Annotated in this window: 57 protein-coding genes and 2 pseudogenes (1 of these 59 only partly in view); 37 read left to right on the forward strand and 22 right to left on the reverse strand. The window is 58.9% G+C overall.

Translation table 11 applies throughout. From position 1 onward, the window contains the following. Positions 1-135 precede the first annotated feature (135 nt). On the forward strand, positions 136-1,527 hold the full coding sequence (gene mpl / locus MB824_RS05585) for a UDP-N-acetylmuramate:L-alanyl-gamma-D-glutamyl-meso-diaminopimelate ligase (protein ID WP_238746636.1): 1,392 nt from the start codon (positions 136-138) through the stop codon (positions 1,525-1,527). Positions 1,528-1,587: 60 nt separating this feature from the next. Here the strand turns inward: mpl and MB824_RS05590 are convergent, their stop codons facing one another. Beyond that, positions 1,588-2,082 (reverse strand): hypothetical protein, encoded by a 495-nt coding sequence (locus MB824_RS05590; protein ID WP_238746637.1) that lies wholly within the window; start codon positions 2,080-2,082, stop codon positions 1,588-1,590. Positions 2,083-2,258: 176 nt separating this feature from the next. Here MB824_RS05590 and rlmD point away from each other — a divergent pair. The 17 genes and pseudogenes from rlmD to MB824_RS05675 form a co-directional block, all read left to right on the forward strand. After that, positions 2,259-3,560: pseudogene (gene rlmD, locus MB824_RS05595) on the forward strand (23S rRNA (uracil(1939)-C(5))-methyltransferase RlmD); the annotation flags it as partial. Between the two features lie 243 nt (positions 3,561-3,803). Next, complete coding sequence (locus tag MB824_RS05600) at positions 3,804-4,682, forward strand: mechanosensitive ion channel family protein (protein WP_238746639.1); 879 nt, start codon at positions 3,804-3,806, stop codon at positions 4,680-4,682. A 154-nt stretch (positions 4,683-4,836) separates the two neighbouring features. After that, entirely contained in the window at positions 4,837-5,793 is a 957-nt protein-coding gene (locus MB824_RS05605) for a metal ABC transporter solute-binding protein, Zn/Mn family (RefSeq protein WP_238746640.1), read from the forward strand. A 92-nt stretch (positions 5,794-5,885) separates the two neighbouring features. After that, positions 5,886-6,272 (forward strand): hypothetical protein, encoded by a 387-nt coding sequence (locus MB824_RS05610; RefSeq protein WP_238746641.1) that lies wholly within the window; start codon positions 5,886-5,888, stop codon positions 6,270-6,272. Positions 6,273-6,357: 85 nt separating this feature from the next. Further along, positions 6,358-7,230, forward strand: coding sequence for a glucose-1-phosphate thymidylyltransferase RfbA (gene rfbA, locus MB824_RS05615; protein WP_238746642.1), 873 nt, complete (start codon positions 6,358-6,360; stop codon positions 7,228-7,230). A gap of 152 nt (positions 7,231-7,382) precedes the next feature. Then, positions 7,383-8,264, forward strand: a complete 882-nt coding sequence (gene rfbD / locus MB824_RS05620; RefSeq protein WP_238746644.1) for a dTDP-4-dehydrorhamnose reductase — start codon at positions 7,383-7,385, stop codon at positions 8,262-8,264. A gap of 21 nt (positions 8,265-8,285) precedes the next feature. Next, on the forward strand, positions 8,286-8,828 hold the full coding sequence (gene rfbC, locus MB824_RS05625) for a dTDP-4-dehydrorhamnose 3,5-epimerase (RefSeq protein ID WP_238746646.1): 543 nt from the start codon (positions 8,286-8,288) through the stop codon (positions 8,826-8,828). Positions 8,829-8,831: 3 nt separating this feature from the next. Next, complete coding sequence (gene gmhB, locus MB824_RS05630; protein ID WP_238746648.1) at positions 8,832-9,392, forward strand: D-glycero-beta-D-manno-heptose 1,7-bisphosphate 7-phosphatase; 561 nt, start codon at positions 8,832-8,834, stop codon at positions 9,390-9,392. Between the two features lie 364 nt (positions 9,393-9,756). Then, positions 9,757-10,488, forward strand: coding sequence for a lysophospholipid acyltransferase family protein (locus MB824_RS05635; RefSeq protein ID WP_238746650.1), 732 nt, complete (start codon positions 9,757-9,759; stop codon positions 10,486-10,488). Positions 10,489-10,492: 4 nt separating this feature from the next. Next, positions 10,493-11,164, forward strand: coding sequence for a M48 family metallopeptidase (locus MB824_RS05640; RefSeq protein ID WP_238746652.1), 672 nt, complete (start codon positions 10,493-10,495; stop codon positions 11,162-11,164). Between the two features lie 169 nt (positions 11,165-11,333). Next, entirely contained in the window at positions 11,334-12,782 is a 1,449-nt protein-coding gene (locus tag MB824_RS05645; protein WP_238746654.1) for a DegQ family serine endoprotease, read from the forward strand. Between the two features lie 70 nt (positions 12,783-12,852). Then, a complete protein-coding gene (locus tag MB824_RS05650) occupies positions 12,853-13,440 on the forward strand; it encodes a Maf family protein (protein ID WP_238746656.1) in 588 nt (195 codons plus the stop codon). Between the two features lie 46 nt (positions 13,441-13,486). Further along, positions 13,487-14,812, forward strand: a complete 1,326-nt coding sequence (locus MB824_RS05655) for an MFS transporter (RefSeq protein WP_238746658.1) — start codon at positions 13,487-13,489, stop codon at positions 14,810-14,812. A gap of 247 nt (positions 14,813-15,059) precedes the next feature. Beyond that, positions 15,060-16,694: a signal recognition particle-docking protein FtsY gene (ftsY, locus tag MB824_RS05660; protein WP_238746659.1), complete on the forward strand. Its 1,635-nt coding sequence runs from the start codon at positions 15,060-15,062 to the stop codon at positions 16,692-16,694. A 94-nt stretch (positions 16,695-16,788) separates the two neighbouring features. Then, on the forward strand, positions 16,789-17,292 hold the full coding sequence (locus MB824_RS05665; RefSeq protein WP_238746660.1) for a phosphatidylglycerophosphatase A family protein: 504 nt from the start codon (positions 16,789-16,791) through the stop codon (positions 17,290-17,292). Between the two features lie 6 nt (positions 17,293-17,298). Next, positions 17,299-17,673: a Co2+/Mg2+ efflux protein ApaG gene (gene apaG / locus MB824_RS05670; RefSeq protein ID WP_238746661.1), complete on the forward strand. Its 375-nt coding sequence runs from the start codon at positions 17,299-17,301 to the stop codon at positions 17,671-17,673. A 100-nt stretch (positions 17,674-17,773) separates the two neighbouring features. Continuing rightward, complete coding sequence (locus tag MB824_RS05675; protein WP_238746662.1) at positions 17,774-18,262, forward strand: disulfide bond formation protein B; 489 nt, start codon at positions 17,774-17,776, stop codon at positions 18,260-18,262. Positions 18,263-18,577: 315 nt separating this feature from the next. Here MB824_RS05675 and mtgA read toward each other — a convergent pair whose 3' ends face one another. From mtgA to glyQ, 4 genes are all read right to left on the reverse strand, one after another. Next, entirely contained in the window at positions 18,578-19,264 is a 687-nt protein-coding gene (gene mtgA / locus MB824_RS05680) for a monofunctional biosynthetic peptidoglycan transglycosylase (protein WP_238746663.1), read from the reverse strand. Continuing rightward, positions 19,261-20,115 (reverse strand): shikimate dehydrogenase, encoded by an 855-nt coding sequence (aroE, locus tag MB824_RS05685; RefSeq protein WP_238746664.1) that lies wholly within the window; start codon positions 20,113-20,115, stop codon positions 19,261-19,263. The genes mtgA and aroE overlap by 4 nt, the downstream gene beginning before the upstream one ends. A gap of 23 nt (positions 20,116-20,138) precedes the next feature. Beyond that, a complete protein-coding gene (gene rhuM, locus MB824_RS05690) occupies positions 20,139-21,125 on the reverse strand; it encodes a RhuM family protein (RefSeq protein WP_238746666.1) in 987 nt (328 codons plus the stop codon). A gap of 176 nt (positions 21,126-21,301) precedes the next feature. Next, positions 21,302-22,213, reverse strand: coding sequence for a glycine--tRNA ligase subunit alpha (gene glyQ, locus MB824_RS05695; RefSeq protein WP_238746668.1), 912 nt, complete (start codon positions 22,211-22,213; stop codon positions 21,302-21,304). A gap of 179 nt (positions 22,214-22,392) precedes the next feature. Here glyQ and MB824_RS05700 point away from each other — a divergent pair, with 179 nt between their 5' ends. From MB824_RS05700 to MB824_RS05715, 4 genes are all read left to right on the forward strand, one after another. After that, a complete protein-coding gene (locus MB824_RS05700) occupies positions 22,393-23,100 on the forward strand; it encodes an OmpA family protein (protein WP_238746669.1) in 708 nt (235 codons plus the stop codon). Positions 23,101-23,489: 389 nt separating this feature from the next. Further along, on the forward strand, positions 23,490-23,984 hold the full coding sequence (locus MB824_RS05705) for a GNAT family N-acetyltransferase (protein ID WP_238746670.1): 495 nt from the start codon (positions 23,490-23,492) through the stop codon (positions 23,982-23,984). A 79-nt stretch (positions 23,985-24,063) separates the two neighbouring features. Further along, on the forward strand, positions 24,064-25,431 hold the full coding sequence (gene purB / locus MB824_RS05710; RefSeq protein ID WP_238746671.1) for an adenylosuccinate lyase: 1,368 nt from the start codon (positions 24,064-24,066) through the stop codon (positions 25,429-25,431). 58 nt (positions 25,432-25,489) lie between these two features. Then, entirely contained in the window at positions 25,490-25,828 is a 339-nt protein-coding gene (locus MB824_RS05715) for a hypothetical protein (RefSeq protein WP_238746672.1), read from the forward strand. 255 nt (positions 25,829-26,083) lie between these two features. Here MB824_RS05715 and MB824_RS05720 read toward each other — a convergent pair. The 5 genes and pseudogenes from MB824_RS05720 to alaS form a co-directional block, all read right to left on the reverse strand. Beyond that, positions 26,084-26,350: pseudogene (locus MB824_RS05720) on the reverse strand (YbhB/YbcL family Raf kinase inhibitor-like protein); the annotation flags it as partial. Positions 26,351-26,389: 39 nt separating this feature from the next. Beyond that, on the reverse strand, positions 26,390-27,211 hold the full coding sequence (locus tag MB824_RS05725; protein ID WP_238746673.1) for a CPBP family intramembrane glutamic endopeptidase: 822 nt from the start codon (positions 27,209-27,211) through the stop codon (positions 26,390-26,392). A 414-nt stretch (positions 27,212-27,625) separates the two neighbouring features. Continuing rightward, positions 27,626-28,741: a GapS4b family protein gene (gene gapS4b / locus MB824_RS05730; protein ID WP_238746674.1), complete on the reverse strand. Its 1,116-nt coding sequence runs from the start codon at positions 28,739-28,741 to the stop codon at positions 27,626-27,628. Next, positions 28,734-29,678 (reverse strand): GapS4a family protein, encoded by a 945-nt coding sequence (gapS4a, locus tag MB824_RS05735; RefSeq protein ID WP_238746675.1) that lies wholly within the window; start codon positions 29,676-29,678, stop codon positions 28,734-28,736. Before gapS4a ends, gapS4b begins: the two co-directional genes overlap by 8 nt. 76 nt (positions 29,679-29,754) lie before the next feature. Next, positions 29,755-32,649: an alanine--tRNA ligase gene (alaS, locus tag MB824_RS05740; protein ID WP_238746676.1), complete on the reverse strand. Its 2,895-nt coding sequence runs from the start codon at positions 32,647-32,649 to the stop codon at positions 29,755-29,757. 298 nt (positions 32,650-32,947) lie between these two features. On the opposite strand from alaS, the gene dxs reads away from it, so the two are divergent. Both dxs and MB824_RS05750 read left to right on the forward strand, forming a co-directional pair. Continuing rightward, positions 32,948-34,879 (forward strand): 1-deoxy-D-xylulose-5-phosphate synthase, encoded by a 1,932-nt coding sequence (dxs, locus tag MB824_RS05745; RefSeq protein ID WP_238746677.1) that lies wholly within the window; start codon positions 32,948-32,950, stop codon positions 34,877-34,879. Positions 34,880-34,941: 62 nt separating this feature from the next. Further along, the gene (locus MB824_RS05750; RefSeq protein WP_238746678.1) at positions 34,942-35,415 is read left to right on the forward strand and encodes a DMP19 family protein; all 474 of its coding nucleotides are present in this window, start codon (positions 34,942-34,944) and stop codon (positions 35,413-35,415) included. A 179-nt stretch (positions 35,416-35,594) separates the two neighbouring features. On the opposite strand, the gene MB824_RS05755 is transcribed toward MB824_RS05750, so the two are convergent. After that, positions 35,595-37,814, reverse strand: a complete 2,220-nt coding sequence (locus tag MB824_RS05755) for a FepA family TonB-dependent siderophore receptor (RefSeq protein WP_238746679.1) — start codon at positions 37,812-37,814, stop codon at positions 35,595-35,597. Between the two features lie 206 nt (positions 37,815-38,020). On the opposite strand from MB824_RS05755, the gene gluQRS reads away from it, so the two are divergent. From gluQRS to MB824_RS05780, 5 genes are all read left to right on the forward strand, one after another. Beyond that, positions 38,021-38,935 carry a tRNA glutamyl-Q(34) synthetase GluQRS gene (gluQRS, locus tag MB824_RS05760; protein ID WP_238746680.1) on the forward strand — a complete coding sequence of 305 codons (915 nt, stop codon included), beginning with the start codon at positions 38,021-38,023 and terminating at the stop codon, positions 38,933-38,935. A gap of 221 nt (positions 38,936-39,156) precedes the next feature. Further along, positions 39,157-39,480, forward strand: a complete 324-nt coding sequence (locus MB824_RS05765) for a DUF2185 domain-containing protein (protein ID WP_238746837.1) — start codon at positions 39,157-39,159, stop codon at positions 39,478-39,480. 38 nt (positions 39,481-39,518) lie between these two features. Beyond that, the gene (gene ribH / locus MB824_RS05770; RefSeq protein ID WP_238746681.1) at positions 39,519-39,983 is read left to right on the forward strand and encodes a 6,7-dimethyl-8-ribityllumazine synthase; all 465 of its coding nucleotides are present in this window, start codon (positions 39,519-39,521) and stop codon (positions 39,981-39,983) included. Between the two features lie 28 nt (positions 39,984-40,011). Beyond that, positions 40,012-40,548 (forward strand): transcription antitermination factor NusB, encoded by a 537-nt coding sequence (nusB, locus tag MB824_RS05775; protein WP_238746682.1) that lies wholly within the window; start codon positions 40,012-40,014, stop codon positions 40,546-40,548. Positions 40,549-40,665: 117 nt separating this feature from the next. Beyond that, positions 40,666-41,004, forward strand: coding sequence for a LiaF transmembrane domain-containing protein (locus MB824_RS05780; protein WP_238746684.1), 339 nt, complete (start codon positions 40,666-40,668; stop codon positions 41,002-41,004). 93 nt (positions 41,005-41,097) lie between these two features. Here the strand turns inward: MB824_RS05780 and tatC are convergent, their stop codons facing one another. The 7 genes from tatC to cysK all read right to left on the reverse strand — a co-directional run bounded on the left by tatC (position 41,098) and on the right by cysK (position 45,700). Next, positions 41,098-41,856, reverse strand: coding sequence for a twin-arginine translocase subunit TatC (tatC, locus tag MB824_RS05785; protein WP_238746686.1), 759 nt, complete (start codon positions 41,854-41,856; stop codon positions 41,098-41,100). Beyond that, complete coding sequence (gene tatB / locus MB824_RS05790; protein ID WP_238746688.1) at positions 41,853-42,305, reverse strand: Sec-independent protein translocase protein TatB; 453 nt, start codon at positions 42,303-42,305, stop codon at positions 41,853-41,855. The genes tatC and tatB overlap by 4 nt, the downstream gene beginning before the upstream one ends. A gap of 7 nt (positions 42,306-42,312) precedes the next feature. Next, positions 42,313-42,546, reverse strand: coding sequence for a Sec-independent protein translocase subunit TatA (tatA, locus tag MB824_RS05795; RefSeq protein WP_238746689.1), 234 nt, complete (start codon positions 42,544-42,546; stop codon positions 42,313-42,315). 304 nt (positions 42,547-42,850) lie between these two features. Continuing rightward, positions 42,851-43,396 (reverse strand): CreA family protein, encoded by a 546-nt coding sequence (locus MB824_RS05800; RefSeq protein WP_238746690.1) that lies wholly within the window; start codon positions 43,394-43,396, stop codon positions 42,851-42,853. A 79-nt stretch (positions 43,397-43,475) separates the two neighbouring features. Next, complete coding sequence (gene greA, locus MB824_RS05805; protein WP_238746691.1) at positions 43,476-43,952, reverse strand: transcription elongation factor GreA; 477 nt, start codon at positions 43,950-43,952, stop codon at positions 43,476-43,478. A 172-nt stretch (positions 43,953-44,124) separates the two neighbouring features. Next, the gene (locus MB824_RS05810) at positions 44,125-44,601 is read right to left on the reverse strand and encodes a hypothetical protein (RefSeq protein ID WP_238746693.1); all 477 of its coding nucleotides are present in this window, start codon (positions 44,599-44,601) and stop codon (positions 44,125-44,127) included. Positions 44,602-44,767: 166 nt separating this feature from the next. Beyond that, a complete protein-coding gene (gene cysK / locus MB824_RS05815) occupies positions 44,768-45,700 on the reverse strand; it encodes a cysteine synthase A (RefSeq protein WP_238746695.1) in 933 nt (310 codons plus the stop codon). A 255-nt stretch (positions 45,701-45,955) separates the two neighbouring features. Here cysK and MB824_RS05820 point away from each other — a divergent pair, with 255 nt between their 5' ends. The 7 genes from MB824_RS05820 (at position 45,956) to MB824_RS05850 (ending at position 52,149) form a co-directional block, all read left to right on the forward strand. After that, positions 45,956-46,306: a hypothetical protein gene (locus MB824_RS05820; RefSeq protein WP_238746697.1), complete on the forward strand. Its 351-nt coding sequence runs from the start codon at positions 45,956-45,958 to the stop codon at positions 46,304-46,306. A 166-nt stretch (positions 46,307-46,472) separates the two neighbouring features. Further along, complete coding sequence (locus MB824_RS05825) at positions 46,473-46,835, forward strand: DUF2069 domain-containing protein (RefSeq protein WP_238746699.1); 363 nt, start codon at positions 46,473-46,475, stop codon at positions 46,833-46,835. Beyond that, positions 46,836-48,713, forward strand: coding sequence for a PglL family O-oligosaccharyltransferase (locus MB824_RS05830; RefSeq protein ID WP_238746701.1), 1,878 nt, complete (start codon positions 46,836-46,838; stop codon positions 48,711-48,713). 206 nt (positions 48,714-48,919) lie between these two features. Then, on the forward strand, positions 48,920-50,299 hold the full coding sequence (locus MB824_RS05835; RefSeq protein ID WP_238746705.1) for a Na+/H+ antiporter family protein: 1,380 nt from the start codon (positions 48,920-48,922) through the stop codon (positions 50,297-50,299). Next, the gene (locus MB824_RS05840; RefSeq protein ID WP_238746707.1) at positions 50,299-50,511 is read left to right on the forward strand and encodes a SlyX family protein; all 213 of its coding nucleotides are present in this window, start codon (positions 50,299-50,301) and stop codon (positions 50,509-50,511) included. Before MB824_RS05835 ends, MB824_RS05840 begins: the two co-directional genes overlap by 1 nt. A gap of 79 nt (positions 50,512-50,590) precedes the next feature. Further along, positions 50,591-51,385, forward strand: a complete 795-nt coding sequence (gene proC / locus MB824_RS05845; protein WP_238746713.1) for a pyrroline-5-carboxylate reductase — start codon at positions 50,591-50,593, stop codon at positions 51,383-51,385. Between the two features lie 128 nt (positions 51,386-51,513). Then, on the forward strand, positions 51,514-52,149 hold the full coding sequence (locus MB824_RS05850) for a tellurite resistance TerB family protein (RefSeq protein ID WP_238746714.1): 636 nt from the start codon (positions 51,514-51,516) through the stop codon (positions 52,147-52,149). A 246-nt stretch (positions 52,150-52,395) separates the two neighbouring features. Here the strand turns inward: MB824_RS05850 and pcnB are convergent, their stop codons facing one another. Further along, a complete protein-coding gene (gene pcnB, locus MB824_RS05855) occupies positions 52,396-53,721 on the reverse strand; it encodes a polynucleotide adenylyltransferase PcnB (RefSeq protein WP_238746719.1) in 1,326 nt (441 codons plus the stop codon). A 187-nt stretch (positions 53,722-53,908) separates the two neighbouring features. Beyond that, positions 53,909-54,301, reverse strand: coding sequence for a hypothetical protein (locus MB824_RS05860; protein ID WP_238746720.1), 393 nt, complete (start codon positions 54,299-54,301; stop codon positions 53,909-53,911). Between the two features lie 263 nt (positions 54,302-54,564). Here MB824_RS05860 and MB824_RS05865 point away from each other — a divergent pair, with 263 nt between their 5' ends. Continuing rightward, the gene (locus tag MB824_RS05865; RefSeq protein ID WP_238746723.1) at positions 54,565-55,041 is read left to right on the forward strand and encodes an FKBP-type peptidyl-prolyl cis-trans isomerase; all 477 of its coding nucleotides are present in this window, start codon (positions 54,565-54,567) and stop codon (positions 55,039-55,041) included. Between the two features lie 147 nt (positions 55,042-55,188). Here the strand turns inward: MB824_RS05865 and ccoP are convergent, their stop codons facing one another. Beyond that, the gene (gene ccoP, locus MB824_RS05870) at positions 55,189-56,151 is read right to left on the reverse strand and encodes a cytochrome-c oxidase, cbb3-type subunit III (protein ID WP_238746725.1); all 963 of its coding nucleotides are present in this window, start codon (positions 56,149-56,151) and stop codon (positions 55,189-55,191) included. Further along, positions 56,151-56,166 carry the final stretch of a cbb3-type cytochrome oxidase subunit 3 gene (locus MB824_RS05875; protein WP_238746727.1) on the reverse strand. Its footprint extends 194 nt past the window's final position, so the window shows 16 of its 210 coding nt (coding positions 195-210); the start codon falls outside the window, past its right edge — the gene reads right to left on this strand; its stop codon occupies positions 56,151-56,153. The genes ccoP and MB824_RS05875 overlap by 1 nt, the downstream gene beginning before the upstream one ends.

Below are 56,166 nucleotides of genomic sequence, written 5' to 3' on the forward strand. Positions count from 1 at the left end.
AAAACTACCCGCCAAAGCACAAATCCATATCGAAAAAGGAAATGTTTTTATAAGGCAGCCTGAAAAACTTTCGGCACCACCGGAAAACCAGGCTTCGGCTATAATTCGCGCTTTTTGTTTCGGCGGAATTTCACCATGACCCACATCCACATCATCGGCATCGGCGGCACCTTTATGGGAGGGCTGGCCGCGCTGGCCAAAGAAGCCGGATTCACCGTTACCGGCTGCGACGCCAAAATGTATCCGCCCATGAGCACCCAGCTCGAAGCGCTGGGCATCGCCGTGCACGAAGGCTTCGATGCGGAACAACTCGACCATTTTGCCGCCGATATTTATGTGATCGGCAACGTCGCTAAACGCGGTATGCCCGTGGTCGAAGCCGTTTTGAACCGCGCGCTGCCCTACACCTCCGGCCCGCAGTGGCTGGCGGAAAACGTGCTGGCCGGACGCTGGGTGCTCGGCGTTGCCGGCACCCACGGCAAAACCACCACCGCCTCCATGCTCGCCTGGGTGCTCGAATACGCCGGACTCGCCCCCGGCTTTCTCATCGGCGGCATCCCGCAGAACTTCGGCATTTCCGCCCGCCTGCCGCAGGCGCCGCGTCTTGATCCCGCATCGCAGTCGCCGTTTTTCGTGATCGAAGCCGACGAATACGACACCGCATTTTTCGACAAACGCAGCAAATTCGTCCACTACCGCCCGCGCACCGCCGTCCTCAACAATCTCGAATACGACCACGCCGACATTTTCCCCGACCTTGCCGCCATCCAAACCCAGTTCCACCATCTCGTCCGCACCGTGCCCGAGCAAGGCCTGATTGTATGCAACGGCCGCGAAGGCAGCCTGAAAACCGTATTGGCACAAGGCTGCTGGACGCCCGTCGAATACTTCGGCGGCGACGGCAGCATCTGGCAGGCAGGCGAAGCCGACGCAGACGGCGCGTTCGACATCCTGTTAAACGGCCAATCAGTCGGTCGCATCGCCTGGGATCTGATGGGCGGCCACAACCGCCTGAACGCCCTGGCTGTTGCCGCCGCCGCCCGCCACGCCGGCGTGGATGTGCAGACCGCCTGCGAAGCCCTGTCCGCCTTCCAAAACGTCAAACGGCGCATGGAAATCAAAGGCAGCGTGCGCGGCATCACCGTGTACGACGACTTCGCCCACCACCCCACCGCCATCGCCACCACCGTCGGCGGCCTGCGCCAGCGCGTCGGCAGCGCGCGCATCCTCGCCGTGCTCGAACCGCGTTCCAACACCATGAAACTCGGCACCATGAAAGCCGCCCTGCCCGCCAGCCTGGCCGACGCCGACCAAGTGTACTGCTACGGCGGCGGCGTCGATTGGGACGTCGCCCAAGCGCTCGCCCCGCTCGGTGCCAAACTCCACGCCGAAAACGACTTTGAGCGCCTGGTCGAAACCATCGCCCGCAACGCGCAAAGCGGCGACCACATCCTGATTATGAGCAACGGCGGCTTTAACGGCATCCACGGCAAACTGCTGGCACAGCTTGCCGGACAGGCAGCCTGAAAAGCCAAAAGCAGCCTGAAAGCCCAAAGGCAGCCTGAAAAGCCAAAGAGTCCGCAGAAGCTATCTGCTCAAGTTCTCGTAAACGGCAAAGCCGATAATCAGGACAAACAGCACCGCCAGCAGCAGCATAGGTTTGGATATCGGCGTCCTGACCATATTAGGCGCAAAACCCACGCGCTTTTGGGCGCGGCGGCGCAGAAAATGCGGCAGCAGCAACACGCCCGCCAGGTAAACCATCAGAATGGCGGCATAGCCCTTGTCCTGCGCCCCCGGGATGCTGCCGATAAGCACCAGACACGCTGCGAATCCCAAAGCAACGCCGGCTGCAAAACCCCACACCCGCATCACCTGCGGCCAGTGGATCGGCAGTTTTTGATAATGGTAGAGACTGCCGCCGGCTAAAAAAGAAGACTCGGTTTGTATGATTCTGGCGCTATACAAAGGGATCACCGGCACAAACGCCAGAATAATCCAATAAGTTGTCAGGTAGGTGCCGTCGGGCTGATAGTCGCACTCACCGTAAAACGTTGTGCCGAAGCCGTTAATAGAAGACATAATTCCCCATTCTGAAATTCAAGTTTGAACACCTTTACAGGCAGCCTGAAAGCGCAAAAGCGGCGATTTTAGCCGATTCGCCGACACAGGCACACCAATACGCATAATGCCGGCAGCCTTCGCGTCCCACTGCCCGGACAAATCCTTCGGCAGACGCAAGGCAGCCTGAAAATAAAAAACACATGAACCCCACCACCACCGTTTTTTCCATCGACTACGAAGCGCGCGGCATTGCCCGCCCCGAAGGCAAAACCACTTTTATCCGCCACGCGCTGCCGCAGGAGAAGGTGCGCTATCGGGTCGGCACCGCCAAAGCCGCGTTTGACGAAGCCGATGCGCTGGAAATCCTACAGCCGTCGCCCGAGCGCCGCGCTGCGGCCTGCCCGCACTATCTGGAATGCGGCGGCTGCGCGCTGCAGCATGCGTCTTTTGATGCCCAGGTCGCCTTCAAACAGCGGATTTTTGAAGAACAGCTTGAGCGCATCGGCAGGCTGCGCCCCGAAACCATATTGCCGCCGGTTTACGGCCGGCCGTGGCACTACCGCAGCCGCACCCGCCTGAATGCGGTGGACGATGGTCGCGGCGGGCTGCTGCTCGGTTATCAGGCCAAACGCAGCCGGCGTATTGTCGCCATCGACAGCTGTCCGGTGCTGCCCGAGCAGGTTTCAGGCAGCCTGAAAGATTTGAACGCGGCGCTGCAGAAGCTGCACCGCGCCGCGCCCGCCGCCGGCATCGAAGCGCTGGAAATCTGCGCCGGCGAACAGGCAACCGCCGTCAATATCCGTAGCCGCAAGCCGCTACCCGCCGCCGCGCTGGCGGCGTTTGCCGGCAGCCTGAAAACCGGCTGGCAGCTGTGGCAGCAGCACGGGCGCAATCCGCCGCAGCCGCTCTCGCCCGATGCGCCGCCGCTCGACTACCGCCTGCCGGAGTTCGGCCTGACCATGCCTTTCCGGCCGGGCGACTTTACCCAAATCAATCTGCCGCTGAACCGGCTGATGGTGTCGCGCGCTTTGTCGCTGCTGGATGTGCGGCCGCATGAAACGGTAATCGACCTGTTTTGCGGGCTGGGCAATTTCAGCCTGCCGCTGGCGCGCCAAGCGGAGCGGGTGCTGGGCGTGGAAGGCTCGCGCGAGCTGACGCGCCGCGCGGCAGACAATGCCCGCGCCAACGGCATCGGCAACGCCCGTTTCGTCTGCGCCGATTTGTTTGACACCGACGAAACCGTGGTCAAAAGCTGGGGGCGGGCGGACAAAATGCTGATCGACCCGCCGCGCGCCGGCGCTTATGCGGTGGTGCGCGCGCTGCACGCGCCGTTTCTGCCGCAGAAAATCGTGTATGTGTCGTGCAATCCGGCCACTTTCGCCCGCGATGCGGCGGTGCTGGCGGCCAAAGGCTACCGCCTGCGCTCGGCCGGCATCGTCAATATGTTTCCGCAAACCGCGCATGTGGAAGCGGTCAGCCTGTTCGAGCTCGGCTGAAACGCGCTGCCGTTCGGCGCTCCGTCGAGCATGACGGCGCCGGCGGTCTTCTTTATCATGACCGCATTCGGCAAAACTTTCAGGCTGCCTGAAAGCCGGATAGTGAAATTAAGATTGTTATAGTATAATGCCGTGCAACGCGTTTCGCGTCCGCGGCAGCCTGAAAATGTTAATCCGCAAGGAGAGCATGATGAAAGCAAATGCTAGTGCTGCCGCGCCGTTGCGGCGGCGGGGGAGCCGGCGATGAACGATCTCGACCGCAATATCGGCTCACTGCTGGACAGCATCCCGCTGGCGCCGCAATGGGTTAATTCGCTGCTGCTGTTGGCGGCGGTGGTGTGCGGACGGCTGGTGTGGCTGCGGCTGCGTTTTCGCCAGCATCCCGAGTTTTCCATCGAAGAAAAACGCCGTTTGGTGGTGGTCAGCCGCAATATGGCTTTTCTGGCGGCGGTGTTCGGGCTGTTTTTGATTTGGGCGGCGCAGATTCAGAGTTTCGCCCTGTCGATGGTGGCGCTGGCCGCCGCTACCGTGCTGGCAACCAAAGAGCTGATTATGTGCCTTTCCGGCAGCCTGCTGCGGGCGGTGAACAAGCAGTATTCGGTGGGCGACTACATCGAAATCGGCCATCTGCGCGGGCGGGTGGTGGACATCAATCTGTTTTCCACGCTGATGATGCAGATCGGCCCCAACCCGCACATCGGCAATATGTCGGGCAAAACCGTGTCTTTCCCCAACAGCCTGCTGCTGAGCCAGACCATCCAGCGCGACAACATTCTCGGGCGCTACGTCGTCCACAGCTTCGACATCCCCGTGCCGATCCGCTTGGATTCGGACGCCATCGTGCCGCGGCTTTACACCGTGCTCGATGCCTACTGCGCGCCCTACGCCGCCGAAATCGGCCGCCATCTGGAAGAAGTGCAGGCGCAAAAGCTGTTTATCACCCCCGCCGTGCAGCCGCGCATCGGCCGCGTGCCGCACGACGACAAGGTTTATATCCTTGCCGTGCGTTTCGCTTCGCCGGTGGGCAAGCGCGCCGAAATCCAGCAGGCGGTGCTCGACGAATTTATCCGCGTGCAATACCGCCTGCTCAACGGCATCGGCGACAAGCCGGCCGACAGTTAAACCCGTCTGCGTTTTCAGGCTGCCTGAACGCCGCAGGCAGCCTGAAAACGTTTTTAGCATGCGTCAAACCTTTCAGGCTGCCGCGTTTTTTCCGCGCGCACATTCCGTGCCGCGCTTTTTGTTTCCCAACGTTTACTTGAAGAAGGAGATAACGATGTCCCGACACACATTCAAACTCGGCCTGGTGGCCGCGCTGTTTTCAGGCTGCCTTTACGCCGCCCCGCCCGCCGAACCGCTGCAGGTAGTCAGCAGCTTCAGCATTTTGGGCGACGTGGCCAAGCAGATCGGTGGCGAGCGCGTCAGCGTCAGTTCGCTGGTCGGCCCCGACCAAGACGCCCACGCCTACCAGCTCAACAGCGGCGATGCCAAAAAAATCGCCACCGCCAAACTGGTGCTGCTCAACGGCCTGGGCTTGGAAAAAGCCGATGTGGTGCGGGTGGTCAAACAAAGCAAAGCCCAATACGCCGAAGCCACTGCCGGCATCAAACCGCTGCCGGCCGAAGAGCATGAGCATGAGCATGAGCACGAACACGGCCATGATCACGAGCATGAACACGAAGGCCACGACCACGGCCACCACCATCACGGCCAGTTCGACCCCCACGTTTGGCACGATCCGGTTTTGATGCAGAAATACGCCGCCAACGTCGCCCAAGCGCTGATGAAGGCCGACCCCGCCGGCAAAGCCTATTACCAGCAGCGCTTTAAAGCCTATTCGCAGGAATTGGTCAAACTCGACGCCTACGCCCGCCGCGAGTTTGGCGCCATCCCCAAAGCCAAACGCAAAGTGCTGACCGGCCACGACTCCTTCTCCTACCTGGGCAAACGTTACGGCATCACTTTTCTGGCACCGCAGGGCGTCAGCACCGAAGCCGAGCCTTCCGCCAAAACTGTGGCCGCCATCATCCGCCAAATCCGCCAGCAAGGCGTGAAAGCCGTGTTTGCCGAAAACATCAAAGACAACCGCATGATCGAGCGCATCGCCCGCGAAACTCAGGCCAAAGTCGGCGGCAAACTCTATTCCGACGCCCTTTCCAAAGGCGCGCCGGCAGCAACCTACACCGAACTCTTCCGCTATAATGTGCGCACCCTGTCCGGCGCCATGAAGTAAACCGCCCGCAGCCCAAACAAGGCCCGGACCAAGCCGTCCGGGTCTTTATTTGTTTTCAGGCTGCTTTTTTCATTTGATTTTCAGGAGCTTTTATGATGTCTGCCAAACTCTTTTCCCTGCTGCTTGCCGGCACCCTTACCCTCAGCCTCGCCGCACCCGCTGCCGCCGAACTGCGCCGCCACTCGGGCGAACAGCCCCGCCAAACCCAAGCCCACCAAGGGCGGCAGGACGGCAGCAGCATCCAACGCGCCGTCGTGATCAAAGAAAACGACACCCGCCGCGGCATCGACGCCGAAAATGCCTGGATTGCCAAAAACCTGCCCGGCCACCAAAAAATCGGCCAAGCGCTTGTTCAGGGCGAAGGCGGCAAAGGCATCTACGACCGCATCGACCTGCAGGCTCCCGACGGCAGCCGGCACAGCATTTATTTCGAAATCAGCAGCTTCTTCGGCAAAATCAACGGCAAGCTTATGATGTAAACAAACAGGCAGCCTGAAAAGCGTTTTCCCTTTTCAGGCTGCCTGAATTTTTCCTATTCCTTTTTATTCCCACAGGATTATCCCCATGAAAGGCATCATCCTTGCCGGCGGCTCCGGCACCCGTCTCTACCCCATCACACGCGGCGTTTCCAAGCAGCTGCTGCCCGTGTACGACAAACCCATGGTCTACTACCCCCTGTCCGTGCTGATGCTCGCCGGCATCCGCGACATCCTCGTCATTACCACCCCCGAAGACAACCCCGCCTTCATCCGCCTGCTCGGCGACGGCAGCCGCTTCGGCGTGCGCATCAGCTACGCCGTCCAGCCCAGCCCCGACGGTCTCGCCCAAGCCCTGATCATCGGCGAAGAATTTATCGGCGGCGACAACGTATGTCTGGTACTGGGCGACAACATCTTCTACGGCCAGTCCTTCACCCAAACCCTGCGCCAGGCCGCCGCCAGAGAACACGGCGCCACCGTTTTCGCCTACCAAGTGCGCGACCCCGAACGCTTCGGCGTCGTCGAATTCGACCAAAACTTCAAAGCCCTCTCCATCGAAGAAAAACCGCTCAAGCCAAAATCCGACTGGGCAGTAACCGGCCTTTATTTCTACGACCACCGCGCCGCCGAATTTGCCAAACAAGTCAAACCCTCCGCACGGGGCGAGCTCGAAATCACCACCCTCAACCAAATATACCTCGAAGACGGCAGCCTGAACGTACAGCTTTTAGGGCGCGGCTTCGCCTGGCTCGACACCGGTACCCACGAGAGCCTGCACGAAGCCGCCGCCTTCGTGCAAACCGTGCAAAACCTGCAAAACCTGCAAGTCGCCTGCCTCGAAGAAATCGCCTGGCGCCAAGGCTGGCTCAGCACCGCCCAACTCGAAGAACTCGCCCGGCCGATGGCGAAAAACGAATACGGCCAATACCTGCTGCGGCTGTTGGACGGCAGGCACTAACCCGCCCTCAGACTGCCTTTACCCCAAAAGGCAGCCTGAAAAAAACATCCCACCCTTTTCAGGCTGCTTTTCCACTCCGCCAAAGCAGCCTGAAACCTTAACAGCCCGTTTTCAGGTAGACTCCCGCCCGCGAAATACCAAAGGACAAATCTGTGAACATCCTTCTTACCGGCGCCGACGGCCAAGTCGGCCGCGAACTTGCCGCCCGTCTGCGTCATCGCGCCAACCTGCTTGCCGCCAACCGCGCCGCCCTCGACATCACCGACCGCAACGCCGTGTTTCAGGCTGCCTCATCCTTCCGCCCCGAGCTGATTATCAACGCCGCCGCCTATACTGCCGTGGATAAAGCCGAGAGCGACGCCAACACCGCCTACGCCGTCAACCGCGACGCCGTGCGCCATCTGGCCGAAGCCGCCGCCGCGCACGGTGCCGCCGTTCTCCACATTTCCACCGACTACGTTTTCGACGGCGCCGCCGACGCCCCCTACCACGAAACCGACCCCGTCAACCCGCAAAGCGTTTACGGCAAAAGCAAGCTCGCAGGCGAAGAAGCGCTGGCCGCCGCCTGCCCGCGCCACATCATCCTGCGCACCGCCTGGGTGTTCGGCGCGCACGGCGGCAACTTCGTCAAAACCATGCTCCGCCTCGGCCGCGAGCGCGACAGCCTCGGCATCGTTGCCGACCAATACGGCGCGCCCACCCCTGCCGCCGCCATCGCCGACGCCCTCGTTGCCATCGCCGACGCCGTCCACCAACCCGGTTTTGCCAACTGGGGCATCTACCACTACTCCGGCAGCCCCTACACCAGCTGGCACGGTTTTGCCGAACGGATTTTTCAGGCTGCCGCCGCACAAGGCATCCTGCCCGCCGTGCCGCAGCTCAAAGCCATCGCCACCGCCGACTACCCCACCCCCGCCCGCCGCCCCGCCAATTCGCGGCTGGACTGCGGCAAAATCCAAAACACTTTCGGCATCAAACCGGCCGACTGGCAGGCGGCGCTGGCCGATTTGAAACCTTACCAAACAAGCATTTAAAACAAGATTGGAACCCACCGCATGAACATCCTTCCCACCGCCCTGCCCGATATCAAACTGCTCGAGGCGCAGGTTTTCGGCGACGAGCGCGGCTTTTTTATGGAAACCTTCCGCGACCAATGGTTTCGCGAGCACGTCTGCGATCGCGGCTTCGTGCAGGAAAACCACAGCAAATCCGCTATCGGTGTACTGCGCGGCCTGCACTACCAGCTGGAAAAACCGCAAGGCAAGCTGGTGCGGGTGGTGGCCGGCAGCGTGTTTGACGTTGCTGTCGATCTGCGCCGCTCTTCGCCCACATTCGGCCGTTGGGCGGGCGCGGTGCTGTCGGCCGAAAACAAGCGCCAGCTGTGGATACCCGAAGGCTTTGCCCACGGCTTTTATGTGCTGGAAGACAATACCGAATTCGTTTACAAATGCACCGATTACTACCACCCGCAGTCGGAACACTCGCTGCTGTGGAACGACCCCGCGCTCGGCATAGACTGGCCGCTTTCGGGCGAACCGCAGCTTTCCGCCAAAGACCTGGCGGGCAAACCGCTCGCCCAAACCGCTTTGTTTGAATAAGCCATGAAACTCATCATTCTCGACCGCGACGGCGTAATCAACCAAGACCGCGACGACTTCGTCAAATCCGCCGACGAATGGGTGCCGCTGCCCGGCAGCATGGACGCCATCGCCTTTCTGACCCAGGCCGGCTACACGCTGGCGGTGGCGACCAACCAGTCGGGCATCGGCCGCAAGTTTTTCACCATGCAGACGCTCAACGAAATGCACGCCAAAATGCACAAGCTGGTGCAGTCGGCCGGCGGCGAAATCAGCGGCATCTGGTTCTGCCCGCACACCAACGCCCACAACTGCGGCTGCCGCAAACCCAAGCCGGGTATGATTAGCGATATTCTCGAGCGCTTTCAGGCTGCCCCTGCCGAGAGCTGGATGGTGGGCGACAGCCTGCGCGACTTGGAAGCAGGCGCCGCCGCCGGCTGCAAAACCGCGCTGGTGCTTACCGGAAAAGGCAGGAAAACCCAGGCCGAGTCGGCCGACAAACTGCCGCCCAATACACTGGTATTCGACGACCTGCTGGCTTTTTCGCAGTTTCTGATTAAGACACCGGCCGCGGAAACGGCGTAAACGCAAAACGCGGCAGGCAGCCTGAAAAGCGGGCGCGCTTTGTCCGGCGCCAGGGTGTGTTGGCATTCGGCTTGCGAAGCGGTTTTTTAAGTAAAAAATGCCCGAATGCAAGGAAAAAAGCGCAGCAAGCTTGGACACCTTGCGAGCATTTTTGACGCGTCAGGCGGGTATTTTTTGCCAAAAACACCGCCGCAATGCCGATTGCCAACACACTCTTTAGAGCACAAACTTAAAACCCGCCGCAAAATGCCGTACAATCGGCATCTTTTGCTTTTCAGGCTGCCTGAACGACGCCGTCCGCCGCGGCAAGCGAAGCCGTTTTGCCTTTTCAGGCTGCCTGTTTGATTGGAAAGTTATCTTTTTTATGCTGCTGTTACGAAACCTGGTTTACTGGCTGATTTTGAGTGTGAGCGCGATTGTGATGTTTGCCTTCGTGCTGCCGGCGATGCTGGTGCCGCAAGGGGCGAACAAAATCGGCCGCGCGTGGGCGCGACTGCTGCTGTGGTCGCTGAAAAACATTGTCGGGCTCAACTACCGCGTCGAAGGGCGCGAAAACATCCCCGCCGAGCCGGCGATTATCTGCTCCAAGCACCAGAGCGGCTGGGAAACGCTGGCGCTGCAGGAAATCTTCCCGCTGCAGGTGTATGTGGCGAAAAAAGAGCTGTTCAAAATCCCCTTTTTCGGCTGGGGGCTGAAAATGGCCAAAACCATCGGCATCGACCGCAAAGCCGGCGTCAAAGCCACTTCTCAGCTGATGGAGCAGGGTTTGGCGCGCAAAAAAGACGGCTTTTGGATTGCGATTTTCCCCGAAGGCACGCGCATCAAACCCGGCGAGCGCGGCCGCTACAAGCTGGGCGCGGCGAAAATGGCGAAACTGTTTGAAATGGACATGGTGCCGGTAGCGCACAACAGCGGCGAGTTTTGGCCGAAAAATTCCTTTCTCAAATATCCCGGCACCGTTACCGTGCGCATCGGTGCGCCGATCCGCTGGCAGGGCGGCAGCGAAACCGAGCTGATGGCCGAGTGCGAAAACTGGATCGAAAGCCAGCAGGCCGAAATCGGCGGCCAAGGCCCCTTCGGCTCCAATCCCGCCTGAGCCCATGCCCGTTTCCCACCGCTTATCCGACGGCAGCGAGCTGGTGCTGCACATCCGCTGCAACACCCGCCGCAACATCATCCTGCGCCCGCACCCCGCCGGCGGGCTGCACATCGGCATTCCGCGCTGGCTCGGCATCACCGAGCTGCGCCGCTGGCTGCAAGAGCACGAGCCGCTGCTGCGGCAGACGCTGGCACGCGCGCCCGACAGCCCGAAGCAGCCTGAAAGCATCTGGCTCGACGGCGAGCAGCTTGCGCTGGCCGGCGGCAGCGGCGTCCCAGCCATCCGCCGCGACGGCAGCCGCCTGCTGCTGCCGGATACCGCCGACACCCGGGCGCTGCTACGCGGCTATCTGCGCGAACAGGCGCCCGATTTGCTGTTTCCGCTGTTTGCCGAACGGCTAAGCAGCCTGAAACTGCCGGCCACGCCGGTGCGCCTGTCCGATGCCCGCAGCTTCTGGGGCGTGTGCCGACCCAGCGGCATCGGTCTCAACTGGCGGCTGGCCGGCGCGCCTGCCTGGGTGCGCGACTATGTGTGCGTGCACGAACTGTGTCATATCCGCCACCCCAACCACAGCCGCGCCTTCTGGCAGGAAGTCGCCCGCCACACCCCGCACACCGCCGCCGCCAAAAGCTGGCTCAAAGCCCACGGCCGCGAACTTTTCTCCTGCGGCTAGGCAGCCTGAAAGCAGTCAAAACGGCTTTTCAGGCTGCCCGAGCGCTCAAACAAAGGTTTTCAGGCTGCTTTCGCAGCGCCTGCCGCTTAACGCCGGCAGCCGATTCCCGTACAATCCGCGTTTTGCGGCCGCCGTGCCTTTTTTCCGTTTCTGTTAGGACCTTATCCGCGTGAACAAACCCACCCGCCCCCTGATTCTTCTGCCGCTGGCCGCCGCTCTGGCGCTGGCCGGCTGCAACAAAAAAAACGATACCGACAAACCGGCCGAAGGCAGCTTCGTAACCAAAGTCGAAGTAGTTAAAGGCAACGACCGCGTCGGCATGCTGCTGCCCGATTTTGCCGAATTGGTGGCGCGCGAAGGCGGCTCGGTGGTCAATATCCAGGCGCTGCGCGAAGAAGGCGGCGAAGGCAACAGCGACGGCAGCGCCGAAGACCCGTTTTCCGACTTTTTCAAACGCATCGTCCCCAACCAGCCTGAAGACGGCGACGGCGACGATGCCAACTTCGGCTCCGGCGTCATCATCAGCGCCGATGGCTATATCCTGACCAACGCCCACGTGGTCAAAGGCAAAACCAATATCAAAGCCACGCTCAACGACAAGCGCGAATACCACGCCAAACTCATCGGCGCCGACGACAAATCCGACATCGCCCTGCTGAAAATCGACGCCGAAGACCTGCCGGCAGCCAAAATCGGCAATCCGAACGAGCTCAAATCCGGCGAATGGGTGGCCGCCATCGGCGCGCCCTTCGGCTTTGACAACAGCGTAACCGCCGGCATCGTTTCCGCCAAAGGCCGCACCCTACCCAACGAAACCTACACTTCGTTTATCCAGACCGACGTTGCCATCAACCCCGGCAATTCCGGCGGCCCGCTGTTCAATCTCAAAGGCCAGGTGGTCGGCATCAACTCGCAGATTTACAGCCGCAGCGGCGGCTTTATGGGCATCTCTTTCGCCATTCCCATCGACACCGCGATGAACGTTGCCGAGCAGCTCAAAACCGACGGCAAAGTGCAGCGCGGCCAGCTTGGCGTGGTGATTCAGGAAGTTACCCACGATTTGGCCAAGTCCTTCGGGCTGGACAAACCCACCGGCGCACTGGTGTCCAAAGTGCTGCCCAACAGCCCCGCCGCGGCCGCCGGCCTGCAGGTGGGCGACATTATCCGCGGTGTGAACGGCAAGGAAATCGTCTCCTCCGGCGATCTGCCGGTGATTGTCGGCAGCACCGCGCCGGGCAAGGAAGTCAAACTGCAAATCTGGCGCCAGCGCGCCGAACTTGAAGTCGGCGTAACCCTTGGCAGCGCCGGCGATATCAGCCAGTCGGCCGCCGGCAAGCCCGAAGCTGAAGTATCGGGCGCCGGCAGCGAAAACTTCAACCTGCCCGAAGCCGGGCTGGTGCTCAGCGCCGAAGCCGACGGCCGCATCATCATCGTGCGCACCGACGGCGCCGCCGCCCGCGCCGGTCTGCAGCGCGGCGACGTGATCCGCGAAATCGCCGGCATGGCGGTGCACAGCCGCGAAGAAGTCAGCCAGGCCTTTGCCAAAGGCGGCAAAAACCTGCCGGTGCTGATCCAGCGCGAAGGCACCACCCTGTTTTTGGCGTTGGTGCTGCCCTAAACCGCCGCCGCCCCACCCTTTCAGGCTGCCTGAAACGCAATCCCGCCCCGTTTTCCCTATTGCAAACACCATGACCGACCGCACCCTGATTCTGGCCTCTGCCAGCCCGCGCCGCCGCGAGATTCTCGAAAACCTCGGCTATGCCGTGCGCACCGGCGCCGTTCCCATCGACGAAACCCCGCTTGCCGCCGAAGCCGCCGAACCCTATGTGCTGCGGATGGCGCAGCAGAAAAACCGTGCCGCGCTGGCGGTGCACGGCGACAGCCTGCCGCTGCTGAGCGCCGACACCACCGTCGCCCTCGACGGCCGCATTCTCGGCAAACCCGAATCCGCCGACCACGCCCGCAGCATGCTGCGCGCACTCTCCGGCCGCAGCCATCAGGTGCTGACCGCCGTCTGCGTGCACTACCAGGGGCGCGAACACAGCATCGTGCAAAGCAGCGACGTGCGTTTCAAAGCCCTGTCCGACAGCGAAATCGAGCGCTATATCGCCGGCGGCGAACCGATGGACAAAGCCGGTGCTTACGGCATCCAGGGCGCCGGCGGTATTTTCGTCTCCCACCTTGCCGGCAGCTTTACCGGCGTGATGGGGCTGCCGGTATACGAAACCGTGCGCCTGCTCCAGCACTGCGGCGCCGCCGTACCGCCCTTTGCCTGAAGCCGGACGCACAGGCAGCCTGAAAACTTTTCCCCGCACACACACTATGGACATTCTCACCCGCCTGCACAATCTGCCCGCCGGCCGTTTTCATTACCGGCTGCTGCTGTTGGTCGGCATCGGCTGGCTGTTTGACGCGATGGACACCGGCATGGTGTCCTTTGTGCTGCCGGTACTGACCAAACAATGGCAGCTCACGCCCGCGCAGAGTGCGTGGATCGTCGGCATCACCTTTGCCGGCATGGCGCTGGGGGCGGTGGCCGGCGGCCGCGCGGCCGACCGCTTCGGCCGGCGCAATGTGTTTGCCGCCTCGATGATGGTGTACGGCGCCGCCACCGGCCTGTGCGCGCTGGCGCCGGATGTGGACAGCCTGCTTGTCTGGCGTTTTGCCGCCGGCATCGGGCTGGGTGCGCAGCTGCCGGTGGCGGTGTCGCTGGTGAGCGAATACGCGCCGCCGCAGCTGCGCGGGCGCTTTATCGTGCTGCTGGAAAGTTTTTGGGGACTGGGCTGGCTGGCGGCGGCGCTGGCGTCTTATTTCCTGATTCCGCGCTACGGCTGGGCCAGCGCCTTTGCCCTCGGCGCGCTGCCGCTGCCCTATGCGCTGTGGGTGCGCACGCGGCTGCCCGAATCGGTGCCCTATCTGCTTGGCCGCGGCCGCGTGCAGGAAGCGCACGAAATTGTCTGCCGCATGGAAGCGGCTGCCGGCAGGCAGCCTGAAAACCGCGCCCTGGCCGCCGTGCCACCCGCCGCCAAGCCGCCGCGTTTTGCCGAACTGTGGCAGCCGCCCTTTGCCCGCCGTACGCTGATGCTGTGGCCGGTGTGGTTCGGCATCGTCTTTTCCTATTACGGCATTTTTACCTGGCTGCCCAAGCTCCTGGTCGGCCAAGGGCATACCGTCGTCCAGACCTTCGAATACATGCTGGTGCTGATTACCGCCCAGCTGCCCGGCTATTTCGCCGCGGCGGTGCTGGTGGAAAAAATCGGCCGCAAGGCAACGCTCGCACTGTTTCTCGCCGCCTGCTCGCTGTGCGCGTGGCGCTTTGGCGGCGCCCAGTCTGCCGATGCCGTACTGGCGTGGGGCGCGGCGATGTCCTTTTTCAACCTCGGCGCCTGGGGCGTGCTCTACACCTACACGCCCGAACTCTACCCCGTGCGCTTTCGCGCCGCCGGCTCGGGCTGGGCGGCAGCGGCCGGACGGCTCGGCGGCATCGCCGCGCCCTCGGCGGTGGCGCTGCTGCTGCAAAGGCAGAGCGGTTTTGATGCCATTTTCGCCATGTTTGCCGGCGTGATGGCGGCGGTGGTGGTGCTGATTCTGGTACTGGGCGAAGAAACCCGCGGCCGCACGCTGGAAGACATCAGCCGCCAACTTTGAAAAACCATTTGGCGCCGCCAAGCAGGCAGCCTGAAAACGCAAACCCGCTTTTCAGGCTGCCTTGCCGTCTGTTTGACCCGCCTGCGGCTGTGGCAGATTTGCCGCTTTTGCCGCCAAAGCGCCGCCGCCGGCACACAGATGCTTTCAGGCTGCCTGATGTTCGGCTAGAATGCCGCAATTTTGTTTTTCCGCCCGTGCGCGCCGGCCGCGCCGCCACCAAACCACCGACTGCCCAAACACAAGCGCCATGTTCAACTTTATAAAAAACATCTTCAAAGGCAAAGACGAGAAGCCCCAGCCCGCCCCGAGCGGTCCCGCCCCCGCCGCAGCTGCAGACGAAACCGCTGCCGCCGCCGACGCCCCCGCGCAGCCTGAAAACCGCGCCGGCGATGCGGCAGACGGCTCCGCCGTTGAAACCACCGCCCCAGAGCAGACAGCAGAAGCTGCCGATGGCGAAACCGACACCCCAACCGCTGCCGTTGCCGTTGAAACGGCTGACACCGATACCGCCGACACCGAAGCAGAACCCGTCATCCCCGCCGAAGACCGGCAGCCTGAAAACCCTGCCGCCGATAGCGCATCATCAGAAACTCCCGTTCCCACTACCGGCGAAACTGCCGCTTCCCCCGCATTCAGCAACTGGGCGCACCCCGATTACAACGCCGCCGCCGGCATCAGCCGTCCGGTACGCAGCGACAACGCCGCGCAAACCTGGGCCAACCCGCAAACGCTGTCGCGCAACAATACCGTGCAGACCGAAAGCCGGCCGCAGGCTGCCGATACCGCCGTTCCAACCCCGCAGCCTGAAAACGGTACCGGCGACGATACCACCGCCCAAGCGCCAAGCGCCGCCGACAACCAGCCCGCAGCCGCCGATATTGCCGACACCAAAAAAAACACCGCCGCCAAGCAGCCTGAAACAAACCAGCCTGAAGCCGAAACCCAGCAGCCTGAAACCAAAACCCAGCCTGAAAAACAAGGCTGGGCGGCGCGGCTGAAACAGGGTTTGAGCAAATCACGCGACCATATGGCCAAGTCGCTGGCCGGCGTGTTCGGCGGCGGCAAAATCGACGAAGAACTGTACGAAGAACTCGAAACCGTGCTGCTCACCAGCGACATGGGCATCGAAGCCACCGAAGAGCTGATGGACGAAGTGCGCCGCCGCGTGTCGCTGCGCGGCTTAAGCGACGGCGCCGAACTGCGCGAAGCGCTCAAAGAAGCGGTGTATGAGCTGATCAAGCCGCTGGAGCAGCCGCTGGTGCTGCCGGAAAAAGGCCCCTTTGTGATTATGATGGCCGGCATCAACGGCGCCGGCAAAACCACTTCCATCGGCAAACTCGCCAAATACTTCCAGCAACAGGGCAAATCGGTGCTGCTAGCGGCAGGCGATACTTTCCGCGCCGCCGCCCGCGAGCAGCTGCAGGAATGGGGCGAGCGCAACGGCGTAACCGTAATTTCGCAGGCTTCGGGCGACTCGGCCGCCGTCTGCTTCGATGCGGTGGAAGCAGCCAAAGCCCGCGGCATCGACATCGTTTTGGCCGACACCGCCGGCCGCCTGCCCACCCAGCTGCACCTGATGGAAGAAATCAAAAAGGTCAAACGGGTGCTGCAAAAAGCCATGCCCGACGCGCCGCACGAAATCATCGTGGTGCTCGATGCCAATATCGGCCAGAACGCCGTTAACCAAGTAGCCGCCTTTGACGACGCGCTGGGACTGACCGGCCTGATCGTAACCAAACTCGACGGCACCGCCAAAGGCGGCGTGCTGGCGGCGCTGGCAAAAAACCGCGCGATACCGGTGCGCTACATCGGCGTCGGCGAAAAAATCGACGACCTGCGTCCTTTCGACGCCCGCGCCTTTGTCGATGCCCTGCTCGACTAATCTTAAAAAAGCAGCCTGCGTAGCGAAGCAAAGTTGCAAAGCCAAACCCGCAAAACAGGCTTTCAGGCTGCCTGATTGGAAAACCCTTACCCCTATGGCAAAAAGCGCCCCCTCTTTCCGCCCTACCCTGCCCTGGCTGCTTGCGCGGCCGGTGCGTTTTGTCGGCTTCGGCTTCGGCTCGGGGCTTGCTCCGGTTGCCCCCGGCACCGCCGGCACCGTGCCGGGCGTGGTGCTGGCTGCGCTGCTGCTGTGGCTGGGCGTCAGCCCTTTTTGGCTGGGCATGCTGTGCGTGCCGCTGTTTTTCATCGGCATCTGGATCTGCAACGAAACCGAGCGCGATTTGGGCGTGCACGACTACGGCGGCATCGTCTGGGACGAAATCGTCGCCATGATGCTGGTGCTGGCCTTTACCCCCGACGGCTGGCTCTGGTGGCTGGCGGCCTTTTTGCTGTTTCGTTTTTTCGACGCCGTCAAACCGCCGCCCATCCGCTGGTTCGACCGCCGCGTCTCCGGCGGCTTCGGCGTGATGCTCGACGACATCATCGCCGCCGTGTTCAGCATCATCATCATCGTTTTGCTTGACTGTATTACCGGATAACCCGCCATGTATGAAGACGAAATCCGCATCCGCGTCGAACCCAACTATATGGCCGCCGAAAGCAGCGCCGCCGCCGAACGCTACGCCTTTTCCTACCGCATCACCATCGAAAACCGCAGCGACTATACCCTGACCCTGCGCAAGCGCCACTGGGAAATTACCGATGCCCACGGCAGCATCGAAAACATCAGCGGCACCGGCGTCATCGGCGAACAGCCGGTGCTGATGCCCGGCGAGAGCTTCGAATACCAAAGCGGCATGCAGCTCACTACCCCGTGGGGCAGCATGCGCGGCAGCTACGAATTTGAAAACGACCTGGGCAGCCGCTTTACCGTCGATATACCCGAAACCGATTTGAAATCGGATACCGTGCTGCAGTAGGCCACCGCCGTTTCATTCGTTTCATTACCCTTTCAGGCAGCCTGAAAACCCTGAAACCGGCTTTTCAGGCTGCTTTTTCCTTTGCAACTACGGAACCGCCATGAATTTCAGAACCGCCATTTTTCCCGTTTGGCTGCTGGCGCTGGCCGGCAGCGCCGGCTCCTTTAGCGGCCAGTACCTGCTGGGCATGAACCCTTGTGTGATGTGCATCGAGCAGCGGCTGGCCATGCTCGCCGCGCTGCTGGTAAGCACCCTGCTGCTGATTCTGCCGCCGCGCTGCCGCCGCGTGCAGCTGCTATCCGGCCTGATTACCGCCCTGCCCGCCGCCTTCGGCCTGTATGTTGCCGTCAAACAAAGCCATCTGCAGACCCTGCCCATCGGCGCCCAGCCTTCCTGCGGCGCGCCGTGGGCCTTCCGCCTGCGCGACTGGCCGCTGTTTGACTGGTTCGAACCGGTTATCCGCGGCGACGGCGCATGCGGCGAAGTCTATACCATGCTCGGCATCCCCCTGCCCTGGCTCGGCGCCGCGCTGTTTTCGCTGATGCTCGCCGCCCTTGCCTTCGGCCTACTGCGCGGCAAAAAGCGTTAAACCGCCGGCACCAAAACTTTCAGGCTGCCTTCGGATCAAGGCAGCCTGAAAGTTTTTATTGATACCGATGCCGTCAAACCGCCTACAAGCAGCCTGAGACCTTTGCAAAACCTAAAATAAAATAAGAAATAGTTAAATCATCGTCATTCCCGCGCAGGCGGGAATCTTGGCTGAACTTAATCAATAGATTGTTTTTCCAATAATTTTTGAATATCAAACAAGATTCCCGCCTGCGCGGGAATGACGGCATTTTTTATTTTTCAGGCCGGCTTTGGGATTTTGCAAAGGTCTCAGCCTGAAAGCCCAAGCCCACGCCTATTCCGGCAGCGCGGCCGAACCCATGCGGCGCAAGATGATATTGGTTTTGCTGCGCAGGCGCGGGTCGGACGGATTATCGGCGTAGCGCAGCGGCGCGGGAACGCGGGCGGCCAGCTGGGCGGCCTGGGCTTTGCTCAGGCGGGCGGCGTCGGTGTGGAAAAAGCGCTGCGCGGCGGCTTGGGCGCCGTAAACGCCGTAGTCCCATTCGATTACGTTGAGATACAGCTCGAAAATGCGGTCTTTGTCGGTGGTGGCTTCCAGCATGGCGGTGATGGCGGCTTCTTCGGCCTTGCGCCAGTAGCTGCGTTTTTCGTTGAGAAACAGGTTTTTCGCCAGCTGCTGGCTGATGGTGGAACCGCCGGCGCGCACTTTGCCGCTTTTTTCGTTGCGGCGCATGGCGTTTTTGATGCCGTTCCAGTCAAAACCTTCGTGGCCGGCGAAATTGGCGTCTTCCGACGCAATCAGCGCCTTTTTCAGATTAACGGAAATATGCGGATAGGCCGTCCAGCGGTAGTCGAGCCGCACTTCGGGGCGGGTGTCGGCCAGCTGCGCCATGCGCATGCGCATAAAGGCAGTTTGGTGCGGGGCAACGGCGCGGTAGCTGATAATGCTGCCATAGACATAAACATTAAACAGCACCAGCGCCAGCGGCGGCAGCACCAGCAGTCTGAACAGCCATTTCATTGCGACAACTCCTCGCGCAGCGCGGCGATAACCGGCGCAGTATCGGCACGAAAACCGCGCCACAGAAAATAAGATTCGGCAGCCTGCTCCACCAGCATGCCCAGGCCGTCGGCCGCAGCGGCGGCGCCGTTTTCGAGCGCCTGGCGCATAAACGGCGTCGGCTGCGCGGCATAAACCAAATCATAGGCCAGCAGGCAGCCTGAAAAAATATCGGCCGGCACCGCAGGCGCTTCGCCTTTCAGGCTGCCTGAAGTGGCGTTAATCACAATATCGAAACGGCGGCCGGCCAGCGCGTTTAGCGGCAGCGCTTCGACGGCAAACTCATCGGCCAGCGCCTGCGCCCGCCCGGGGCTGCGGTTGGCAATCAGCACGCTTTCAGGCTGCCCCTGCAGCAGCGGCAGCACAATGCCGCGTGCCGCGCCGCCGGCACCGATAATCAGAATCCGCCGCCCCTCCAGCGCTACGCCGAGATTGTCCGCCAAATCGCGCACCAGGCCGGCGCCGTCGGTATTGTCGCCGCGCACGCGCCAGGCTTTGCCGCTTTCAGGCTGCGCGGGCAGGCGGATAAAGGTATTGACCGCCCCCGCAGCATGGGCGCGCTCGCTCAATTCGTCGGCATAGCGGCACGCCCATTCTTTAAACGGCACGGTGATGTTCGCCCCCAGGCCGCCTGCGGCAAAAAACGCATCCACGCCGGCGCGAAAATCACTTTCGCTATCGGACAGCGCCAGCGCGCGGTAGTCGATGTCCTGCCCCTGCTGCGCGGCAAACAGGCGGTGGATGCGCGGCGACTTGCTGTGCGCAACCGGCTGGCCGAACACGGCAAATTGCGCAAAATGCTGCGTTTGCATGCGGACTCCTTATGGTTTGGTTTTCAGGCTGCCTGAAGCATGTGCATGATCAGGCGGATCAGGGTGTCTTTCTGCTTGGGATCGGATTCGGCGACGAGCAGGGTGAGCGCGGCCAGGCCGGTGTCGTTGATGACGGCTTCGCCGCGTGCGTTAAACAAACGCCCGTTGCGGTGCAGGAAATCGGCAAACAAAAATGCGCTGCTGCGTTTGTTGCCGTCTGAAAACGGATGGTTTTTGACGACGAAATACAAAAGATGCGCGGCTTTGCTTTCGATGCTGGGATAAGCGGGTTCGCCGAATACGGTTTGCTCTAAATTACCGAGTAAGGCTTCAAGGCCGCCGTCGCGCTCGCGGGCAAACAGTTCGGTGGCTTCGCCGCGCGCCATCAGCTGTTGTTTAAACTCCGCCAAGGCGGCGCGGGCTTCTTCAACAGTAGGCAGCTCGCCGCCTGCTTGGGCTTTAGGCTCGCTCAACAAGCCTTCATCGTATTGTTGCAGCCAGAGAAAGGTTTGCGCATAACGGCCGATAATATCGACCAGGCCGCGTCCGCTCTCAACGGTTAATTCGGGCGAAGCGGCGGTTTTGCGGATAAGGGCGACGGCCTGCTCCAATTCGGCGGCGTTTTGCTGCAAACGGCTTTGGTTAAGCGCGTAGCCTTTGAGCAGGTAGTCTTTCAGGCGGGCGGTCGCCCAAATGCGAAATTGCGTGGCATAACGAGACTTAACGCGATAACCTGTTGAAATAACTGCATCCAAATTGTAGTGCTTAATTTGGCGCGTAACCTTGCGGCTGCCTTCAGTTCGAACTACCGAGAAATCCTCGGTAGTTGCCTGCTCGTCCAACTCGCCTTCGGCATAGATGTTTTTCAAATGCAGACTGATGTTGTCGGCACTGGTATCAAAAAGCTGCGCCATCTGCGCCTGCGACAGCCATACGGTTTCTTGGCCGAAACGCACTTCCACCTGCGTTTGGCCGTCTGAAGTCTGATAGATTTCGATGGGATTATTCATGGTTCCGACCTTTTTTCAGGCAGCCTGAAAGCCGTTTAGAAACACCGGCAGCCAAAACAGCAGCAGTCGTGCCGTTTTATGTTTTCAGACGACCCTGCACAGCAAAGGCCGTTCCCGCCTCAAGCACGCGGGAATGACGTTTCTGAAAGCGCAGCTTCAACGAAGTGAAAACCTGTTCAGGCTGCTTTTTCCTGCGTTTTCAACAGCGGGAAACCGAGCTTCTCGCGCCCTTCCACATATTTTTGCGCCACGCTGCGGCTTAGGGCGCGGATGCGGCCGATGTAGGTGGCGCGTTCGGTTACGGAAATCGCGCCGCGTGCGTCGAGCAGGTTAAACGTATGGCCTGCCTTGAGTACCAGCTCGTAGGCGGGCAGGGCAAGCGATGCGTCTTCCAGCGCGAGCAGGCGTTTGGCTTGGGCTTCGTAGCCGTTGAATTGGTCGAGCAGCCAGGCGGCGTCGCTGTATTCAAAGTTGTAGGTGGACTGTTCGACTTCGTTTTGGTGGTACACGTCGCCGTAGGTGAGTTTGTCGCCTGTGGGCGTAATCGTCCAAACCAAGTCGTACACGTTTTCCACACCTTGCAGATACATGGCCAGGCGTTCGATGCCGTAGGTGATTTCGCCGAGCACGGGGGCGCAGTCGATGCCGCCGACTTGTTGGAAATAGGTAAACTGGGTGACTTCCATGCCGTTGAGCCACACTTCCCAGCCCAAGCCCCACGCGCCGAGCGTGGGGTTTTCCCAGTCGTCTTCGACAAAGCGGATGTCGTGGACTTTGGGGTCAATGCCCAGCTCTTTCAGGCTGCCTAAATACAGGTCTTGGATATCGGCGGGCGCGGGTTTGAGCGCGACTTGGAATTGGTAGTAGTGCTGCAGGCGGTTGGGGTTGTCGCCGTAGCGGCCGTCTTTGGGGCGGCGGCTGGGCTGCACGTAGGCGGCAAACCACGGCTCGGGCCCGAGCGCGCGCAGGCAGGTGGCGGGGTGGGACGTGCCGGCGCCCACTTCCATGTCGAAAGGTTGCAGGATGGCGCAGCCCTGGTTTGCCCAATATTGTTGCAGTTTGAAGATGATTTGCTGGAAGGTAAGCATGGGTTTTCTGCCTTGCACGGTCGTCAAAACGGCGCATTTTACTGTGCGGCGGGGGGATTGAACAGCCGCGCCGCTTTCAGGCTGCGTGGCGCGCCGGCTGCGGCGGAAAGTGTAAATTTGCGCCAAGCTTCGTATATAATGGCGCCGATTTTCAACACCCGCCTATTAAGGAAACAGACATGGATCTCGAACAAAAAGACGAAGACCGCAAAAAACGCCGTGCCGCCATCCCTGCCGCCGCCGAAGAAGGCGACAAAACCCAGCGCTTCGGCCTGCTGCTGAGCTTGGGCTTTGCCACCCTGACCGCGATTGCCGTATTGGCGCTGGCCTTTGCCTTCAGCGGCGACGATGAAGGCGACAGTGCCGAGAGCGAGCAGGCTTCCGCCGTTGAAATGATGGAAGACGAAGCGGCCAGCATCGCCACCGCCATGGCCGAAACCCAAACCGAAGGCATGACCGCCCCCGCCGACACCGCTTCCGAAGCCCAAACCGGCGATGCCGCCGACAGCGCCGCCAACCCCGCCGAAGTGATTCTGGCGCCCGAAACCCAGGCTGCCGGCGAAGCGAAAACCGTGGTGGAAAACGGCATTGTCAAATTCTACTTTGCCACCGGCAAAGCCGAGCTGGCGCCCAATTCGCTGGACGCGCTTAAAGACGTGGCCGCCGGCGTGAAAGAAGGCAAAAAAGCCGTGGTTTCCGGCTATACCGACAGCACCGGCAACGCCGAAATCAACGCTAAACTCTCCAAAGAACGCGCCTTTGCCGTGCGCGACGCCCTGCTGGCCGCCGGCGTACCCGAGAGCAGCATCGAACTGCGCAAACCCGCCTCCGATACCGGTAGCGGCAGCAAAGACGAAGCCCGCCGCGTCGAAGTCATACTGGAATAAACCCCGCAACCAAGCAGCCTGAAAACCCGATACCGGTTTTCAGGCTGCCTGATTTGAAGCCCGCCTTTCGGCCTTGTCGGTCTGTAATTAAAGCATCGCAGTTTTCAGGCTGCCTGGTTTGCCAAACCAAAACTGCGACTGCATCTGCCGCAACCCGCCCCAAAGGCAGCCTGAAAACCTCCGACACCGCTCGGAATCCGCCCAAACGGCGTTATTCCCGCGCAGGCGGGAATCTTGTTGCAAAATCGGGCTTCGGACGGCTTTTTTCAGCATGGTCAAATATCAACCCAGATTCCCGCCTGCGCGGGAATGACCTTATTGGAGATTTTATGGCGCATCAAACCGCTTCAGACACGGATGGCCGGCAGACCCCAAACCAAGCCGCTGCCGTGTCTTTCACTATCCGCCCCGCACACGCCGACGAAGCGCCGGTGCTGGCTGCCATTGAAGCCGCCGGTTTTCCGCCTGCCGAAGCCGCCAGCCTTGAACGCATCAGCGAACGCCTGCGCGTGTTTCCCGAGCAGTTTTTTGTGGCCGAAGCAGACGGCCGCGCCGTCGGCTTTATCAACGGCTGCGCGTCTGATGCGCCCGATTTGCCCGACGCCTACTACGCCGATGCCACCCTGCACCGCCCGCACGGCCGCTATGCCGCCGTTTTCGGCCTAGTGGTGCTGCCCGAATACCGCGGCCGCGGCATCGCCGCCGCCCTGCTGCGCCACTACACCGACACCATGCGCGAGCGCGGCAAAGCCGGCGTGATTCTGACCTGCAAAGAACATCTGGTCGATTGGTACGGGCGCTTCGGTTTCCGCAACCACGGCACCGCCGATTCCGAACACGGCGGCGCCACCTGGTACGATATGAAATACATTTGGGCACCGTAATGCCCAAAGGCAGCCTGAAACCCGCCCGCCCCGTTTTTCAGGCTGCCCCGCCCTTTGCAAACCCCTTTAAGGAAGCCCCATGAGCACACTACTCGCTCTCTCCCCGCTCGACGGCCGCTATGCCGCCTCCGCCGAAGCCCTGCGCCCCGTGTTTTCCGAATACGGCCTGATCAAAGCCCGCGTGCGCGTGGAACTCGAATGGCTCAAAGCGCTCGCCGCCGCGCCGCAAATCAGCGAAGTGCCGCCGTTTTCCGCCGCCACCCTTGCCGAAATCGACGGCGTAATCGCCGGTTTTTCGGCGGCCGACGCCGAAGCGGTCAAAGCCATCGAAGCGACCACCAACCACGACGTTAAAGCCGTCGAATACTGGCTCAAACAGCGCTTTGCCGCCAACGCCGAAGTGAGCGCCGTAAACGAATTCATCCACTTCGCCTGCACCAGCGAAGACATCAACAACCTGTCCCACGCCCTGATGCTGCGCGAAGCGCGCGATGCCGTGCTGCTGCCCAAATTGCGCGAACTCACCGACAAACTGCGCGCGCTGGCGCACGATCTGGCCGCCGTACCGATGATGAGCCGCACCCACGGCCAGCCCGCCACGCCCACCACGCTAGGCAAGGAAATCGCCAACGTGCTCGCCCGCCTGCAACGCCAGATTGCGCTGCTGGAAAAACAGGAATTCCTAGGCAAAATCAACGGTGCCGTCGGCAATTACAACGCCCATCTGGTTGCCTATCCCGATGTCGATTGGGAAAACCACTGCTGCCAATTCGTCGAAAAATCATTGGGTTTGAGCTTCAACCCCTACACCATCCAAATCGAGCCGCACGACTATATGGCGGAACTGTTCCAAACCATCGCCCGCACCAACACCATCCTGATCGATTTCAACCGCGACGTTTGGGGTTATATTTCATTGGGTTACTTCAAGCAGAAAGTGAAAGAAGGCGAAGTCGGCTCCTCCACCATGCCGCACAAAGTCAATCCCATCGACTTTGAAAACTCCGAAGGCAACCTCGGCATGGCCAACGCCGTGCTCGGTTTTCTCGCCGAAAAACTGCCCGTATCCCGCTGGCAGCGCGACCTCACCGACAGCACCGTACTGCGCAATATGGGCGTCGGCGCCGGCTACACCCTGCTCGGCTTGAACGCCTGCCTGCGCGGTCTGAACAAACTCGAAGCCAACCCCGCCGCCCTCGCCGCCGATCTCAATGCCACTTGGGAACTGCTGGCCGAGCCCATCCAAACCGTAATGCGCCGCTACGCCGTACCCCAAGCCTACGAGCAGTTAAAAGCGCTCACACGCGGCAAAGACGGCATCACGCCTGAAACCCTGCGCCAGTTTATCAACGGCCTGGCGGTTCCCGACGAAGCCAAACAGGCGCTGCTCACACTCACCCCCGCCGGCTACACCGGCAAGGCCGAAGAGCTGGCGCGGCGCATCTAAGCTGCCTGAAAAACATGAAATAAAAATGGATTATTTTTGTTATAGAGTAGAGAGCACTATGAAAAAAATCGGTATGCTGATTGCGGTAGTATTGGCTTCTGCCTGTGCTGGAACCGGAAATATCCGCAGTGAAGACGAAGCCCTTGCCTTGGTAAGGAAGTCGATTGTGAAAAACCGACTTACCGCGCTAAAAGAAGAATGTTATGTTTTTATTGTGGATGACAAGCCGTCGTCCTATGAAATTGATGTTCGGGAAAAACATAACCGGGAATGCGGAGGCGACCCCAATACGGCTCCCCGCCTGTTTGGCTATGTTGTGGATAAGAATACGGGTAAAATGAAGACCGACGGTTCTGTGCCGGATGAATATACCGGTGAATATAAAGACATTGATTAACTTGACTAAGGAGTATTGTAAGGCATCCGGGCAGGCAGCCTGAAAGCCGCTACCCCAAACAAAAAAAGGCAGCCTGAAAACCTTGACACGGGTTTTCAGGCTGCCTTTGGGCTTTGGGGAGCCGAATCAGTTTTCAGGCTGCTTTCGTTCGGCATTACTCTTTACCGATCCGATATTACCGCCAAGCGCCGCAAATATTTTCAGGCTGCCTTTTCCAACAGGCAGCCTGAAAAGCAAACGGCGCATCAGAGCCGGCTAGACGTCGTAAGTGCCCATCACCGAAGCACTCGCCAACACATGCCCCTGCATCGCAAAATGCAGGTCGTTGAAACGGAAACCGCGCGGCAGGTTCAGCTTCGTATCCAACGCATACACAATCAGCTCGTAGCGATGGCGGCAGTTCGGCGGCGCCATCCCGCCATAGCATGAGGCCTCTTCAATCTCAAATTTGCCCAACACACTCGCCCAACTGTTCGCCCCCTGCACATAATCCTTGGCCGACACACTCTCGTTTTCTGCCACCTTGGCAGGATTGAAGGTTTTGTTGGAACATGGCCCAGCCTACGCCTGCTTGCTATCAGATGAACACATCGCCTTACGCCAGAAACCCATCACAATTGCCGCCGCAATGATGATGATTCCGTATGGAATCATACCGTTGCCGTTTTCATATACCGCCCGTCCGCCCGGAAAGCCTGTGCGCGCGGTATTGGCAACCGTGTGGCACGCAATCAATACAAATACCGATCCGCCGCTGCCGTTATACAGCCATACATAGATAATCCTCACGGCAACCGTCCCTGCCAGCCCCCACGCGATCAGTTCGGCAGGCTGCCCCACGGCAATCATGGACGGCAAATGCCACAATGCCCACGGCACCCCGATAATCAACGCCGTAACAAGCGGGGTAAAACGCCGTTGCAGACTTTCCGTAGCGTAGGCGGCATAGCCCAATTCCTCGGCAACTGCCGCGATAAAGAACATAACGAACGCTCCGGCAAGCGGCGCAAACGATACGGATAAGGCAGGTATGGTTTGTCCTGTTTGGCGTATCGCGACATAAGTCAGCAGATAAAGCAGGGGAAAAATCAGTATCGCCGTCCAAAAATAGGCAGAATGCTTGATCCGCCCGTAATCAAACACACGGCCAAACAGTCCACGCACCGCCGCTATTCCGCCCTCGCGATAACGCAGCAACGCGGCGGCAACCGTCGGGGTGAGTGCCGCTCCGATGTCGGTCAGCGGCAGATTATCAGGCAGGGGGCTGTGTTTGAGAAACAAAGACAGCAGCCAAAACGGCGCGCTCAAAGCGTACACCAGCAGAAAGTATTGCCACGGATGCGAATAACCGGCTGTCGGTTTTTCTGAAGAGGGCTTCTGCATGTTATTCCTGTTCGTTCCGTAAATAAGTTGGCAGGGGAGCAGGTACGGCCTGCTACATGATGTACAGTATAAAAATATTGCGCGTTTTTTTCTAATTATTATGAAAAGCAGCCTGCACTTCGATTTGATTTGAAGAGTGCAGGCTGCTTTTCATAGAGAGGTCGTCTGAAAATTATTTCTCAGGCAGCTTTGAGATTACAGGTGATATGAGGATTTCGTTGGGTCATGACCCAAGCTGCGTTTGCCGCCAACTGTATTACGGCATGGTTTGGAATCATTCGGCAACGACAAAACCGCGTGCGTGCGTATCGCACACACCCTACACCTTAATCTTAAGGTTTGTTTTGCCCGCAGGTAGGGTGTGTAGCGTAGCCACGCACGCGGCTGGCATGTATGCGGTCACAGTTGCCACATTTACTCTTGTTGTATAGGACTATTTCGGTATTTTAGGTACATTTCTAATTTATATTTTTCAAAGGATTCAATAATAGATTTCTTCAATTGGTTTTTAGTTATATCATCATTGTTTGTTTCAATATTTAAAATTGTAAGCTTAAGTATTAATTCTATAGGAATTCCATTTTTATCACTAGAAAATTCAAATTCTATTTTACAAGTTCCTGTTATATCATTATTATCAATAATGTAATTACATTTTATCCCCATTAGTTTGATGAAAGGATGTATTGATTTATCCTGAAAGAAGAAAGTAGAATGCAAATCCCTGCCCTTCATCTTTAAATCATCTATCTTATCTTTCATCCAAGTAATATGCTCTGGTAGATTCGGTATATCTGCATCAGGAGAAAAGTGGATGTCATCGGTATCTTTAAATTTAAGTATTGTATACCTCGCATTTTGAGATAGTTCTTGAAGAAATTTTATTCTAGAGGCATTATTAAAATCTAAGAACTTTATAGTTACTATTTCATCAGTAGGTTTTACATAGCCATCATTTTTAAAATTTTGAATTAATTTTTTAGATAGAGCATCTCCAAAATCCATAGTTTCATTAGAAGTATGTGTTAGAGAAATATTCAATGAATTAGTTTCTCTATCTAATTTTAACTCTATCCTCCCTTTATGATAAGTTTTGTTTTTACTTAAGTTGCTGATAAGGTTATCTCTTTCAATTTCAAATTCCACATATACATGATTATTATTTAATGACGTAAAGTCAGTAATATCAGATAATCTTAGTGTTCCAAATTCATCATTTAGTATTGGGCTAAAATCAAAATTCGTTGGAATACAATCTAGTAAATCTAGGTCAGTATCCCATCTAATTGTTCGTGTTTTTAATTTTGGTGTTTCTTCTTTAGTTTTTAAGCTTTCTTTGATTTCTAAGAATTCCTCTGGTGATAATCCCGTTTTAATAAGAGTTATAGCAGCATTTTCTTTATCACTGGAATATGTTATTACCCCTCTACTTCGCAAAATATTTTTTATATCAATAAATTTGATAGATGACTGCCCTATTAATTGTCTTAAGAAGTCTCTAGTAGGCAATAAAATTTCATTGTTACTCATCTTTATATAAACTCCTAAAATCAGGGGAATATGATTTAATCGAAATAAGATTTTCAGGCTTTTCGACATTTACTAGAGCTGTTCTTACTTCTGGCTCATGCTGACTTGCAATATAATTTGGAAAGAGAAAGAGATATTTACAATTCATTTTTGCAGTATATTCATCAGCTGCCTTTATAAGACGCCGTAACGAATCACCATCAAAGTTTTCAGAAGAAGCCAAACAAAAAGTGTCAATAGCCTCTGTATCACTATTATTTTTTAGAATAACTGGAATAATTGGTGACGTTAGAAATTCAACAGGTAATACCTTGCCATATCTAGGTATATCAGCATCCTGATAACTTAAAGATGTTTCTGGGTAATAGAAAAATATTTCATACCTATTATTACTCCTTAAGAATTTCATCAAGTTGAATATAAAGTTAACTTTTTTATTATCTATAACATGTACAGTATCAAATTTCCAATCGGATTCCAAATTAATATTCGCAATTTTTGTAATTAAGTTATCATAGGTATTCTCATTGCTCGATAACCAAAAAAGAACACCTATATCCTGATGTTTTCGTATGTTATTAAATAAATTCTTACGCTCAGTCTTTAGTTCCGAATGTTTAAAGCACTCTAAAGTCTGAACCAAATCTTGCATATAATCTTTAAATTGATTTTTTGGATTATTAGGGTAAGAATTATTTGTGTGTTTTACAGAAACAATTATATTTTGTATTGTATTTTGTTCTAAAGGTGTTTTATAAGTAAACAGGATATCAATACCATGTGTATTTCTCTGCCTGGAGTTACCTTTAGCATGTCTTACTGCTTTTTGACATGAAAGTGTAAGATTATTTTCAACCTTATCCCAACCAATTAAATTGAGGAAGTTATCTACTATATTTTCACCTATCTCACCAATTGTTTTAGAATATTCACCCATGTTGTACTCCTAATTAAATTTGAAAAATCAGCTAACATCTATAAATATTTCAAACTGCTTTAGTTTGCCTTATTTGTTAAATCAGTTTACTGTTTACCCAACCTTCCAAACTTCCCAGCATTTCAGGCAGTTTCGCAGCATCCGTACCTCCTGCCTGTGCCAAATCCGGTCTGCCGCCGCCTTTGCCGCCGACTTGTTCGGCTGCGAATTTGACCAAATCGCCGGCTTTCACTTTGTTTGTCAGCGGTTTGGATACGCCGGCGCACAGGGAGACTTTGCCGTCGTTTACTGCCGCCAAAAGAATCACGGCGTTATCGGATTTGCCGGTTAAATCGGTAACGATTTCGCGCAGGGCGGCTGCGTCGGCTTCGATTTGGGCGGCAACGAGTTTGGCTACGCCCAAGTCTTTGGCTTTGTCCAAGAGTTTGGCGCCTGCGTGGACGGCGAGTTCGGCTTTGGCTTTTGCCAACTCTTTTTCCAAGGCTTTGGCGTTTGCGGCGTTGGCTTGGATTTTGGCGAGTACGTCTTTTTCGGTTTGGGCTTTGACTTCGGCGATGATGTTTTTCATCAGGCTTTCTTGGTTTTGCGCCCATGTCAGTGCGGCTTGACCTGTGATGGCTTCTACGCGGCGGATGCCTGCGGCGATGCCGCCTTCGCTGATGATTTTGAAGAAGCCGATGTCGCCGGTGCGGGCGACGTGGGTACCGCCGCACAATTCGATGGAGTAGTCGCCCATGGTGATGACGCGGACGAAGTCGCCGTATTTTTCGCCGAAGAGCATGACTGCGCCTGATTTTTGCGCGTCTTCAATAGACATGGTTTCGACTTTGACGGGCACGTTGGCAATAATCGCGGCGTTGACGCGGCGTTCGACTTCGGCGATTTCTTCCGCGCTGATGCCTTGCGGGTGGGAGATGTCGAAGCGGGTCAGCTCGGCGTTTTGCAGGCTGCCTTTTTGTTCGACGTGTGTACCCAAAACATCGCGCAGGGCTTTGTGCATCAGGTGGGTAACGCTGTGGTTGCGCATGATGCTGTTGCGGATGTCGTTGTCGATTTCGGCGGATACGGCATCGCCCACTTTCAGACGGCCTGATACGACTGCGCCGAATTGTCCGTGTACCGCCGCTTTGATTTTCTGCGTGTCTTCGACACGGAAGCGGTTTTCGCCTGCGAAGATAAAGCCTACGTCGCCGACTTGGCCGCCGCTTTCGGCGTAGAACGGGGTTTGTTCCAAAACAACCACGCCTGCTTCGCCTGCTTGCAGTTCGTCCACGGCTTCGCTGCCTTTGTATAAAGCGATGATTTTGGTGTCTTGGCTGCGTTTTTCGTAGCCGGTGAACTCGGTGTCCGCGCCTGTGTAGTCCAGTTGCGCGTTGGCTTTGAAGTTTTGCGCGGCGCGGGCGCGGGCGCGTTGGGCTTCCATTTCGCGGTTGAAGCCTTCTTCGTCCAAATCGATACCCAATTCGCGCGCCATGTCGGCAGTCAGGTCGTAGGGGAAGCCGTAGGTGTCGTAGAGTTTGAAGATGTGTTCGCCGCCGATAACGAGTTTGCTGTTGGCGATGTTGTCCATCAAATAAGCATTCAAGGCTTCGGCAAACGGTTTTTCCGCATCGGGAATATGGGCGGTTTCCAAAGCAGCCTGCAAATCGATATACATGCCTTCGTTCAGGCTACCTGAAACTTGGGGACGGATAACGATTTGCTTTTTGCCCGGAGCGGCACGGGAGGCGGCGGTGAATTCCACACCCTCTGCGGTTTTCAATGCCAGTGGTTTGCCCGCACCATCTTGCGGCAGCAGGCTTTCCAGTTTCAGGAATTTCATGCCGTTGAACACTTGGTTGAACAAACCCATGCCTTTTTCCAGCGTTTCGCCGAAGCGGCTCTCTTCCGCGCGCAGGGCTTCCATAATCTGCGTCTGTTTCTCTTTCAACTCGGGATACGCGTCGCCCATTGCTTTGACCAAATCGGGGACGAGTTTGTAGAAAAACGCTTGTTTCTGACCGAGTTTGTAACCGTGGCGCACGGCGCGGCGGATGATGCGGCGCAGGACATAGCCGCGGCCTTCGTTGGCCGGCATCACGCCGTCGGCAATCAGGAAGGAGCAGGAGCGGATGTGGTCGGCGATGACTTTCAGGCTTGGTTCGTCCATGCTGAACGGCGCGCCGGTTTCGCGGGCAACGGCTTTGAGCAGGTCTTGGAACAAATCAATCTCGTAATTGCTGTGTACGCCCTGCATCACGGCCGCCATGCGCTCCAAGCCCATGCCGGTATCGACGCTGGGTTTGGGCAGCGGGTTCATGTTGCCCGCCTCGTCGCGATTGAACTGCATGAATACGCAGTTCCAAATTTCAATCCAGCGGTCGCCGTCTTCTTCAGGGCTGCCGGGAATGCCGCCCCAGATTTCTTCGCCGTGGTCGTAGAAAATTTCGGAACAAGGGCCGCAGGGGCCGGTGTCGCCCATCTGCCAGAAGTTGTCGGATGCGTATTTCGCGCCTTTGTTGTCACCGATGCGGACGATGCGCTCGGCAGGCATACCAATTTCGTTCAGCCAGATGTTGTAGGCTTCGTCGTCTTCAGCATACACGGTCGCCAAGAGTTTTTCTTTGGGGATGTTCAGCCATTCGGGGGAAGTGAGGAACTCCCAAGCGAAGTGAATGGCGTCGCGTTTGAAGTAGTCGCCGAAGGAGAAGTTGCCCATCATTTCAAAGAAGGTGTGGTGGCGGGCGGTGTAGCCGACGTTTTCCAAGTCGTTGTGCTTGCCGCCTGCGCGCACGCATTTTTGTGCGGTGGTGGCGCGGTTGTAGGGGCGTTTGTCAAAGCCCAAAAATACGTCTTTAAACTGGTTCATGCCGGCGTTGGTGAAGAGCAGCGTGGGGTCGTCGTGGGGGACTAATGACGACGAGCGGACGGCGGTGTGGCCTTTGGATTGGAAGAATTTTAGGAATTTTTGGCGCAGTTCGGTGGTTTTCATGGTGTTTCGCTATTTTAGGTTTAGGAAGCGGCGGTCAAACCGTTTTCAGGCAGCCTGAAAAAACGGGCTGCCTGAAAACGGCGGCACCTGCAAAAGCAGGCGGCCGCAAACAATTAAAAACAGGGTGTTATCTTACCCGAATTTACACGGCTCGCCTACACGGCGGCAGCAAAAATCTGCATGGCGCTATCGGTGCAATTTACCGCTTTCAGGCAGCCTGAAAGCGCGTTTGCGCACGCAGCGCCGCCGTGCGGTTTGCTATATAATCCGCGCCTGTTTTTTCGCCCAAGTGCACACCATGACCACCGCCACTCCCCTGCTCGATACCGTAAACCTGCCCGAAGACCTGCGCCGGCTGCCGGCCGACCGGCTGCCGCAGCTGGCCGCCGAACTGCGCGGCTTTTTGCTGGAGAGCGTGCAGCAGACCGGCGGCCATTTCGCCAGCAATCTTGGCGCGGTGGAGCTGACCGTCGCCCTGCATTATGTGTACGACACCCCGCGCGACCATCTGGTGTGGGACGTCGGCCACCAGAGCTATCCGCACAAAATCCTGACCGGCCGCAAAAACCGCATGCACACCATGCGCCAGTTTGGCGGGTTGGCCGGTTTTCCCAAGCGCAGCGAAAGCGAGTACGACGACTTCGGCGTCGGCCATTCGTCCACGTCCATCGGCGCCGCGCTGGGGATGGCGGTGGCCGACCGCTTGTCCGGCAGCAGCGCCCGCAGCGTCGCCATTATCGGCGACGGCGCGATGACCGCCGGCCAGGCCTTTGAAGCGCTCAACTGCGCCGGCGATATGGCCGACACCGATCTCTTGGTGATACTCAACGACAACGAAATGTCGATTTCGCCCAATGTCGGCGCCCTGCCCAAATACCTGGCGCGCAACGTGATGCGCGATATGCGCGGCGTGCTGCACAACATCAAAAACCAGTCCGCCTTCGTGCTCGACAAACTGCCCGCCGTTAAAGAAATCGCCCAAAAAGCCGAAGAAACCATCAAAGCCTACGCCAGCGAAAGCGAGCACATCAAACAGTCGCTCTCACTGTTTGAAAACTTCGGCTTCCAATACACCGGCGCCATCGACGGCCACAACCTGCCGCTGCTCATCGATACCCTGCGCGAACTGCGCCGGCGCAAAGGCCCGCAGCTGCTGCACATCATCACCAAAAAAGGCCAGGGCTACAAACTCGCCGAAAACGATCCCGTCAAATACCACGCCATCGGCAAAACCGTGCACAAGCAGCCTGAAAACGCCGATTCAAACGCCGATACCGATACCCAAGCACCCAAAAAGCAGCCTGAAAAACCCAGCTACACCCAAATCTTCGGCCGCTGGCTGTGCGACCAAGCAGAAGCTGATTCCCGCCTGGCCGCCATCACCCCCGCCATGCGCGAAGGCAGCGGCCTGGTCGAATTCGCGCAGCGCTTTCCCGAACGCTATTTCGACGTCGGCATCGCCGAACAGCACGCCGTAACCTTTGCCGCCGGCCTGGCCTGCGCGGGCGTCAAACCCGTCGTCGCCATCTATTCCACCTTTTTACAGCGCGGCTACGACCAGCTGGTACACGACGTTGCCCTGCAAAACCTGCCCGTGCTGTTTGCCATCGACCGTGCCGGCATCGTCGGCGCCGACGGCCCCACCCACGCCGGCGCCTACGATTTGAGCTTTCTGCGCTGCATTCCCAATATGGTGATCGCCGCCCCCAGCGACGAAAACGAATGCCGCCTGCTGTTGTCCACCTGCTACGCGCTCGAACAACCCGCCGCCGTGCGCTACCCGCGCGGCAGCGGCTGCGGCGCAGCAGTAAACGACACCCTCGACACCGTGCCCGTCGGCAAAGGCATTATCCGCCGGCAGGGCAAAAGCACCGCCATCCTTGCCTTCGGCAGCATGGTCGCCCCCGCCCTGAAAGCCGCCGAAGCGCTGGACGCCACCGTTGCCGACATGCGCTTTGTCAAACCGCTCGACGAAGAACTGGTTTTGCAGCTGGCTGCCGACCACGACTACATCGTCTGCGCCGAAGAAAACGCCGAAGCCGGCGGCGCCGGCAGCGCCGTTCTCGAACTGCTCGCCCGCCAAGGCAGCCTGAAACCCACCCTGCTCGCCGCCATCCCCGACACCGTAACCGACCACGGCGACGCCGCCCTGCTGCTCGACAAACTCGGCCTTTCCGCCGCCGCCCTTACCGAGCGCATCCGCAAATGGCTTGACGCCCAAGCAGCCTGAAAGGCGGAAAAACCGTTTTCAGGCTGCTTTCCCATATCTGCAACCGAGAAAAGAGATCCGCCATGAGCACCCTGCCCCCACCCAACCAGGTTTACCGCCTGCTCGATCACTATCTGGCCGAACTCCAGCGCCTGCCCGACACCACCGTGCGCGCCGAATTGAGCGACGAGCAAAACGCCCTGCTCGCCTATCTGCGCATGGACAAAATCGCCGAAGACGAAGGTTTTGCCGCCGTGATCGCCGCCGGCTTCGGCCGCGACGTATTTGAAAGCAGCCTGATTGCCGAACTGCACCGCTGGCAGATTGCCGACACCGCGCGCATTCTCGAGCAGGCTGCCGCCCTCTACCGCCGCCACGGCGGCGAAATCGAAAGTCGCGCCGCCGCCGGCGAGTCCGCCGAATCCCTGCGTGCCGACTACCCCGACTTCGCCCCGCTCGACGAAGCCTACTACCTGACCTGCGAAGACGACTTCCCAAAAATCTATATCTACGTGCGCCACCGCTATCCGGCCTTTGTGCTGCCGCAGGCAGCCTGAAAAAATCCTGCCCGATTCCTGTCGGCACGAAAAGAAAACCGGATAAAACTAGCCCGCCCCAATGGCAGCCTGAAAACCGGCGCACGGAAAAGTCCGCCCCAAGCTCGTAGCAAACACAAAAAAGCAGCCTGAAAACCGCAATCCGGTTTTCAGGCTGCTTTGTATCGCCGTATAAACGTTTAGAACGAAAGTTTCAGGCTGCCGTAGAAGGAGCGGCCGGGTTCGTTGTAGGAAGCGGCGCTGCTGTTATCAGCGCTGCGGTACAGGCGTTTGTTAAACAGGTTGTTGATGCCCAGGCGCAGGTTCAGGTTTTTATTGAAACGGTAACCGGCGCTGATGCCGACCAAGCCGTAGGGGCTGACGGATTCGTTCGACAGGCCGGCATTACGCTCGGCATTGTTCAAAATCACTGAGCGCGGTTTCTGTTTGCCGTAGTAGGTAACATTCAGTGCGGCATCGAGTTTCTCGGTCGGCTGCCAGTTCAGGCTGCTGTTGATGGTGTACTTGGGAATCACCGACAGCGGATTGCCGGTGTCTTTGTTTACCGACTTGCGCATATAGGTAAAGTTGGTCGTCCATTTCAGCGTGCTGTGCAGCGGCAGAGTCAGATTGCCTTCCACGCCTTCCACCAGCGCTTTTTTGGCGTTCGTCCACTGATAAAGATGGTTGCCGAGATTGCTCAAGGCAACGGCTTCGTCGCCGGCAACGATTTTGTTGCGGTAATCGTTGTGGAAATAGGCCATGGATGCCTGATAGCCGCCGCGGGCAAATTCGAAACCGATTTCTTTATTGATGCTGGTTTCGGGTTTCAGACCGTCGTTACCGACCAGATAGCAGCGGATCGTGCCCGGCGTGCCGACTTTGCAGCCTTGTCCGCGGGTGTACAGGATGTAGTTGTGGTTACTCTGATACAGGTTCGGCGCTTTATAGGCACGGGCGATACCGCCTTTAATTGTCCATTCGCTGTTGATTTTCTGCACAAAGTTCAGGGCAGGACTCCAGTTGTTACCGGATTTGCTGTTGTGATCAAAGCGCAGTGCGGGAATCAGCTGGGTGCCGTGGCCGAAGCTGATATGGTCTTCCACATACAGGGCAAAGTTGTTCTGGCTGTTTGTTGTATTGCGGTTGGTGCCCAAGCCGGCAAAGACATCGGTTCGGCCTTGATCGGTAAAGCCCTGAGCCATCGAGCCTTTGTCGTCCAGATGGTCGTTGGTGTATTCGCTGCCGACGGTAAGCACATGATCGGCGCCGAGTTTGAAGGGAATATTGGTTTCGGCAAACAGGCGCTTGGTTTTCAAGGTACTGTCGGTAAAGTTGCGGTTTTGGTACTGGCCTTCGGGGCCGCCCATCAAACCTTCCACCAAATGCTCGTTTACGGTGCGGTCAAGCTGGGCAACCACTTTGGTGTCGCCCCAAGACCAAATGCCCTCGTGGGTCAGCGCGTTGCTGGTGCGTTTGAGGCGGGCGGTTTCTTCGCCGTAAAGCGATTTGGTCAGGTTGCTGGGGTTGTTGTTTTGGTTGTCGCCGGCGTAGATATTGCCCTGGCGGCTGTAGGAGCTGTCCAAAGTCAGGGTTTGTTCGGGCGTGATTTTCCAAGCCAGGCGGGCGGCGATATCGCGGTTTTTCACGCCGTCGCGGCCGGCGCCCAAAGTTTCGCTGCGAACGATACGGCCGCCGCGGTTTACCGTTGTGACTACGATCGGATTGATATCCTTAGCATCCGCATCGGTCTTATTCAGGCTGCCGTACAAACGGAAGCCGAGTTTGTCCTGCACGATGGGGCCGCTGACATTAAAGCCGATGCGGTTGGTTTTGCCTTCTTTGCTGCTTTGCGGCAGGTTGGTGTACAGGTTCAGGCCGCCGCTCCATTCGCTGCTGACCTTCTTGGTCACGATATTGACCACGCCGCCGGCGGCGCCGGAGCCGTAGCGGGCGGCGGCGGGGCCGCGCAGCACGGTGATGGATTCGATTTGCTCAACCGGCACCCAGTTGCTGTCGCCGCGGGTGTTGCGCTCGCCGCGCCAGCTGTAGCGCTCGGCATTACGCGAAGTAACGGGGCGGCCGTCGATCAGAATCAGGGTGTTTTCCGGCCCCATGCCGCGGATGTCGATCTGGCGTTTGTTGCCGCGCTCGCCCGAAGCGGTGTTGCCGGTCAGGTTGGCGCCGGGCATGGTGCGGATGATGTCGGAAATATCATTGACTGCCGGACGGCGTTCCAAATCTTTGGCGTTGATTTTCGATACGCCGAGCGACTGCTGCAGCTGGCGCTGGGCGGTAACGTAAACGGTTTGCAGCTCCTGATCCTGCTCTTGGCCGGCGGTTTCGCCGTCGGCATAGGCAAAGCCGCTGACAAGCGCGGCGCTGAGCAGACTCAGGCGGAAAAACGGAGATGTGCGCATAGGTTTTATCCTGTCGGTTAAGTTAAAAAAACGCCAAAAGGCGTAAAGAAAGATAAGCAATTCGTAATAATTATAGATTAGAAAAGAAATTAGGGCAAAACGCTTAACGCGCACCGCAGCCGATGCGGACGCAGCCTGAAACGTTTTCAGGCTGCCTGCGCCGCGGCCGCAGGGTAAAATGCGCCCTTTTTTGCCGCTTTGCCGCCATGAATCCCTACACCGGCCGTTTCGCCCCCAGCCCCACCGGCCTGCTGCACATCGGTTCGCTGCTGACCGCCACCGCATCCTACGCTGCCGCCCGTGCCGCCGGCGGGCGCTGGCTGCTGCGCATGGAAGATCTCGACCCGCCGCGCGAGATGCCCGGCGCCGCCGCCGACATTCTGCGCACCCTTGAAGCCTTCGGTTTCGAGTGGGACGGCGAAGTCGCCTACCAAAGCCGCCGCCACGCGCTGTACCGCACGGTGCTGGCCGATTTGCAGGCGCGCAATCTGGTCTATCCCTGCTACTGCAGCCGCCGCCAATGGCAGCAGGAAGCACGCGCCGGCGCCGATGGTTTTGTCTATGGCGGCCGCTGCGCCGATCCGGCTTTCAGGCAGCCTGAAAACGGCAAAACTCCGGCCTGGCGGCTGCGCGTGCCCGATAGCGATATTGTTTTCGACGACGCCATCGTCGGCCGCTACCGCCAGAATCTCGCCCGCGACATCGGCGACTTCGTACTTCTGCGCGCCGACGGCTTTTGGGCCTACCAGCTGGCGGTGGTGGCCGACGATGCCGAGCAGGGCATCACCCATATCGTCCGCGGCCAAGACCTGCTGGTTTCGACGCCGCGCCAAATCTGGCTGCAGCGCTGCCTGAACTATCCGCAGCCGCACTACGCCCACCTGCCGCTGCTCACCAACCGCGCCGGCCAGAAATGGTCGAAGCAGACCCTCGCCCCCGCCCTTGATTTGGCGCGACGCGAACAGCTGCTGCGGCAGGTGATGGCCTATCTTCAGCTGCCGCCCTGCCCAGCCGTGGACAAACCGCAGGATCTGCTCGCCTGGGCGGTGCGCCATTGGGACATCGCCCGCATTCCGCCGCAGCCAATCTGCACCGAAGATGCGCCGGCCGAAACCGTTTAACAAGCAGCCTGAAAGCGCCTGCCCGGCTTTCAGGCTGCCAAAAGCGTTGGGGCAAACTTTCAGGCTGCCTGCAAGACGGTTTTGCGGTTTTCAGGCTGCCTGCGTAGCGTAGCAAAGTTGCGGAGCTAAAGCCGCTTTGCCAAGCCGGCATGCCGCGCGTAGAGATGGCGGGCGGTTTCTTAGGCTATAATCCGCCCTTTCTACACTTCCCGCCTGCCGCCATGAACGCCTTTGCCCAAGCCCTGTCCGCCGCCCTTCAATACGCCATCGTCAGCCGCGAAATCAGCGCCGGTGATGCCGCCGCCGGCTTCGTTTACCGCGAAGCGCCGGCCTTCGAGCAAGACAGCGGCTGGCGTTTTTTCAGCGGCGCGGAAAGCGACGAATTCTGCGAAGACGCCGCCAATTTCGACACCCTGCCGCTCTCGCAGGCGCTCGAACTCTGCCCCGAAGCCGCCGCGCTGATGAACGAAACCGCCGGCGCCTGGGAATGGGACGACGATGCCGGCCGCTTTCAGGCTGCCGCCGACTGGCAGCCGCAGGATTAGTCCTTCCCCCTTTCATCCACCTTCACAAGATCCCCGTCATGAAAACCATCGAACCCCTAAGCGGCGATTTTCGCCTGCGTATCGGCATCGTCCAAGCCCGTTTTTCCAACGAAATCGGCAGCGCCATGTTGAAAGTAGCCCACCAGAAACTGATCGAATTGGGCGTGGCCGACGACGATATCGTCGTCGCCACCGTGCCCGGCGCGCTGGAAATTCCGCTGGCGCTGCAGCAGATGGCGCGCGCACGCACCAAATTCGACGCGCTGATCGCCATCGGCGCGGTGATCCGCGGCGAAACCTACCATTTCGAGCTGGTGTCCAACGAATCGGGCGCCGGTATCACCCGCGTCGGCCTGGATCACGACATCCCGATCGCCAATGCCGTGCTCACCACCGAAAACGACGAACAGGCGCACGCGCGCATTGAAGAAAAAGCCCGTGATGCCGCCCTTGTCGCCGTAGAAGGCGCCCGCCTGAAAGCCGCGCTGCACTACCATCTTTAAACGCTTCCCGCCACACAGGAACCCTCCGATGAAAAGCAAACCTTTCCTGCCCTCGCCGCGCCGCCGCGCCCGCGAATACGCCGTGCAGTCGCTCTACCAGATCCAAATCAATCCCGACATCCTGCCCGAGCAAGCCGCCAAAAGCGTGTACGACAGCATCGCCAAAGACAAAGCCGCCGCCCGCAGCGCGCTGGAAAGCCGCGACGACGGCGCCGCTCCCGCCGCAGCGCTGGCCAAGCTCGATAATCTCGAAAGCACCGCCACCGAGCTGTACGCCGCCATCTTTTTCGGCGCCCATGCGCGCGAGAACGAGCTGATGACCATCATCCGCCCGCTGCTCGACCGCGACGAGAAAACCGTCAACCCCATCGAACGCTGCGTGCTGCTGATGGCGGCTTTCGAACTCAAAGCCATGCCGGAAACGCCCTATCCGGTGATCATCAACGAAGCCATTGAAATTACCAAAACCTTCGGCGGCACCGACAGCCACAAATTCGTCAACGGCATTCTCGACAAACTGGCGGCCGAACTGCGCCCGCACGATCCAAAGCCCAAAGCGCATTAAGGCACGCCGGCACAGGTTTTCAGGCTGCCTTTCCCATCAAAGCAGCCTGAAAAGGCAGCCTGAAAACGCCGCACCCGTTTTACCGACAGCCGGCACGCCGGCACAAGGAGCTACACCATGAAACAGACTTCGCTGTTTTTCCCGCTGCTGCTGATTATCTTCGGCGTGCTGTGGTTCTTAAAAAGCATGCACTGGTTCCCCGAAACCAGCGACATCATCGCCTTTTTCCTGATTGCCGCCGGCATTCTGGTGTTTGTGCTCGACGGCTTTAACAAACAATCCGTCGTCAGCGCGCCGCTGCTGATGTATTTCGGCGGCGCGCTGTATGTGAACCAGCACCACGACTATCCGGTATCGCCGATGGCGGCGCTGGGGCTGGTGCTGTGGGGGCTGTGCCTGCTGCTGGCACGCAGCGGGCTGGTGCCGCCGAAACACCGCGAATGGAACGGCAGCTGATTGCCCGTCCCCAAACATAACAAGGCAGCCTGAAAACCGAAAATACGGTTTTCAGGCTGCTTTTTTGCGCGGAGGCTGCCGCGGGATAACGGATTACTGCTGCGGTGTTTTTTCGTTTTCCGCCGCCGCTTTGCCGCCAAAACGGCAGACGATAATGCCGATTTCGTAGAGTAGCAGCATCGGCACCGCCAGCATAAACTGCGACAGCACGTCGGGCGGGGTCAGCACCGCGGCGACAATAAAGGCGCCCACCACCACATACGGCCGCGCCTGCTTCAGTTTTTCCAGGCTGATCACGCCCATGCGGTGCAGCAGCACCACCGCCACCGGCACTTCAAAAGCGGTGCCGAAGGCGACAAACATGCCGATGACGAAAGACACGTAATTGCCGATGTCGGTGGCCATATTCACGCCGTCGGGCGTGGTGCCGCTCAAGAATTTGAACACCACCGGAAACACCAGGAAATAGCAAAACGCCATGCCGGCGGCAAACAGCGTCAGGCTCGAGAGCAGCAGCGGCAGCACCAGCCGTTTTTCCTGCTTGTAGAGCGCGGGGGCGACAAACGCCCACAGCTGGAACAGCGTATGCGGCAGCGACAGCAGAAAGGCGGCCATCGCCGTTACCTTCAACGGCACGAAAAACGGCGCCGCCACATCGGTGGCAATCATGTGCGTGCCCTGCGGCAGCGCCGCCATCAGCGGCTGCGCCACCAGCGCGTAAATCTGCTTGGCAAAGGGCAAAAGCGCGAGCAGGCACAGCACGAACACCGACGCCGCCCACAGCAGGCGGCGGCGCAGTTCGATCAGGTGCTCGATCAGGGGCTGGCCCACGCCCAGTTGTTCTTCGCTCAACGGCGGCTCCTTAAGCGCGGCTTGGGACGGTAGCGCGGGCGCAGGTCGCGTTTGCGCGCCATCGCCTGTTTGCGCAGCGATTTGGTATAAAAACCGGCCTGAACCGGCGGCGGGGCGTATTCGTCGATACCGAAGTCGGCGGGCGTTTTCAGCGGCGGCAGGCGCTCCCAGGCCGACAGGCCGTCGGCATCGCGGCCGATGTCGGCAGCGGCTTCGTTCAGGCTGCCCTGCAATTGGCCGGCGGCCTGCTGCAATTCGTCTTTCACCGCAGAGAGTTCGGACGCTTCAACCTGGCGCATCAGCTCTTCTTTCATGCCGGCAGCCAGGCTGCGGATTTTGCCCGCCCAGCGGCCGGCGGTGCGCGCCACTTTGGGCAGGCGCTCGGGGCCGAGCACCACCAGCGCGACGGCGCCCGCTACCAGCATTTCGTTGAAGCTGAAATCAAACATTGGTTTTTCAGGCTGCTTTGCCGCCGTCGGACGATTCGCCGCCTTCGGCTTTTTCTGCGGTGTTTTCAGCGGTTTTTTCCGCAGGGGCGTCTTTATTTTCGCTGCCCTGGTTCAGGCCTTCTTTGAAATCGTGCACCGCGCCGCCCAGATCGCGGCCGATGTTGCGCAGTTTGGCGGTGCCGAATACCAGCACCACTATCAGTAAAACGATCAGCCAGTGGCTGACAGATGAGAGACCCATGATGTTTCCTTTCGGGTAAGGGACGGATGCGGCGGATGCCGGCCGCGCCGTTCGGATCGGGTAAAACGGTTTTCAGGCTGCCTGAAAGCGTTGCGGGGCGGTATCGGCGGCCGATACGGCTGTCTTTTATGCAAGCAGCCTGAAATAGCGATATTTCAGGCTGCCGTATTGTAATTTATTTTGCCGGCCGCAGGCGCGTTTTTTGGCACGAGCGGCGCTTGGGGCTCAACGGCCGCCACGGTTTTAGCTCCGCAACTGCGCTACGCTACGCAGGCTGCCTGAAACGCGGCAACGGCGCTGCCGCTCAGGATTTGAGCGGCGTAATCACGCACACGCCGTGCACCTGCTTGCCTTCGGACTGCGCGGCTTCAACGCCGGAAGCGGGTACGCCGCCGTAGCAGGCGATGCTGCTGAGCGAGTTTTTCGGCGAGCCTTGGATGATTTTGTCGCTGTATACCAGATAGGCGAAGGCTTTGCGCTTGGGGTCGTAGTAGCGGATGATCTGCTGGCTTTTGAAGGCGAAGCTGGCGCTGCGTTTGAACACTTGGCGCGGTTTTTTCACCACGTTTTCGTCGTATTCGATCTGCGGCGCGCTCTGCACGCAGGATACCGATGCGTCGCTGGCGTCTTCTTCCAGATTCACCGTTTCTTTCAGGCCGCCTTTTTTGGCGTAGGAAATATAGCAGGCCACGCCTTTGACGTCGGGATCGTCGAAACCTTCCACTTCGATGCGGTCGTTCTTGCCCAGCAGGTTGAATACGGTGTCGGCATCGCCGATTTTGTCGGTGTCTTGGCCGCAGGCGGCCAGCGCCAGCGCCAGCGCGCACAGCAGGGGCAGATGGGGTTTCACGGGCTTCGTCCTTGTTTCGGGTTTTCTGGCTGCTTTTCAGGCTGCCGCGATTAAGGCAGCCTGAAAAGCAAAACGGCCGTCAGATGTATTCGACGCTGACGATTTCGTATTCGCGCACGCCGCCGGGCGCCTGCACTTCGGCGATGTCGCCCTCTTCTTTGCCGATCATCGCACGGGCGATGGGCGAATTGACGGAGATTTTGAAATGCTTGATATCGGCTTCGTCGTCGCCGACGATTTGGTAGCGCACTTCGTCGCCGTTGTCGGCATCGGACAGGGTTACGGTGGCGCCGAACACCACTTTGCCCTCGGCGTGGATTTCGGCGGGTTTGACTACCAGGGCGCGGGCGAGCTTGCCTTCGATTTCGGCAATGCGCCCTTCGATAAAGCCCTGGCGCTCTTTGGCGGCTTCGTATTCGGCGTTTTCCGACAAATCGCCGTGCGAGCGCGCTTCGGCAATCGCGGCGATTACTTCGGGACGGGCAACGCTCTTGAGCTGCTGCAGTTCGCCGCGCAACAGTTCGGCGCCGTATTCGGTTAAGGGGATTTTTTGCATAGTGGTTCTCCTCAGGCGTCTTTCAGACTGCCTGAAATCAATAAAAAGGCAAGCCGCTGTCTTCGGCGGCTTGCGGGTATGGAAAGATTGTGGCGCATTGTACCAAACCGGCAATAAAAAACAATACGGCGGGGAAGCCCTGCTCCGCCCGCCTGATTCGGCCGCTATCGGTTTATTTGAGCGGCGTCATGCCCATGTGTTCGAGCAGGAAGTTGGCAAATGCGGGGTTGCTCGGCTTTTTGCGCACATACGGCCAGCGCTGCTGCCAGCCTTTGAGCGCGTTTTCAACGTAATTCTTCGCCTGCTGCGGGCTGATTTTGCCCGATTGGCTGTCCACCGCAGCGCGCAGGTAAACGTCGTACACGCTGTCATCGACGCTGTTGGCGCCCACCAGTTTCAGGCGGTAACGGTTCAGGTATTGCGCGGCTTGGACTTTGGTCATTTTGCCGCCGCGCACCTGCGTGCCCAAACGCTGGGCTTCAGCGCGGATTTTGGCAACATCCGACCAGTGGCTGGATGCGAGCGTGTAGCCGCTGTCGGCCGGACGGCTGCTCGGCGGATTCAGGGTGGCGTCGCAAGCGGCCAGCGCCAGCATGGCGGCAAGCAGCAGGACGGGGGATTTTCTTACCATCACGGGCAATCTCCACATAAAACGGGCCGGCGCGTTTCAGGCAGTCTGAAAAAATACGGCGCGCAACGCACCAACCAAAATAACCGGGTTGAAAAATGCCGCGATTCTACCCGATTTCAGGCTGCCGTAAAAGCAGCGGACCGCCCCGCCGGATGCCGGGACAGTCCGCGCAAAGCAGCCTGAATCAGGCCAGATCGGCAAACAGCGGGGTGGACAGGTAGCGCTCGCCGTAAGACGGAATCACCACCACGATCAGTTTGTCTTTGTTTTCCGGCTTGGCGGCCAGCTGCAGGGCGCTCCATACGGCGGCGCCGGATGAGATGCCGACCAAAATGCCTTCCTGTTCGGCCATCGCGCGGGCGGTGGCAAAGGCGTCGTCGTTGGCCACCTGGATGACGCCGTCGTAGATTTCGGTGTTGAGAATGCTGGGCACAAAGCCGGCGCCCAAGCCCTGAATCGGGTGAGGGCCTTTCTGGCCGCCGCTCAAAACGGCCGATGCGGCCGGCTCAACGGCATACACCTGCACGCCGGGTTTGCGCGATTTGAGCACTTCGCCCACGCCGGTTACGGTGCCGCCGGTGCCGACGCCGGCCACGAAAATATCGACTTGGCCGTCGGTGTCGCGCCACACTTCTTCGGCGGTGGTCTGGCGGTGGATTTCAACATTGGCGGGGTTGTCAAACTGGCGCGGCATGAAATAAACATCGGGATTATTTTTCACAAACTCTTCGGCTTTGGCCAGCGCGCCGCCCATGCCCTCGGCGGCGGGGGTCAGCACCAGTTCGGCGCCGTAGGCGCGCAGCAGCATGCGGCGCTCGCGGCTCATGCTCTCGGGCATGGTGATGACCAGTTTGTAGCCTTTGGCGGCGCATACCATCGCCAAGCCGATGCCGGTGTTGCCGCTGGTGGCTTCGACGATAATGGTTTTTTCATTGATTTTTCCCGCTTTCTCCGCCGCTTCCAGCATGGAAATGGCGATGCGGTCTTTCACGCTGCTGCCGGGGTTGAAAAACTCCAGTTTGGCGGCGACGCGGCCGGGCAGTCCTTTGCCCAGGCGTTGCAGTTCCACCAGCGGGGTGTTGCCGATCAGGTCGATGATGCTGGAAGCGATGTTCATGGTGCAGATCCTTATATCGAGTGTTGGAAAGCGGGAAACCGCGCGTATCGTGTTGCGCCGCGCAGTATAGCAAACGCGAAAGGCGCCATGCTACGCACCGCACCGCCGCAACGAAAGACTTTGTGCTGCTTTGCCTTATAACCGCCCGCGCTATGCGGCAGCCTGAAAACGGTTTGCCGCTTTCAGGCTGCCTGCCGCCGCATGGCGGGAATCTTTATAATGAGATGACCCGCATCCCCACCTTTCGGACAAAAAATGAAAAAAACATTATTCCTGCTGCTGGCACACGGTCTGTTTTTCGTCGTCTTTTTTACTGTGAACCACCGGCACTTCGACCCTGCGGGCTATGCCGCCTATTCAGCGGTAGCGGCGCTGGTGCAGACGGCAGGCGCCCGGGCAAAAACGCCCAGCACTACCAAAGCGGCGGATGCGCTGTTTGCCGTTTACCTGCTGTTGCTGCTGCTCGGAGCGGCGCCGTCGCCTTTCGGCGGTCTTGCGCCCGATGATAGCGGCGGCAGCCGTTTTGCATGGTCGGCGGGGCTGGCGGCAGGCTTTATGCTTTTGCTGTTTGTTATCGGCAGGCCAGCGGGCAAAAAGGTTTCGTAAGGCCTCCCCAAACCGGCACAGGCAGCCTGAAAACGTGCATTCGGCTTTTCAGGCTGCCTGTTTTATATAGAGTGCCTGCCGCATCCGCTATATAATCCGCGCCTTTTACCCCGTCTTCAGGCTGCCGCCGCATCCTAAAAAGCAGCCTGAAAACCCAAAGCACACGATGACGTCCGATTCTGCCCCCACCCGCTCCCACCGCCCCGCTGCCGCCGCATGGTTTGCGCTGGTGCTGCTCACCCTGTGGTGGGACTGGCTGGCCGCGCCGCTGCACAACGGCAGCTGGCTGCCGCTGATCAAACTGCTGCCGCTGCTGCTGCCCGCGCGCGGTATTTTGTCGGGAAAAATCTACACTTACCAGTATGCTTCGATGCTGGTGCTGTTTTATTTCACCGAAGGCGTGATGCGGCTGTTTGATGCCGTGCCGGCCAGCCGCTGGTTCGCCGCCGCCGAAACCGCGCTCTCGGTGCTGTTTTTCGTGCTGTGCCTGGCCTATCTCAAACAATTCAAAAACAAACGGAAACCCTAAATGTCCGATTCTTCCCGCCTGCCGCTGTTGGAGTGGCGCGTGCTGCCGCTGTGGTTCGGCCTGACGCTGGTGGCCGCCCTGCCCTTTTTGTCGATTTACCGCGTCGGCCCGCTGCCGAGTTTTTTCCTTGAAAGCGGCTCGCTGCTGTTTGTGCTGCTGTGGGTGCTGGCCAGCGTGTTTTCAGGCTGCCTGAAAAACCGTCCGCCTGCCGCCGCATGGTATTTCACCGCGCTGGCGCTGTTTTGGGCGGGACAGGCACGGCTGATGGAAGTGGGCTATACCGGTCAGAACGATATGGCGGCGTGGTCCTTTCTGATTCTGGCGCTCGGCGCTTGGGCGGCGCGCGGCTGGATCGACAAAATCGGCCAGGAGCGCGCGGTATCGGTGCTGGCCTGGGTGCTGCTGTGGGCGTGTCTGGTGCAGGCGGTAATCGGCTGGCTGCAGTACACCGGCCTGGCGGCGCAGTTCAAAGGGCTGCTGATGTACCGCAACGGCATCGTTGAAGGCCAGCTCGGTCAGCGCAACCATTTCGGCCACTATCTAATGTGGGGCGTGCTGGCAGCCGCCTATTTGTGGGGACAGCGCCGGCTGGCCGCCTATCTGGCGCTGCCGCTGATTGTTTTTCTCGCCGCCACCATCGGCCTGACCGGCTCGCGCACGGTGTTCGGCTATCTGCTGGCGCTGGCGCTGCTGCTGCCGCTGGCGCGCTGCTTCGGCGGGCGCCAAATCAATCGCAGCCTGTGGTGCATGGCGGCTGCCGGCGCGGCGGTGCTGCTGTTTCAGTTTGCGCTCGAACCGCTGCTGGCGCTGGCCGACGGCAAAAACATGACCAGCGCCGCCGAGCGACTGGGCAGCAGCTCTTTCGGCCAGTCCGGCCGCCACTACGAATGGCTCAAAGCATGGAAATCGTTTCAGGCTGCTCCGTGGTTCGGCCACGGCTGGGGCAGTTATTCCCTGCAGGGCTTTCTGATTAACGACGTCTATCCCGACGGCTACCGCCCCTACGAAAACGGCGTGCTGTTCACCCACAGCCACAACTCTCTACTCAACCTGCTCGCCGAAATGGGCATCGCCGGCACCGCGCTGGTGCTGGGCGGACTGCTGTGGGTACTGCGCGGCAGCCTGAAACGCGCCCATGCCGCGCAGGGCGTGTTTGTGCTGGGCGCGATTTCGGTGTCGCTGGTGCACAGCCTGCTCGAATATCCGCTGTGGTACATCTATTTTCTCAGCGCTTTTTCGCTGTTTGTCGGCTTTGCACCGCCTGCACGCGAAACCGCTGTTTCAGGCAGCCTGAAAACCGACGACGCGACAAGATCCGGCCTAATCTACAGCGGCATGGCCGCGCTGCTGGCGCTGGCCTTGTGCGGCGGCATTATGCGGCTGGCGGCGGCCTATCAGGAGCTGCGCGCCGTGGCCGGCAATATTCCGGCCGATTTGCGCGAGCGCAGCCGCAATACCATGAGCCTGCTGCAAATCGCCAAAACCGAACCGATGCTCAAGTATTACGCCCAATACCATCTGATGAACTACATCGACCCGCGCGACGGACGTTTCCCCGACTGGGCGTATCAGGCCGGCCGCGACGCCCTGCGCTACCGCCCCTTCGCCAACAGCTACAAATGGGCGCTTCTGGCCTACCGCAACGGCGACAAAGCCGAAGCCGAACGCTGGATGGAAGCGGCTTACCGCTACTACCCCGCCCGACTCGATGCCTACGGCTCGGCGCTCTCGGCCAGCAGCTACTACCCTGAACTTTTGGCCGGCTACGGCAAACACTGCCGCGCCTACTACCAAAGCATCGGCCGCCCTGATTCCTGCATCACCGCCGCGCCGCCGCTGCCGGCGGCCGCATCATCCGTTTCGGCGCCCGCCCGTTAAATCAGCGCCGGCAATATTTTCAGGCTGCCTTTTTTGCCCCTTAACCGCGGCGCAAGGCAGCCTGAAAACGTTTCGCCGCCCGCGTTAAAACTTGTTAAACCGCTGCCGCTGCCGGATAATGGGCAGCCACGGCGGGGCGCGGCAACCAGGCGGCCGCAGCGGCGTCCCGTTTCTTTCAGGCTGCCTCACACAAGGAATACCAAACTATGAATGCTGTAATTATCGGCGTGCTGGTGATGCTGGTGTTGTCGCTGGCACGGGTGCACGTGGTGCTCAGCCTGGTGGTCGGCGCCTTTGCCGGCGGGCTAGCGGCCGGATTGCCGCTGGCAGACGTAAACGATGCGGCGGGCAATGTCGTTACCCAGGGCGTGATGTCGCACTTTCAGGCTGGTTTGGCCAACGGCGCCAACATCGCCCTTTCCTACGCCATGCTCGGCGCCTTTGCGATGGCCATCACCCACTCCGGCCTGCCGCAGCAGATGGCGGGCGCCATCATCCGCCGGCTCGACAAAGGCCGCAACGACAAAATCCCGCCGCGCATCAACCTGCTCAAATGGGTGCTGATCGGCGGCATCGTGCTGATGGCGGTGTCGAGCCAGAACATCGTCCCCATCCACATCGCCTTTATTCCGATGATGATTCCGCCGCTGTTGGGCGTGTTCAACCGCCTGCGCATCGACCGCCGCCTGATCGCCTGCGCCATCACTTTCGGCCTGGTAACCACCTATATGTTCCTGCCCTACGGCTTCGGCGCGGTGTTCCTGAACAAAATCCTGCTGGCCAACGTGGAAAAATCGGGCATGGACGTGCACGGCATCAATGTGATGCACGCAATGGCGATTCCGGCGCTGGGCATGGTTGCCGGCCTGCTGCTGGCCTTTGTCCACTACGGCCGCGAGCGCATCTACCAAGACCGCGAAATCGACCGCAGCAATGAAGAAAACAGCGCCGCGCTGCCCAAAGTTTCGGCCTACCGCAGCCTGGTTGCCGGCATCGCGATTTTGGTGTGCTTCGCCATCCAGCTGATTTACAAAGACGCGCTGCTGCTGGGCGCAATGCTCGGTTTTGCCGTCTTTATGATGCTCGGCGTGGTGCAGCGCAAAGAAGCCGACAGCGTGTTCAACCAAGGCATCCGCATGATGGCGATGGTCGGCTTCATTATGATTGCCGCGCAGGGCTTTGCCGAAGTGATGAACGCCACCGGCGAAATCAAACCGCTGGTGGACGCCAGCGCCAGCATGTTTGCCGGCAGCAAGGCGATGGCCGCCTTCGCCATGCTGATGGTCGGCCTGCTGGTAACCATGGGCATCGGCAGCTCCTTCTCCACCCTGCCCATCATCACTTCGATTTATGTGCCGCTATGCGTGGGACTCGGTTTCTCGCCGCTGGCCACCGTGGCGATTATCGGCACCGCCGGCGCACTCGGCGATGCCGGTTCCCCTGCCTCCGACTCCACCCTCGGCCCGACCATGGGGCTGGATGCCGACGGCCAGCACAACCACATGCGCGACAGCGTGATTCCCACCTTTATCCACTACAACATCCCGCTGTTTATCGCCGGCTGGATTGCCGCCATGGTGCTGTAATGGAACAGTTGGAAGAGCGTATTACCGAGCTGGAAATCCGTCTCGCCCTGCAGGACGAACTGCTGGCCAGCCTGAACGACACCGTTGCCGACCTGCGCCAAACCCTCGATTTGCAGCAGGCGCAGCTCAGGCTGCTCTACCAGCGCCAGCAGCAGGCGCAGGATGCCGGCAAACCCTTCGCCCCGCAGGAAGAAATCCCGCCGCATTACTGAATACAGCCGCAGGCAGCCTGAAAAACCCTTTTCAGGCTGCCTGCCTTTCATCCCGTCCCCAACACACAAGGATTCCGATATGACCGTTTACTTTCTCGGCGGCGGCAATATGGCCGGCGCCATCATCGCCGGCCTGCACCGCATCTCGCCCGAAACCGCCGTCCACGTGGTCGATAACAACGCCGACAGACGCCACTTTCTAAACGAGCAATACGGCGCCGCCGCTTCCGACACCCTACCCGAACTCACCGCCGACGACGTGCTGGTGCTTGCCGTCAAACCGCAGGATATGGAAACGGCCTGCGCCGGCATCCGCCACAACGGTGCGCTGGTACTGTCCGTTGCCGCCGGCCTGCCCGTTGCCACCCTATCGCGCTATCTCGGCGGCACACAGCGCATCGTGCGCGTAATGCCCAACACCCCCGCCCAAGTCGGCGAAGGCATCTCCGGCCTGTTTGCCGGCAGCGGCACCAGCGAAGACGACCGCCGCCGCGCCGAAGCCATCATGGGCAGCAGCGGCCAAACCCTCTGGCTCGACACCGAAGCGCAAATGCACGCCATCACCGGCATCAGCGGCAGCGGCCCCGCCTACGTCTTCTACCTGCTCGACGCCCTGCAGCAGGCGGCGCAAAATCTCGGCTTCGACCCGCAGCAGGCACGCACCCTGAGCCTGGCCACCTTCAAAGGCGCCGTCGCCCTGGCCGAGCAGTCCGGCGAAGACTTCCGCGTTTTGCAGGACAAAGTTACTTCCAAAGGCGGCACCACCTTCGCCGCGCTGGAAAGCTTCCGCAGCAACCGCGTCGCCGAGAATCTGCAGCAAGGCGCCGCCGCCGCCGCCACCCGCTCCGAAGAAATGGCCGCGCAGTTTGCCTGAGCCGGATGTGCCAGCAAACGCCAAAAGCAGCCTGAAAGCCGGTTTTCGCTTTTCAGGCTGCTTTTGCCATTGCCAAACGAATGCGTTTTGCCTACCCTTGCCACTTCCCAACCCGCAAAGGATCCACCATGAACTTCCAAAACCTGCTTAACCAAGTGCTCGGCGGCGTGCAGCAAAGCGGCGGCGACAAAAGCCTGATCGACAAGCTCGGCGGCGGCGCGGCGGTGGCCGGGCTGGCAGCGATGCTGCTGAGCAAGAAAACCCGCAGCCGGCTGCTGACCACCGGCTCGGCCACCGCCCTGGGTGCGCTGGCCTACCACGCCTACCAAAACTGGCAGCAAAGCCGTAATGCCGCTGGCGGCCAAACCGCCCAGTCGGCGCCGCTGCTGGCGCAAAACGCTTTCGAGCCGCAGGGCGAACAGGCGCAAAATGCCGGCCGTTTGATTCTGAAAACCATGATTGCCGCCGCCGCGGCCGACGGTCAGATTGACGAAGCCGAGCTCAAACTGATCAGCCAGGAAGGCGGCGATGACGAGGAAAGCCGCCAATGGCTGCTGGCCGAAAGCCAGAACCCCGCCACACCTGCCGAACTGGCACAGCTGGCCGGCGGCGATACCGCAGCGGCGGCCGAGGCTTATCTCGCCGCCCGCATGGTGTGCGGCGAGCTCTCGCGCAAGGAAATCGTTTTCTTGTCGCAACTGGCCGATGCTTTCGGACTGGAAGCGCAGTTTGTCGAGCAGTTGGAACAGCAGGCCGGTTTCTAAACTGCGACAGCAGGCAGCCTGAAAGCCGTCCTGCGCCCGATAAGGCACTCAAAAGCATTCGCCCCGCCGGTGTTCTCCCGGCGGGGCGGATGTTTTCAGGCTGCTTTGCGTGTCGTCAAACCAAACGTATCTATCCGACAGCGCACAGGCAGCCTGAAACGCTGCCCCAAATGCTTTTCAGGCTGCCTTTGTCGTGCAAAAGGCAGCCTGAAACAATCTGGCATTTGTCTGACCGCAGGCAAGATTCTATTCTGCGCTGCTGCCGCTTGGCTTTTTCTTGCGCGGCTTGCGGCGTCGGCGTTTGCCGGCCGGCGGGGCGTCTGCCGGTGCGTTTTGCACCATTTCGTTGCGCTCGTCTTCACCGGCGTGCTGAAAACGCGTCCACCACTCGGCCAGCGGGCGCAGGCTGTCGTCGTGCGCGGCCCGCAACAGCAGAAAATCGTAGGCGGCACGAAAGCGCGGCTGCGCCAGCAGGCGGAAAGGGCGGCTGCCGCGGCAATAGGCAAACTGCGGCTGCAGCGCCCAGATTTCGCGCATGGTGGCGGCAAAGCGCTGCGGCACGCCCCAGCCTTTTTCGATGCTGTCGCGCACATCGCTGATGGCGGCATTCATGGCGGCGGCGGATTTGTGGGCGGCGGCGTTTTGTTTCAGCCGCCATTCCAGCTCCGGCCACAACACGGCCGCCAGCACGAAACCTACCGATACGGTTTTGCCTTCGCCCAAACGGCGGTCGGTTTGGCGCAGCGCATCGGCGGCAATATGGCTTTCAGGCTGCCCGCTGCTGTCGAGCATGGCGGTGAGAATCGGATGGATGTCGGCGGACACGCCAAGTTGCTTGAGCTGCACCAGGCAGCCGGCGGCATGGCCGGAAAACAGGATTTTCAGCAGTTCGTCAAACAGCCGCGCCACCGGCTCGCGCTGCAGCAGCACGGCGGCTTCGGCAATCGGCGCGGCGGTGGCGGCATCAACTTCGAAACCGAGTTTGCCCGACAGACGCACCGCCCGCAGAATGCGCACGGGGTCTTCCTGATAGCGCTCGGCGGCGTTGCCGATCATCACCAGCCGCCGTGCGCGGATGTCGGCCAGACCGCCGCAGCGGTCGATGATTTCGCCGCGCTCGCAGTCGTAATACAGAGCGTTGCAGGTGAAATCGCGGCGCAGGGCGTCCTGCTCGAGCGTGCCGTAGGCGTTGTCGTTCATAATCCGGCCGTGCTCGTTGCGCCGCACTTTGCCGCCACTGCGGAAAGTGCTGACTTCGATGGTTTCGGCACCGACCATCACATGAACGATTTGAAAGCGGCGGCCGATAATCCGGCTGCGGCGGAAGATTTTGCGCACTTCTTCGGGCGTGGCGTCGGTGGCGACGTCAAAATCTTTGGGCTCCATGCCCAACAGCAAATCGCGCACGGCTCCGCCGACCAGATAGCCCTGATAGCCGGCGCGATGCAGGCGTTTGAGCACCGATTCGGCGGCGGTGCCTTCGATATCGAGTGGGTAGGGGTAGCGTTCGCCGGTATTTTTGTTGTGTGGTTTGCGCTTGCTAAAAACGCTGTCCAACCATTTTTTCAGCATGGCGTATTTCTCAGGCAGCCTGAAATTCGCTTGCGAATCCAGACGCAACAGGACTGCCGGACAAAGCGCGGCAGCCGTCATAACGAATTGGCGGCATCATCGCCGCGTAAAACGGGCAAGATATACAAAACCAAAGCCGAATACCCAAAAGTATTCGGCTCCGGTAACAGCAGATAACTGCGGCAGCTTATTTAGCGGCAGAAGCAACTTCGGAAGCAGCGGCTTTAGCAGCAGAAGCAGTTTCTTGAACGGCTTCTTTTGCTTCGGTTTTTACTTCTTCAACAGCTTCTTTGGCATCGGCTTTTACTTCAGAAGCAGTAGCGGCAGCTTCGCTGGCCATTGCACCGGCAGCAGATGCTGCAGAAGCCATTTCGCTGCTTACTTGGGAAGCGGCGGCAGAAGCGGCATTTTCAGCAGCTTTCTGAGCATCGTTACAAGCGGCAACGAACAGAGTCAACAATGCGGCAGCGATCAGAGATTTTTTCATTTTTAACAACCTTAGTAAAACAATAAAAACAAGTAAAAAAGCGAGCTGACCTTGAGAAGGAATCTTCCTAAAGACGCCCGTTTGGTTTTGCAACGGGGCGTATTGTGCCTGAATTTGCGCAAATTGGCAATATGACGGAAAACGGCAGTAAATTAAAAACCCGCCCACATATTCGCAAATAAATTAAGCCGATATTTTGTTTGTGTATTTATTTGTCAAAACGTCAATTCCTCGTTGCATTCACGCAACAAGACGATAAATTTGCCCCGCCGCCATTGTGCTATACTCACGCCCCGCAAAAGATGGCCATTCCACGAAATCCGCAACCGTCCCATCCCAACTTAAAAGGAAACAGAATGATTAAGAAAAACTCCGTAGTCGGCCTGCATTACAAAATGTACGATGCCGACAACAACCTGCTTGACGAAACCACCGAACCGATGGTGTATCTGCACGGCGGCTACGACGGCATTTTCCCGCTGGTGGAAGAAGCGCTGCACGAAAAAAACATCGGCGATACCGTTGATGTGCTGATGCAGCCTGAAGACGCTTTCGGCGAACAAGATCCCGAGCTGGTGCGCATTGAAGATGTGAAAGTCTTTCCGGTGGAAGTCGAGCCGGGCATGATGTTTGAAGCCGACGACCCGCAGCACGGCGTCGTTATCTACCGGGTAACCGATGTTGCCGACGGCAAAGCGGTGGTGGACGGCAACCACCCGCTGGCGGGGATGAAAATCCGCTTCCAAGGCACTGTCGAGAGCATTCGCGAAGCCAATGCCGAAGAAATCGCCCACGGCCATGCCCACGGCGCGCACGGACATCACCATCATTAAACTGCCGAGTTGAAAACAAAACGGGTAATGCACTGGCTGCATTACCCGTTTTTTATCGCAGCATTACGCCGAAATGCCATACATAAAAAGTTTTCAGGCTGCCTGAATAATACAGGCAGCCTGAAAACCGGTTTGCGGCCAAATGGCTTATTTGCTGCCGACGGCGTTTTTGGTGTCGGTCGGCAAAGCCTTGCCTTTGGGATGGGATTTGCCCCACACATAGGCGGTCAGGATGTGGATTTTTTCGTCGGTCAAAAAGCCTTCCCATGCCGGCATCTGGTTGTGGCGACCGCCGGTAATGGTTTCGATAATGGCTTTTTCGCTGCCGCCCCACAGCCAAGTGTTGTCGGTCAGGTTCGGTGCCATGCCCTGGTTGCCCTGGCCTTTGTCGCCATGGCAGACCGCGCAGTTGGCGGCAAAAGTTGCCTGGCCGCGGGCGGCACGCTCTTCGTTATGTTGCTTGCCGGAGAGCGACATCACATAGTTGGCCACGTCTTTCACGCCTTCTTCACCGAATTTCGGACCCCAAGCAGCCATCACGCCGGTACGGCCTTTGGAGATGGTTTCGTGGATTTTCTCTGGCGTACCGCCCCACAGCCAGTCGGAGTCGGTCAGGTTGGGGAAGCCACGCCGACCCTCGGCATCGGAGCCGTGGCATTGGATACAGTAGGTGGCAAACAGGTTTTGGCCGATTTTCATCGCTTCCGGATTCTTGGCGACGTCTTCGACTTTCATCTGCGCAAACTTCTTATATATCTTGCCGTATTGCGCTTCGGCAGCCTGAACTTCCTTGCGGTAGGCATTGCGGCTGGTCCAGTGTTCGCCGCCGAAGGAGATGCCTTTGTAATCGCCCATGCCAGGATAGACGATCAGATATGCGATACCAAATACAATGGTACAAATAAACATCCAAAACCACCACTTGGGCAGGGGGTTGTTGTATTCCTCAATACCGTCCCAAGAATGACCCATGGTTTTGACTTCTTCGCCTTTGGGCGGGGCTTTGACTTTGTTTTGCGACAGCAGCAGCCATATGATGCCGATAAAGCTGGCAACGACTATTGCGATAATGTAGTAATGCCAAAATCGGCTGGTGAATTGTGATTCCATTATTTTGCTCCGTGC

Source organism: Kingella pumchi (genome assembly GCF_022288825.1).
GTDB lineage: Bacteria > Pseudomonadota > Gammaproteobacteria > Burkholderiales > Neisseriaceae > Kingella_D > Kingella_D pumchi.

Coding starts and splice junctions, on each gene's coding strand:
- MB824_RS05840 (WP_238746707.1), top strand. CDS start 50,299: ATGGAACAGTTGGAAGAGCGTATTACCGAGCTGGAAATCCGTCTCGCC.
- glyQ (WP_238746668.1), bottom strand. CDS start 22,213: ATGCTTACCTTCCAGCAAATCATCTTCAAACTGCAACAATATTGGGCA.
- MB824_RS05750 (WP_238746678.1), top strand. CDS start 34,942: ATGAGCACCCTGCCCCCACCCAACCAGGTTTACCGCCTGCTCGATCAC.
- MB824_RS05700 (WP_238746669.1), top strand. CDS start 22,393: ATGGATCTCGAACAAAAAGACGAAGACCGCAAAAAACGCCGTGCCGCC.
- MB824_RS05590 (WP_238746637.1), bottom strand. CDS start 2,082: ATGTCTTCTATTAACGGCTTCGGCACAACGTTTTACGGTGAGTGCGAC.
- rhuM (WP_238746666.1), bottom strand. CDS start 21,125: ATGAATAATCCCATCGAAATCTATCAGACTTCAGACGGCCAAACGCAG.
- alaS (WP_238746676.1), bottom strand. CDS start 32,649: ATGAAAACCACCGAACTGCGCCAAAAATTCCTAAAATTCTTCCAATCC.
- MB824_RS05635 (WP_238746650.1), top strand. CDS start 9,757: ATGCTGCTGTTACGAAACCTGGTTTACTGGCTGATTTTGAGTGTGAGC.
- MB824_RS05675 (WP_238746662.1), top strand. CDS start 17,774: ATGAATTTCAGAACCGCCATTTTTCCCGTTTGGCTGCTGGCGCTGGCC.
- mtgA (WP_238746663.1), bottom strand. CDS start 19,264: ATGAAATGGCTGTTCAGACTGCTGGTGCTGCCGCCGCTGGCGCTGGTG.
- MB824_RS05605 (WP_238746640.1), top strand. CDS start 4,837: ATGTCCCGACACACATTCAAACTCGGCCTGGTGGCCGCGCTGTTTTCA.
- MB824_RS05810 (WP_238746693.1), bottom strand. CDS start 44,601: ATGTGGAGATTGCCCGTGATGGTAAGAAAATCCCCCGTCCTGCTGCTT.
- gapS4b (WP_238746674.1), bottom strand. CDS start 28,741: ATGAGTAACAATGAAATTTTATTGCCTACTAGAGACTTCTTAAGACAA.
- ftsY (WP_238746659.1), top strand. CDS start 15,060: ATGTTCAACTTTATAAAAAACATCTTCAAAGGCAAAGACGAGAAGCCC.
- MB824_RS05780 (WP_238746684.1), top strand. CDS start 40,666: ATGAAACAGACTTCGCTGTTTTTCCCGCTGCTGCTGATTATCTTCGGC.
- mpl (WP_238746636.1), top strand. CDS start 136: ATGACCCACATCCACATCATCGGCATCGGCGGCACCTTTATGGGAGGG.
- MB824_RS05725 (WP_238746673.1), bottom strand. CDS start 27,211: ATGCAGAAGCCCTCTTCAGAAAAACCGACAGCCGGTTATTCGCATCCG.
- greA (WP_238746691.1), bottom strand. CDS start 43,952: ATGCAAAAAATCCCCTTAACCGAATACGGCGCCGAACTGTTGCGCGGC.
- gmhB (WP_238746648.1), top strand. CDS start 8,832: ATGAAACTCATCATTCTCGACCGCGACGGCGTAATCAACCAAGACCGC.
- gapS4a (WP_238746675.1), bottom strand. CDS start 29,678: ATGGGTGAATATTCTAAAACAATTGGTGAGATAGGTGAAAATATAGTA.
- tatB (WP_238746688.1), bottom strand. CDS start 42,305: ATGTTTGATTTCAGCTTCAACGAAATGCTGGTAGCGGGCGCCGTCGCG.
- MB824_RS05600 (WP_238746639.1), top strand. CDS start 3,804: ATGAACGATCTCGACCGCAATATCGGCTCACTGCTGGACAGCATCCCG.
- nusB (WP_238746682.1), top strand. CDS start 40,012: ATGAAAAGCAAACCTTTCCTGCCCTCGCCGCGCCGCCGCGCCCGCGAA.
- MB824_RS05610 (WP_238746641.1), top strand. CDS start 5,886: ATGATGTCTGCCAAACTCTTTTCCCTGCTGCTTGCCGGCACCCTTACC.
- MB824_RS05825 (WP_238746699.1), top strand. CDS start 46,473: ATGACGTCCGATTCTGCCCCCACCCGCTCCCACCGCCCCGCTGCCGCC.
- MB824_RS05765 (WP_238746837.1), top strand. CDS start 39,157: ATGAACGCCTTTGCCCAAGCCCTGTCCGCCGCCCTTCAATACGCCATC.
- purB (WP_238746671.1), top strand. CDS start 24,064: ATGAGCACACTACTCGCTCTCTCCCCGCTCGACGGCCGCTATGCCGCC.
- MB824_RS05715 (WP_238746672.1), top strand. CDS start 25,490: ATGAAAAAAATCGGTATGCTGATTGCGGTAGTATTGGCTTCTGCCTGT.
- pcnB (WP_238746719.1), bottom strand. CDS start 53,721: ATGCTGAAAAAATGGTTGGACAGCGTTTTTAGCAAGCGCAAACCACAC.
- aroE (WP_238746664.1), bottom strand. CDS start 20,115: ATGCAAACGCAGCATTTTGCGCAATTTGCCGTGTTCGGCCAGCCGGTT.
- MB824_RS05820 (WP_238746697.1), top strand. CDS start 45,956: ATGAAAAAAACATTATTCCTGCTGCTGGCACACGGTCTGTTTTTCGTC.
- dxs (WP_238746677.1), top strand. CDS start 32,948: ATGACCACCGCCACTCCCCTGCTCGATACCGTAAACCTGCCCGAAGAC.
- MB824_RS05640 (WP_238746652.1), top strand. CDS start 10,493: ATGCCCGTTTCCCACCGCTTATCCGACGGCAGCGAGCTGGTGCTGCAC.
- rfbC (WP_238746646.1), top strand. CDS start 8,286: ATGAACATCCTTCCCACCGCCCTGCCCGATATCAAACTGCTCGAGGCG.
- gluQRS (WP_238746680.1), top strand. CDS start 38,021: ATGAATCCCTACACCGGCCGTTTCGCCCCCAGCCCCACCGGCCTGCTG.
- apaG (WP_238746661.1), top strand. CDS start 17,299: ATGTATGAAGACGAAATCCGCATCCGCGTCGAACCCAACTATATGGCC.
- MB824_RS05850 (WP_238746714.1), top strand. CDS start 51,514: ATGAACTTCCAAAACCTGCTTAACCAAGTGCTCGGCGGCGTGCAGCAA.
- MB824_RS05655 (WP_238746658.1), top strand. CDS start 13,487: ATGGACATTCTCACCCGCCTGCACAATCTGCCCGCCGGCCGTTTTCAT.
- MB824_RS05650 (WP_238746656.1), top strand. CDS start 12,853: ATGACCGACCGCACCCTGATTCTGGCCTCTGCCAGCCCGCGCCGCCGC.
- tatA (WP_238746689.1), bottom strand. CDS start 42,546: ATGGGTCTCTCATCTGTCAGCCACTGGCTGATCGTTTTACTGATAGTG.
- MB824_RS05830 (WP_238746701.1), top strand. CDS start 46,836: ATGTCCGATTCTTCCCGCCTGCCGCTGTTGGAGTGGCGCGTGCTGCCG.
- rfbA (WP_238746642.1), top strand. CDS start 6,358: ATGAAAGGCATCATCCTTGCCGGCGGCTCCGGCACCCGTCTCTACCCC.
- ribH (WP_238746681.1), top strand. CDS start 39,519: ATGAAAACCATCGAACCCCTAAGCGGCGATTTTCGCCTGCGTATCGGC.
- ccoP (WP_238746725.1), bottom strand. CDS start 56,151: ATGGAATCACAATTCACCAGCCGATTTTGGCATTACTACATTATCGCA.
- MB824_RS05835 (WP_238746705.1), top strand. CDS start 48,920: ATGAATGCTGTAATTATCGGCGTGCTGGTGATGCTGGTGTTGTCGCTG.
- MB824_RS05865 (WP_238746723.1), top strand. CDS start 54,565: ATGATTAAGAAAAACTCCGTAGTCGGCCTGCATTACAAAATGTACGAT.
- cysK (WP_238746695.1), bottom strand. CDS start 45,700: ATGAACATCGCTTCCAGCATCATCGACCTGATCGGCAACACCCCGCTG.
- MB824_RS05665 (WP_238746660.1), top strand. CDS start 16,789: ATGGCAAAAAGCGCCCCCTCTTTCCGCCCTACCCTGCCCTGGCTGCTT.
- MB824_RS05755 (WP_238746679.1), bottom strand. CDS start 37,814: ATGCGCACATCTCCGTTTTTCCGCCTGAGTCTGCTCAGCGCCGCGCTT.
- proC (WP_238746713.1), top strand. CDS start 50,591: ATGACCGTTTACTTTCTCGGCGGCGGCAATATGGCCGGCGCCATCATC.